Annotated in this window: 54 protein-coding genes, 1 pseudogene and 1 riboswitch (2 of these 56 cut by a window edge); of the genes and pseudogenes, 21 read left to right on the forward strand and 34 right to left on the reverse strand. The window is 65.6% G+C overall.

The annotated features are described in order from the left end of the window. Positions 1 to 1394 carry the 5' portion of an aspartate--tRNA ligase gene (gene aspS, locus CXR02_RS03505; protein ID WP_104060746.1) on the reverse strand. It extends 394 nt beyond the left edge of the window, so 1394 of the gene's 1788 nt are visible here — the first part of the coding sequence; it begins with the start codon at positions 1392 to 1394; its stop codon lies beyond the left edge, outside the window. Between the two features lie 110 nt (positions 1395 to 1504). Between aspS and CXR02_RS03510 the strand changes: the two genes are divergently transcribed. Further along, a complete protein-coding gene (locus CXR02_RS03510; RefSeq protein WP_104060747.1) occupies positions 1505 to 2761 on the forward strand; it encodes an APC family permease in 1257 nt (418 codons plus the stop codon). Between the two features lie 20 nt (positions 2762 to 2781). Here CXR02_RS03510 and hisS read toward each other — a convergent pair whose 3' ends face one another. Next, on the reverse strand, positions 2782 to 4167 hold the full coding sequence (hisS, locus tag CXR02_RS03515) for a histidine--tRNA ligase (RefSeq protein ID WP_104060748.1): 1386 nt from the start codon (positions 4165 to 4167) through the stop codon (positions 2782 to 2784). 232 nt (positions 4168 to 4399) lie between these two features. On the opposite strand from hisS, the gene CXR02_RS03520 reads away from it, so the two are divergent. The 3 genes and pseudogenes from CXR02_RS03520 to CXR02_RS22760 form a co-directional block, all read left to right on the forward strand. Next, on the forward strand, positions 4400 to 5200 hold the full coding sequence (locus CXR02_RS03520; protein WP_104060749.1) for a peptidylprolyl isomerase: 801 nt from the start codon (positions 4400 to 4402) through the stop codon (positions 5198 to 5200). 67 nt (positions 5201 to 5267) lie between these two features. Continuing rightward, the gene (locus CXR02_RS03525; protein WP_181037113.1) at positions 5268 to 6902 is read left to right on the forward strand and encodes a DUF349 domain-containing protein; all 1635 of its coding nucleotides are present in this window, start codon (positions 5268 to 5270) and stop codon (positions 6900 to 6902) included. Between the two features lie 355 nt (positions 6903 to 7257). Then, a pseudogene (locus CXR02_RS22760) lies at positions 7258 to 7443 on the forward strand (hypothetical protein); the annotation flags it as partial. 162 nt (positions 7444 to 7605) lie between these two features. Here CXR02_RS22760 and CXR02_RS03535 read toward each other — a convergent pair. From CXR02_RS03535 to pdxT, 9 genes are all read right to left on the reverse strand, one after another. Further along, complete coding sequence (locus tag CXR02_RS03535) at positions 7606 to 9999, reverse strand: bifunctional (p)ppGpp synthetase/guanosine-3',5'-bis(diphosphate) 3'-pyrophosphohydrolase (RefSeq protein WP_104060750.1); 2394 nt, start codon at positions 9997 to 9999, stop codon at positions 7606 to 7608. A 137-nt stretch (positions 10000 to 10136) separates the two neighbouring features. Beyond that, positions 10137 to 11159 carry a protein translocase subunit SecF gene (gene secF, locus CXR02_RS03540; RefSeq protein ID WP_104060751.1) on the reverse strand — a complete coding sequence of 341 codons (1023 nt, stop codon included), beginning with the start codon at positions 11157 to 11159 and terminating at the stop codon, positions 10137 to 10139. Then, entirely contained in the window at positions 11159 to 12916 is a 1758-nt protein-coding gene (gene secD / locus CXR02_RS03545; RefSeq protein WP_104060752.1) for a protein translocase subunit SecD, read from the reverse strand. The genes secF and secD overlap by 1 nt, the downstream gene beginning before the upstream one ends. A 111-nt stretch (positions 12917 to 13027) precedes the next feature. Then, positions 13028 to 13414, reverse strand: a complete 387-nt coding sequence (gene yajC / locus CXR02_RS03550) for a preprotein translocase subunit YajC (protein ID WP_104060753.1) — start codon at positions 13412 to 13414, stop codon at positions 13028 to 13030. Positions 13415 to 13595: 181 nt separating this feature from the next. Beyond that, positions 13596 to 14684, reverse strand: coding sequence for a Holliday junction branch migration DNA helicase RuvB (gene ruvB, locus CXR02_RS03555; RefSeq protein WP_104060754.1), 1089 nt, complete (start codon positions 14682 to 14684; stop codon positions 13596 to 13598). Beyond that, positions 14677 to 15321 (reverse strand): Holliday junction branch migration protein RuvA, encoded by a 645-nt coding sequence (ruvA, locus tag CXR02_RS03560; protein WP_104060755.1) that lies wholly within the window; start codon positions 15319 to 15321, stop codon positions 14677 to 14679. The genes ruvB and ruvA overlap by 8 nt, the downstream gene beginning before the upstream one ends. Positions 15322 to 15411: 90 nt before the next feature. Beyond that, a complete protein-coding gene (ruvC, locus tag CXR02_RS03565) occupies positions 15412 to 15990 on the reverse strand; it encodes a crossover junction endodeoxyribonuclease RuvC (RefSeq protein ID WP_056340336.1) in 579 nt (192 codons plus the stop codon). A 35-nt stretch (positions 15991 to 16025) separates the two neighbouring features. Next, positions 16026 to 16781, reverse strand: coding sequence for a YebC/PmpR family DNA-binding transcriptional regulator (locus CXR02_RS03570; protein ID WP_058932337.1), 756 nt, complete (start codon positions 16779 to 16781; stop codon positions 16026 to 16028). A gap of 3 nt (positions 16782 to 16784) precedes the next feature. After that, a complete protein-coding gene (gene pdxT / locus CXR02_RS03575) occupies positions 16785 to 17495 on the reverse strand; it encodes a pyridoxal 5'-phosphate synthase glutaminase subunit PdxT (RefSeq protein ID WP_056340341.1) in 711 nt (236 codons plus the stop codon). 90 nt (positions 17496 to 17585) lie between these two features. Here pdxT and CXR02_RS03580 point away from each other — a divergent pair, with 90 nt between their 5' ends. Both CXR02_RS03580 and CXR02_RS03585 read left to right on the forward strand, forming a co-directional pair. Beyond that, a complete protein-coding gene (locus CXR02_RS03580) occupies positions 17586 to 18878 on the forward strand; it encodes a Mur ligase family protein (RefSeq protein ID WP_104060756.1) in 1293 nt (430 codons plus the stop codon). After that, complete coding sequence (locus tag CXR02_RS03585) at positions 18875 to 19642, forward strand: type 1 glutamine amidotransferase (protein ID WP_104060757.1); 768 nt, start codon at positions 18875 to 18877, stop codon at positions 19640 to 19642. Before CXR02_RS03580 ends, CXR02_RS03585 begins: the two co-directional genes overlap by 4 nt. A 36-nt stretch (positions 19643 to 19678) precedes the next feature. On the opposite strand, the gene CXR02_RS03590 is transcribed toward CXR02_RS03585, so the two are convergent. After that, entirely contained in the window at positions 19679 to 20950 is a 1272-nt protein-coding gene (locus CXR02_RS03590) for a CapA family protein (RefSeq protein ID WP_104060758.1), read from the reverse strand. An 84-nt stretch (positions 20951 to 21034) separates the two neighbouring features. On the opposite strand from CXR02_RS03590, the gene CXR02_RS03595 reads away from it, so the two are divergent. Continuing rightward, on the forward strand, positions 21035 to 23047 hold the full coding sequence (locus CXR02_RS03595) for a M3 family metallopeptidase (protein WP_104060759.1): 2013 nt from the start codon (positions 21035 to 21037) through the stop codon (positions 23045 to 23047). Positions 23048 to 23192: 145 nt separating this feature from the next. Here CXR02_RS03595 and pdxS read toward each other — a convergent pair whose 3' ends face one another. The 6 genes from pdxS to CXR02_RS03625 form a co-directional block, all read right to left on the reverse strand. Beyond that, the gene (gene pdxS / locus CXR02_RS03600; RefSeq protein ID WP_104060760.1) at positions 23193 to 24119 is read right to left on the reverse strand and encodes a pyridoxal 5'-phosphate synthase lyase subunit PdxS; all 927 of its coding nucleotides are present in this window, start codon (positions 24117 to 24119) and stop codon (positions 23193 to 23195) included. A gap of 141 nt (positions 24120 to 24260) precedes the next feature. Next, a complete protein-coding gene (pgsA, locus tag CXR02_RS03605; protein WP_104060761.1) occupies positions 24261 to 24884 on the reverse strand; it encodes a phosphatidylinositol phosphate synthase in 624 nt (207 codons plus the stop codon). Further along, complete coding sequence (locus CXR02_RS03610; protein ID WP_056340364.1) at positions 24874 to 25461, reverse strand: HIT domain-containing protein; 588 nt, start codon at positions 25459 to 25461, stop codon at positions 24874 to 24876. Before CXR02_RS03610 ends, pgsA begins: the two co-directional genes overlap by 11 nt. Before the next feature lie 20 nt (positions 25462 to 25481). Next, complete coding sequence (thrS, locus tag CXR02_RS03615; protein WP_104060762.1) at positions 25482 to 27491, reverse strand: threonine--tRNA ligase; 2010 nt, start codon at positions 27489 to 27491, stop codon at positions 25482 to 25484. Between the two features lie 116 nt (positions 27492 to 27607). Next, positions 27608 to 31096 carry a DNA polymerase III subunit alpha gene (locus CXR02_RS03620; RefSeq protein ID WP_104060763.1) on the reverse strand — a complete coding sequence of 1163 codons (3489 nt, stop codon included), beginning with the start codon at positions 31094 to 31096 and terminating at the stop codon, positions 27608 to 27610. Next, the gene (locus CXR02_RS03625) at positions 31093 to 31428 is read right to left on the reverse strand and encodes a DUF6504 family protein (protein ID WP_104060764.1); all 336 of its coding nucleotides are present in this window, start codon (positions 31426 to 31428) and stop codon (positions 31093 to 31095) included. The genes CXR02_RS03620 and CXR02_RS03625 overlap by 4 nt, the downstream gene beginning before the upstream one ends. A gap of 154 nt (positions 31429 to 31582) precedes the next feature. Between CXR02_RS03625 and CXR02_RS03630 the strand changes: the two genes are divergently transcribed. Beyond that, positions 31583 to 31972 (forward strand): hypothetical protein, encoded by a 390-nt coding sequence (locus CXR02_RS03630; RefSeq protein ID WP_056340376.1) that lies wholly within the window; start codon positions 31583 to 31585, stop codon positions 31970 to 31972. A 73-nt stretch (positions 31973 to 32045) separates the two neighbouring features. Here CXR02_RS03630 and CXR02_RS03635 read toward each other — a convergent pair whose 3' ends face one another. Further along, a complete protein-coding gene (locus tag CXR02_RS03635; protein WP_104060765.1) occupies positions 32046 to 32366 on the reverse strand; it encodes a chorismate mutase in 321 nt (106 codons plus the stop codon). Positions 32367 to 32385: 19 nt separating this feature from the next. Here CXR02_RS03635 and CXR02_RS03640 point away from each other — a divergent pair, with 19 nt between their 5' ends. Then, positions 32386 to 32808, forward strand: coding sequence for a VOC family protein (locus tag CXR02_RS03640; RefSeq protein WP_104060766.1), 423 nt, complete (start codon positions 32386 to 32388; stop codon positions 32806 to 32808). Positions 32809 to 32831: 23 nt separating this feature from the next. On the opposite strand, the gene CXR02_RS03645 is transcribed toward CXR02_RS03640, so the two are convergent. After that, positions 32832 to 33581 carry an SOS response-associated peptidase gene (locus CXR02_RS03645; protein ID WP_104060767.1) on the reverse strand — a complete coding sequence of 250 codons (750 nt, stop codon included), beginning with the start codon at positions 33579 to 33581 and terminating at the stop codon, positions 32832 to 32834. 129 nt (positions 33582 to 33710) lie between these two features. Here CXR02_RS03645 and CXR02_RS03650 point away from each other — a divergent pair, with 129 nt between their 5' ends. The 3 genes from CXR02_RS03650 to CXR02_RS03660 all read left to right on the forward strand — a co-directional run bounded on the left by CXR02_RS03650 (position 33711) and on the right by CXR02_RS03660 (position 35774). Then, positions 33711 to 33968 (forward strand): mycoredoxin, encoded by a 258-nt coding sequence (locus CXR02_RS03650; protein ID WP_056340387.1) that lies wholly within the window; start codon positions 33711 to 33713, stop codon positions 33966 to 33968. A gap of 82 nt (positions 33969 to 34050) precedes the next feature. After that, positions 34051 to 35136 carry an S-(hydroxymethyl)mycothiol dehydrogenase gene (locus tag CXR02_RS03655; RefSeq protein WP_104060768.1) on the forward strand — a complete coding sequence of 362 codons (1086 nt, stop codon included), beginning with the start codon at positions 34051 to 34053 and terminating at the stop codon, positions 35134 to 35136. Beyond that, entirely contained in the window at positions 35133 to 35774 is a 642-nt protein-coding gene (locus CXR02_RS03660; protein ID WP_104060769.1) for an MBL fold metallo-hydrolase, read from the forward strand. The genes CXR02_RS03655 and CXR02_RS03660 overlap by 4 nt, the downstream gene beginning before the upstream one ends. Positions 35775 to 35824: 50 nt before the next feature. On the opposite strand, the gene CXR02_RS03665 is transcribed toward CXR02_RS03660, so the two are convergent. After that, complete coding sequence (locus tag CXR02_RS03665; protein ID WP_104060770.1) at positions 35825 to 36592, reverse strand: lipoate--protein ligase; 768 nt, start codon at positions 36590 to 36592, stop codon at positions 35825 to 35827. A gap of 16 nt (positions 36593 to 36608) precedes the next feature. Between CXR02_RS03665 and CXR02_RS03670 the strand changes: the two genes are divergently transcribed. From CXR02_RS03670 to CXR02_RS03680, 3 genes are all read left to right on the forward strand, one after another. Further along, a complete protein-coding gene (locus tag CXR02_RS03670) occupies positions 36609 to 36998 on the forward strand; it encodes a DUF2177 family protein (protein WP_104060771.1) in 390 nt (129 codons plus the stop codon). Between the two features lie 93 nt (positions 36999 to 37091). After that, complete coding sequence (locus CXR02_RS03675; RefSeq protein ID WP_104060881.1) at positions 37092 to 37796, forward strand: endonuclease/exonuclease/phosphatase family protein; 705 nt, start codon at positions 37092 to 37094, stop codon at positions 37794 to 37796. 23 nt (positions 37797 to 37819) lie between these two features. Continuing rightward, entirely contained in the window at positions 37820 to 39514 is a 1695-nt protein-coding gene (locus CXR02_RS03680) for a SulP family inorganic anion transporter (protein WP_104060772.1), read from the forward strand. Positions 39515 to 39563: 49 nt separating this feature from the next. Here the strand turns inward: CXR02_RS03680 and CXR02_RS03685 are convergent, their stop codons facing one another. The 7 genes from CXR02_RS03685 to CXR02_RS03715 all read right to left on the reverse strand — a co-directional run bounded on the left by CXR02_RS03685 (position 39564) and on the right by CXR02_RS03715 (position 43395). Beyond that, positions 39564 to 40367: a thioesterase family protein gene (locus tag CXR02_RS03685; RefSeq protein WP_104060882.1), complete on the reverse strand. Its 804-nt coding sequence runs from the start codon at positions 40365 to 40367 to the stop codon at positions 39564 to 39566. Positions 40368 to 40398: 31 nt separating this feature from the next. Next, a complete protein-coding gene (locus tag CXR02_RS03690) occupies positions 40399 to 40911 on the reverse strand; it encodes a DedA family protein (protein WP_104060773.1) in 513 nt (170 codons plus the stop codon). A 3-nt stretch (positions 40912 to 40914) separates the two neighbouring features. Continuing rightward, positions 40915 to 41583, reverse strand: a complete 669-nt coding sequence (locus CXR02_RS03695; RefSeq protein ID WP_104060774.1) for a heme oxygenase (biliverdin-producing) — start codon at positions 41581 to 41583, stop codon at positions 40915 to 40917. A 62-nt stretch (positions 41584 to 41645) separates the two neighbouring features. After that, a complete protein-coding gene (locus CXR02_RS03700; protein ID WP_104060775.1) occupies positions 41646 to 42170 on the reverse strand; it encodes an NUDIX domain-containing protein in 525 nt (174 codons plus the stop codon). A gap of 54 nt (positions 42171 to 42224) precedes the next feature. Further along, a complete protein-coding gene (locus CXR02_RS03705) occupies positions 42225 to 42425 on the reverse strand; it encodes a DUF1918 domain-containing protein (protein ID WP_104060776.1) in 201 nt (66 codons plus the stop codon). 53 nt (positions 42426 to 42478) lie between these two features. After that, on the reverse strand, positions 42479 to 43039 hold the full coding sequence (locus tag CXR02_RS03710) for a DNA alkylation repair protein (protein ID WP_258060739.1): 561 nt from the start codon (positions 43037 to 43039) through the stop codon (positions 42479 to 42481). After that, a complete protein-coding gene (locus CXR02_RS03715) occupies positions 43036 to 43395 on the reverse strand; it encodes a TraR/DksA C4-type zinc finger protein (RefSeq protein ID WP_104060777.1) in 360 nt (119 codons plus the stop codon). Before CXR02_RS03715 ends, CXR02_RS03710 begins: the two co-directional genes overlap by 4 nt. Positions 43396 to 43534: 139 nt before the next feature. On the opposite strand from CXR02_RS03715, the gene CXR02_RS03720 reads away from it, so the two are divergent. Beyond that, positions 43535 to 43915, forward strand: coding sequence for a cupin domain-containing protein (locus CXR02_RS03720; protein WP_104060778.1), 381 nt, complete (start codon positions 43535 to 43537; stop codon positions 43913 to 43915). 23 nt (positions 43916 to 43938) lie between these two features. Here CXR02_RS03720 and CXR02_RS03725 read toward each other — a convergent pair whose 3' ends face one another. Next, the gene (locus CXR02_RS03725) at positions 43939 to 45231 is read right to left on the reverse strand and encodes a transglycosylase (RefSeq protein WP_104060779.1); all 1293 of its coding nucleotides are present in this window, start codon (positions 45229 to 45231) and stop codon (positions 43939 to 43941) included. Positions 45232 to 45443: 212 nt separating this feature from the next. Beyond that, a riboswitch (cyclic di-AMP (ydaO/yuaA leader) is annotated at positions 45444 to 45616 on the forward strand. A 3-nt stretch (positions 45617 to 45619) separates the two neighbouring features. Between CXR02_RS03725 and CXR02_RS03730 the strand changes: the two genes are divergently transcribed. Then, a complete protein-coding gene (locus tag CXR02_RS03730) occupies positions 45620 to 46459 on the forward strand; it encodes a LysM peptidoglycan-binding domain-containing protein (protein ID WP_104060780.1) in 840 nt (279 codons plus the stop codon). A 69-nt stretch (positions 46460 to 46528) separates the two neighbouring features. On the opposite strand, the gene CXR02_RS03735 is transcribed toward CXR02_RS03730, so the two are convergent. The 3 genes from CXR02_RS03735 to ribA all read right to left on the reverse strand — a co-directional run bounded on the left by CXR02_RS03735 (position 46529) and on the right by ribA (position 51042). Next, the gene (locus tag CXR02_RS03735) at positions 46529 to 47992 is read right to left on the reverse strand and encodes a YdiU family protein (RefSeq protein ID WP_104060781.1); all 1464 of its coding nucleotides are present in this window, start codon (positions 47990 to 47992) and stop codon (positions 46529 to 46531) included. Positions 47993 to 48117: 125 nt separating this feature from the next. Then, complete coding sequence (locus CXR02_RS03740) at positions 48118 to 49095, reverse strand: dienelactone hydrolase family protein (RefSeq protein ID WP_104060782.1); 978 nt, start codon at positions 49093 to 49095, stop codon at positions 48118 to 48120. A 72-nt stretch (positions 49096 to 49167) separates the two neighbouring features. Then, a complete protein-coding gene (gene ribA, locus CXR02_RS23150; RefSeq protein ID WP_104060783.1) occupies positions 49168 to 51042 on the reverse strand; it encodes a GTP cyclohydrolase II RibA in 1875 nt (624 codons plus the stop codon). A gap of 128 nt (positions 51043 to 51170) precedes the next feature. Here ribA and CXR02_RS03750 point away from each other — a divergent pair, with 128 nt between their 5' ends. Beyond that, positions 51171 to 51668: a MarR family winged helix-turn-helix transcriptional regulator gene (locus tag CXR02_RS03750; protein WP_104060784.1), complete on the forward strand. Its 498-nt coding sequence runs from the start codon at positions 51171 to 51173 to the stop codon at positions 51666 to 51668. A 94-nt stretch (positions 51669 to 51762) separates the two neighbouring features. Here the strand turns inward: CXR02_RS03750 and CXR02_RS03755 are convergent, their stop codons facing one another. Next, positions 51763 to 52293 carry an ANTAR domain-containing protein gene (locus CXR02_RS03755; RefSeq protein WP_104060785.1) on the reverse strand — a complete coding sequence of 177 codons (531 nt, stop codon included), beginning with the start codon at positions 52291 to 52293 and terminating at the stop codon, positions 51763 to 51765. A gap of 325 nt (positions 52294 to 52618) precedes the next feature. On the opposite strand from CXR02_RS03755, the gene CXR02_RS03760 reads away from it, so the two are divergent. Together CXR02_RS03760 and CXR02_RS03765 are read left to right on the forward strand one after the other, a co-directional pair. Then, positions 52619 to 53254 (forward strand): NAD(P)/FAD-dependent oxidoreductase, encoded by a 636-nt coding sequence (locus tag CXR02_RS03760; RefSeq protein WP_104060786.1) that lies wholly within the window; start codon positions 52619 to 52621, stop codon positions 53252 to 53254. Further along, the gene (locus CXR02_RS03765) at positions 53254 to 53682 is read left to right on the forward strand and encodes an FAD-dependent monooxygenase (protein WP_104060787.1); all 429 of its coding nucleotides are present in this window, start codon (positions 53254 to 53256) and stop codon (positions 53680 to 53682) included. The genes CXR02_RS03760 and CXR02_RS03765 overlap by 1 nt, the downstream gene beginning before the upstream one ends. Positions 53683 to 53688: 6 nt before the next feature. Here the strand turns inward: CXR02_RS03765 and CXR02_RS03770 are convergent, their stop codons facing one another. After that, the gene (locus CXR02_RS03770) at positions 53689 to 54423 is read right to left on the reverse strand and encodes an NUDIX domain-containing protein (protein ID WP_104060788.1); all 735 of its coding nucleotides are present in this window, start codon (positions 54421 to 54423) and stop codon (positions 53689 to 53691) included. A 103-nt stretch (positions 54424 to 54526) separates the two neighbouring features. Here CXR02_RS03770 and CXR02_RS03775 point away from each other — a divergent pair, with 103 nt between their 5' ends. After that, positions 54527 to 55544, forward strand: partial view of an SPFH domain-containing protein gene (locus CXR02_RS03775; protein ID WP_104060789.1) — the 5' portion only. It continues 44 nt past the right edge of the window; 1018 of the gene's 1062 nt are visible here — the first part of the coding sequence; it begins with the start codon at positions 54527 to 54529; its stop codon lies off the right edge, out of view.

Genomic DNA, 55544 nt, shown 5'->3' on the forward strand with positions numbered 1-55544 from the left:
GGGTCCTTGTCGAACGTGTCCATGAACTCGGGCTTGGGCGAGGTGAACGCGTGGTGGACGGCCGTCCACTTTCCGGCGCCAACAGCCACATCGCCGGACGCCACCGCTGCGGCGGCCGGTTCGAACATCGGGGCGTCAACCACCCAGCAGAAGGCCCAGGCGCTGGGATCGATCAGGCCGGTGCGGTGGCCGATCTCCACGCGGGCAGCACCCAGGAGGGCACGGGCCGCTGACTTCTCACCTGCGGCGAAGAAGATGCAGTCGCCCGGCTTGGCGCCCACGGCGTCGGCGAGGCCTGCACGCTCGGTTTCGTTCAGGTTCTTGGCAACAGGGCCAGCCAGTTCGCCGTCTTCCTTGAAGAGGACGTATGCCAGGCCCTTGTGGCCGCGCTGCTTGGCGAATTCCTGCCAGCCGTCCAGGGTGCGTCGCGGCTGGGAAGCGCCGCCGGGCATCACCACGGCGCCGACATACGGAGCCTTGAAGACGCCGAAGCCGGTGTCCTTGAAGAATTCCGTGAGCTCCGTCAACTCCACGCCGAAACGCAGATCGGGCTTGTCCGAGCCATAGCGCGCCATCGCGTCCGCGTAGGTGATGCGCTGGATGGGCGTCGGGATCTCGACGTCGATCAGCTTCCACAGCGCTTTGACGATGTTTTCGCCCAAGGCAATGATGTCGTCCTGGTCCACGAAGCTGGCTTCGATGTCCAGCTGGGTAAACTCGGGCTGGCGGTCGGCGCGGAAGTCCTCATCGCGGTAGCAGCGCGCGATCTGGTAGTACTTCTCGAAACCGCCCACCTGCAGGAGCTGCTTGAAAAGCTGCGGGGACTGCGGCAGCGCGTACCAGGAACCCGGCGCCAGGCGTGCGGGGACTACGAAGTCGCGGGCGCCTTCCGGCGTCGAACGCGTGAGCGTGGGAGTCTCGATCTCGACAAAACCGTCCTGGTGGAGCAGTTCGCGGGCAATCCGGTTGGCTTCGGAACGCAGCCGGAGGTTGCGGGCGGGGCCGGGGCGGCGAAGGTCAAGGTAGCGGTGCTTCAGGCGGGCTTCCTCACCGACCTCCACGTGCTCATCGATCTGGAACGGCAGCGGATCGGAGGTGTTGAGGATAACCACCTTGTCGGCCATGACCTCGATGGCGCCGGTGGCCAGGGCGGGGTTCTCGTTGCCCTCGGGGCGCTTGGAGACGGTGCCGGTGATCTGCAGGACGTACTCGTTGCGCAGGCCGTGGAAGACCTCTTCCTCACGGACCACAACCTGGGCCACGCCGGACGCATCGCGCAGATCCACGAATGCAACACCACCGTGATCACGACGGCGGCCCACCCAGCCAGCCAGGGTTACGGTTTGTCCAATGTGCTCGGAGCGAAGGGATCCGAGGTCATGTGTGCGCAGCACAGCACGCCTTTCTGAAGACGACAGCAGGAAAACAAAAGATAAAAACTGCATAGGATCGTTCCGGGAACAATCCCGTCTGAGTTTACCCGCTGGAAAGGCCCGCCTCCCCCATGTCCGAGCACCAGCAGCTTCAACGGAGACTGGGCGTGTTTGACGCCACGTCCATCGGCCTCGGCTCGATGCTCGGGGCCGGCGTTTTTGTGGTCTTCGCCCCGGCCGCGGGCCTGGCCGGAAACTTCCTGGTCCTGTCTGTCCTGATCGCGGGTGCCGTGGCCTACTGCAACGCGGTGGCCTCCGCAGAACTGGCTGCACGGTATCCGGCCAGCGGGGGAACGTACGTGTACGGCCGGAAACGCCTGGGGGAATGGCCCGGTTTCCTGGCCGGCTGGGGATTTGTCAGCGGCAAAACGGCCTCCTGCGCCGCCATGGCCCTGACGTTCGGCCACTACGTGTCACCGGGCTACGCGGTGCCGGTTGCCATCGCTGCGGTGGTTGCGCTGACCGCTGTGAACCTCTTTGGCATTACCCGCACAGCGCTCCTGACCAGAATCCTGCTGTGCGTTGTCCTGGCCACCCTGGTGTTTGTCGCCGCGGCCGCGATCGTGGGGCCGCATCCTGTCGGGTTTTCGGCTGGAGGAGCGTCCGACGGCGGAGCTGCCGCCGGCTTTGGTGGCGTGCTGCCGGCCGCCGGCCTGATGTTCTTCGCCTTCGCAGGCTACGCGCGCATCGCCACCCTCGGAGAGGAAGTCAAGGACCCGGCCAAGACCATTCCGCGTGCGATACTGGCGGCCCTCGCCGGCGCCTTCGTCATCTACCTGGCGTTGGCGCAGCTGCTGCAAAACCACTTGGCGGAAGGCCGGCTGGCCGCCACCACCGCCCCACTGTTGGACGCTGTGCTCAATTCCCAGCTCGCCGCCGGTGCGCCGCTGGTCCAGGCCGGCGCCGCAGCGGCGAGCCTGGGTGCGCTGCTTGCGCTCATCACCGGCGTGGGGCGCACAACTTTGGCTATGGCGCGCGAACGCGATCTGCCTGCGGCCCTGGCCCGCGTGGGCGGCAAGCACACGGTGCCGTTCGTGGCGGAACTGGCGGTGGCCGCCGTCGTGATCTTCCTGATCCTGACCACTGACGTGATGACGGTGGTGGGTTTCTCCAGCTTCGGTGTGCTCATCTACTACGCGGTGACGAACGCCGCGGCGTACACCCTGGAGGAGCACCCGGCACACGGCCCGAGGTGGCTCAATGTGGCCGGCTTCATCAGTTGCCTGCTGCTGGCTTTCACACTGCCGCCCGCTTCAGTACTGGGGATGGCCGCAGTCCTGGCCGCCGGAGCGGCTGGCCGGTTCGTGGTGCTTCGGCTGCGCCGCTAGCCGGCGCCAGACCGAGCCGGTCAGGCCGGCTGGGCTGCTGCCGCCGTCACCTGGGCTGTTGTGACCAGGACGTTAAGGTCTTCCGACGGCGGCGTCCAGGTTGCGGGATCGGCATCCGCCTGCTCGCCGGACCGGATGTCCTTGACCTGGTGATTGCCGTCGTCGTCGGTGAACCAGACGAACGGGATCCCGCGGCGGTCCGCGAATTTGATCTGCTTCCCGAACTTCTCGGCCTTGGCAGCGACTTCGGTGGCGATGCCCCGGCTGCGGAGCTGGGCGGCAACATCCTGCGCGGCACCCCAACTCTCGTCAGTGGTGAGAGCCACCAGCACGGCGGTGGGCACCGAACGGGAGGCCTTGGCCAGGTCCTGGCTCAGGATGCGCGACACCAGCCGCGTCACACCGATGGAGAGGCCGACGCCGGGGAACTTGCGGTTGCCCTTGCTCGCCAACGCGTCGTAGCGGCCGCCGGAGCAGATGGAACCGAGCTGTTCGTGGCCCACCAGGACCGTCTCCACCACCGTGCCGGTGTAGTAATCCAGGCCGCGGGCGATACTGAGGTCGGCAACAACCTTGCCCGGCGCGCGCTGCACGGCGGCCTCGATCACCTGTTCGAGTTCATTCAAACCCTCCTCAAGGAGGTCGTTCGTCACGCCGAGCGCACGGACCTGGGCCACAAACGAGGTGTCCTCGGTACGGATTCCTGCCAGCTTCAGGGCGGCCTGCGCCTGGTCATCAGTAGCACCCAGTTCGGTCTTGAGCAGCTCTGCGACCTTGGCTGCGCCGATCTTTTCCAGCTTGTCGATGCTGCGGAGCACGCCGGCGGTGTCATCCAGGCCGATGCCGCGGTAGAAGCCTTCGGCAAGCTTGCGGTTGTTGATCCGGAGGCGGAAGTCCGGAATCGGCAGTGCGCTCAAGGCTTCGGCAATGACCAGGGCAATCTCCACGTCATAGCGGAACGGCAGCTCGCCGTCGCCCACCACATCGATGTCTGCCTGCGTGAATTCGCGGGCCCGGCCTTCCTGGGGGCGCTCCCCGCGCCAGACTTTCTGGATCTGGTAGCGCCGGAACGGGAACGCGAGGTACCCGGCGTTCTCGACGACGTACCGCGCAAAAGGCACCGTGAGGTCGAAGTGGAGAGCGAGGGCGTTGGGGTCGGCTTTGCCGGCCTTGCCCGCGTCGGAGGTGTCGGCGTCGTCGTCCTGAAGGCGGCTGAGGCCGTAGACCTCCTTATCAATCTCACCCTTGCGCAGCAGCTGGCCCACGGTTTCCACGGCGCGGGTCTCGATGGACGCGAAGCCGTGCAGCTCAAAAACCTTGCGCAGGGTGTCCAGCACGTGCAGCTCCACCAGCCGCTCCTCGGGAAGCCACTCGGGGAATCCGGACAGGGAGGCTGTGCGTGCCATGGTGGATGTTCTCCTCTTGATGAAGGGTGCCTGGGACTTTGCCCGGCATTCCGCCCGAAACGGGCGGGGAACGGCGGCAGTCTGGCAACTCATGCATAAACTATGTGCGGCAGTCAGTTTATGCGTCATCCGCCGGCATCTCTAATACGGCGGCCGGCACCGCAACGCTGCCGGCAGACAACCGCCTCCGGATTCAGTTCCTACCGGACGCGGCCCGATACAAGGAGGACCATTGGCGGCCAGTTCACGCAGCGCCCGCGAAGCCAAACGGCGCATCCAGCAGATGGAGGCAAAGCGCGAGCTGCGGCGGGACCAGGAGAAACGCCGCAAGCGCGACAACCTCATCGCTGCCTGCGCCGGAACCGCCGCCGTCCTGCTCGCCGTCGTGCTTCAGTTCACTGTCTTTGCCGGCAATCCCACTGAACAGGAATTCGCCGCCGCGGAGGCCGGCCTGACCAGCCCAAGCGACTCCCCCACGCCTTCCGCGCCCGCCACGAACGGCGCGAACATCCCGGCCCCGGACACTGCCGCCGGAAAGGTGTTCACTGGTGAACTGGCACTGAACGGGAACGTGCTCGGCGTCGAAATCGACGGTACCAAGGCACCCCAGGCTGCCGCGGTCTTCAAAGCACTGACGGACGAGGGCTTCTACAACGGCAGCGCGTGCCACCGGCTGACCACGGGCGAAACCTTCGGACTCCTGCAGTGCGGTGGCGCCACCGCTGCTGCCGACCCCGAGTACACCTGGGGTCCCCTCGAAAACACCCCGGTAGACAACATGTACCCTGCGGGCACGATTGCCATCGCCCGGTCCGGCGACAACGCCTACGGTAATGGCAAGCAGTTCTTTGTGGTCTACAAAGACACGGTGATTCCCGCCGACTCTGCCGGGGGCTATACGGTGGTGGGCAAGGTGACATCTGGAATGGAAGCAGTCAATGCCATTGCTGCCGCGGGAATCAAGCCCGGCTCCAGCGCATCAGACGGCGCACCTGTGCAACCAGTCACGATAGACTCGGTTTCTCTGAAGTAGGAAGCCGGGCCTTTACGGCCGCGGTGCAGTACGTGAGTATTTCCCTCCAAGCGAAAGACTTTTAGCGGTGACAGACAGTCAGAAATCCGACGAAACAGCAGCAGACCTGACCGAGGTAACGGCCCCCGTGGCTGACCAGGCAGACGCTGTCCAGGCAACCGCCGAACAGGCCACGGTTGACGAAACCGCGGCTGAAGCGGTCGTGGATCCCGAGGGCGAGGCCGTCCAGGCCGAAGATGCCGAGGCCGCAGCGGCCCCGGTGGAACGTACCGAGGTCCCGGCCGCCCCGGTTGAAGAGAGCGCGGCTGAAGAAGAGAGCGCGGCCGACGAAGCCCCGGCTCCGGTGCCTGCACCTCGACCCGCCCCGTCACCGGCAGCCTTCGCTGCCCGGCCCAAGCCGGCAGCAGCCGCACCTGTGGCAGCACCGGCACCCGTCGCCTCCGCGACTTCGCTGGCGGAAGCTGCAAAGTGGGGCCGTGTCGAGGGCGACGGCCACGTATTCCTGACGATCGACGGCGGCGAGCACCCGGTGGGCCAGTACCCCGGCGTCAGCAATGACGAAGCCCTTGCCTACTTCGCGCGGAAGCATGACGACATTGTTGCGCAGGTCCTGCTCCTGGAGCAGCGCATCAGCTCCAAGGCGCCCAGCACAGATATGCAAAAGACCGTCACGCACCTGCGCGAGCAGCTGGCGGAGCGGAACATGGTGGGAGACCTCCGTTCCACCGAAGCACGGCTCGACGCTGTTTCCGTGCAGATCACAGAACTCGAAAAGGCAGAGAAGGCAGAACACGACGCCGTTCGCTCCGCCGAGCTCGCGGCCCGCGAGGCCATCGTGGCCGAAGCCGAAGAGATCTCGGGGCAGGATCCCGCACAGATCCAATGGAAGACCTCCAGCGCCCGGATGAACGATCTTTTTGAAAGCTGGAAGACAGCTCAGAAGGGCGGCATCCGGCTTGGCCGCAGCAACGAGGACGCCTTGTGGAAGCGGTTCCGTGCCGCCCGCACCGTCTTCGACCGTCACCGCCGCGCCTACTTCTCCCAGCTGGACAGCACCAACTCGGCCGCAAAATCGGCCAAGGAGAAGCTCATCGCCGAAGCCGAGGCCCTGTCCTCATCCACCGACTGGGGCTTCGCCGCCGGCGAATACCGCCGGCTCATGGATGAATGGAAGGCCTCACCGCGCGCCAGCCGCAAGGACGACGACGCCCTCTGGGCCCGTTTCCGTGCCGCCCAGGACGTGTTCTTCACGCACCGGCAGGCAGCCAACGAGGAGATCGACCAGGAATACGCCGCCAACCTCACGGTGAAGGAAGCGCTCCTCGTCGAAGCGAACAGCATTCTGCCGATCAAGGACCTGGCCGCGGCCAAGAAGGCGCTCCAGTCTGTCCGGGACCGCTGGGAAGAAGCCGGTAAGGTGCCCCGCGCCGACATGGGCCGCATCGAAGCCGACCTCCGCAAGGTGGAGGACGCTGTCCGCAACGCCGAAGAGGAAAACTGGCAGCGCTCCAACCCCGAGACGAAGGCCCGCACCAACAGCGCCCTGTCGCAGCTGGAAGCAGCCATTTCCGGCCTGCAGGACGATCTCGCCAAGGCCGAGAAAGCCGGCGACCAGCGCAAGATCAAGGGGGCCCGCGAAGCCCTCGAGGCGAGGCAGGCCTGGTTGGACCAGATCCAGCGCTCGGCCAGCGAGCTTTCCTAGCAAGTAGTTTGTAGGACGCCTTCATCAGGCGTCTGTCGCAGGAGTCTTGTCCCAGCAGCATAGGTCCGGTCCCGGTTATCCACATAACCGGGACCGGGCCTGTGCGCGTTAAGGGAAGACGCGGCAGGATGGGGGGATGGCCACCTCCCCACCACCCCAATACCCGGACCTGTATTCGCCGGGCAAGCCTTTCGCGTGGCCCGAACTCCAGTCGCTGGCAGCCGACGGTGTCCTGGCGCGGTTCCACCAGCACGGCTTCACGTTGCCGGATGCTCCCGCGTCACCCCAGATGCGGGCCAGAACGGTGGCCAACGCGGTTCCGGCGGCCGTCAGGCAACGCGTGGTGGCCGGGCGGATGACGGCGGCCTGGATCTACGGCTGTGCGGCTGAACCGGACCGGCTGGCCTTGCTTGTGGATGCGAAGCGGCGGATTTCGAGCCTCCGCAACACAAGGGGCTGCACACTCCATGAAGTCCGGCTTGGTCCGTTCGACGTTGTCAGCATGGGCGGGCTGATGGTGTCGAGTCCACTCCGCACCGCCGTCGACATCGCCCTGCATGTCGACGCCCACCGGGCCCTGCCAGCACTGGCGGGGTTGCTGGCCCGTCCGGAGCGGGACGTGCGGCTGCGCCTGCTGATTCTGGCCATTGAGGCCAGCCCGCGGGTCCCCCACAAACGGGCCGCACTGGAAAAGCTGGCCTTGCTAGCTCCGGCGCTTGTTACCGGTGGTCCGGTAGACGTCGAACACGCCGTCGATGCGCCGCACGGCACTGAGAACGTGGCTGAGGTACTTGGGGTCGCCCATCTCGAAGGCGAACCTGGAGATGGCCACCCTGTCGGTGGAGGTGTTCACGCTGGCCGCCAGAATGTTGACGTGGTTCTCGGACAGGACACGCGTGACGTCCGAGAGCAGGGACTTCCGGTCCAGCGCCTCAACCTGGATCTCCACCAGGAAAACACTTGACTGAGTGGGTGCCCAGTCCACCTCGACAATCCTGTCGGGCTGGTCACGGAGATCCGAAATATTGGTGCAGTCCGTGCGGTGCACCGAAACCCCGGAGCCGCGGGTGACAAAGCCGAGAATCGGATCCGGCGGAACGGGCGTGCAACAGCGCGCGAGCTTCACCCAGACATCGCCAACGCCGCGCACCACCACGCCGGAATCGGAGAACTTGGTTTTGGCCACCTGCGTGGGGATGCTGACTTCAGTGATGTCGTCGTCAGTGCTCTCGTTGCCGCCCAGGCTTTCAACGAGTTTCTCCATGACCGACTGCGCTGACGTATGGCCGTCGCCAACGCCGGCGTAGAGGCCCGAGATGTCAAGGTACTTGAACTCGGCGGCTACCGCCGCGAGGGCCTCGTGCGTCATCAGGCGCTGCAGGGGCAGGTTCTGCTTGCGCATGGCCCGGGTCAGGAGTTCCTTGCCACGGTCGATCGCCTCCTCGCGGCGTTCCTTGCTGAACCACTGGCGGATCTTGTTCCGCGCACGCGCGCTCTTGACGAAATGCTGCCAGTCCTGGCTGGGCCCGGCACCTTCGGCCTTCGAGGTGAAGATCTCCACCCAGTCACCGTGGTTTAGCTCGCTGTTGAGCGGGACCAGCTTGCCGTTGACCCGTGCGCCGATGGTGCGGTGTCCCACCTCGGTGTGGACGGCGTAGGCAAAATCCACCGGAGTCGATCCGGCGGGCAGTGCCATGACCTCACCCTTGGGGGTAAAGACAAAAACTTCGCGGGCATTGATCTCAAACCGCAGCGAGTCCAGGAACTCCCCGGGATCGGACGTTTCCTGCTGCCAGTCCACCAGGGACCTCAGCCAGCCCATGTCACCGTCGCGGGGGCTGCCCGGCCCGACAGCCGTACGGCTGGGCTGATCCTTGTACTTCCAGTGGGCGGCCACACCGTACTCAGCACGGCGGTGCATTTCGTGGGTCCTGATCTGGATCTCCACGGGCTTGCCGCCGGGTCCGATCACCGTGGTGTGCAGCGACTGGTACATATTGAACTTGGGCATGGCAATGTAGTCTTTGAACCGCCCCGGCAGCGGGTTCCAGCGCGAATGCATGGTGCCCAGGGCGGCGTAACAGTCCCGGACCGAATCGACGAGTACACGGACGCCCATGAGGTCGTTGATGTCGTCGAAATCCTTGTCCCGGACGACCATCTTCTGGTAAATCGAGTAATAGTGCTTCGGCCTGCCGGTGATAGTGGCCTTGATCCGGGCAGTACGGAGATCCTCAGTGATCTGGTCCCGGATGACGCCGAGGCTTTTCTCCCGTTCCGGGGTGCGGTCGCCCACCATCCGGACGATTTCCTCATAGACCTTTGGATAGAGGGCCGCGAAGGACAGGTCCTCCAACTCCCATTTGATGGTGTTCATGCCCAGGCGGTGGGCCAGGGGCGCGAATATTTCCAGGGTTTCGCGGGCTTTTCGGGCCGATGACTCCGCGGAGACAAACCGCCAGGTCCGGGCGTTGTGGAGCCTGTCCGCGAGCTTAATCATCAGGACCCGGATGTCCTTGGCCATGGCCACAACCATCTTGCGGACGGTCTCCGACTGCGCGGCTTCACCAAAGCTGACTTTATCCAGCTTGGTGACGCCGTCCACCAGCATGGCAACCTCTGGACCGAAGTCCCTTTTGAGGTCCGCCAGGGTGTAAGGGGTGTCCTCGACCGTGTCGTGCAGCAGCGCCGCGGCGAGGGTGGTTCCGCTGAGGCCCAGCTCAGCGAGGATGGTGGCTACGGCCACGGGGTGGGTGATGTACGGATCACCGCTCTTGCGCTTCTGCCCACGGTGGCTCTGCTCAGCCACCTCGAAGGCGCGCTGAATAAGATCAAAATCTTCTTTGGGGTTGTTCGCACGGACGGTACGCAGCAGCGGCTCAAGAATGGGCGAATAGGTTGCCGTGCCGCGGCCGGTCAGCCGGGCCAGGCGGGAGCGAGTACGTTCGCGGCGTCCGGGAAATGTAGGGCGGGCGCCCGATTTGTCCACGGGAACAACCGGCGCCGGGTGTGCGGAAGCGGTCAGTCCGGTCTGAACTCCGTGTCCCGGACTGTTATCCCCGCCTGCCGTTGGCACCGATGCCGAACGTTCTTCCAATGAAGCACCCCTCACGACTGTTTAATTACCCCAGTCTATTCCCCCGCCAGTTCACTTATGTAACCGGCGCCTAAATGCGAAACGGGCCGGGCGACGTCGGTATTCCGACGCCGCCCGGCCCGCTGTGGTGCGAAAGGTCAGGCCCCTGCGGGCTCAGCCGATTCTTCGGTCCGGGAGTTGTTCGCGGACCTGCGGTGTTCAACGCGTTTCGCCTGCTTCACCAGGTCAGGTTCGTTCTGGCGCAGCCAGGCATACATCGGGGCAGCGATAAATATGGTCGCCGCCGTGCCGATCAGGATTCCGACGAACAGTGCCAGGGACAGGTCGCGCAGCGTGCCTGCCCCCAGCAGGCCGGCACCGATGAACAGGATGGCGCCGACCGGCAGGATGGCCACCATCATGGTGTTGATGGAACGCACCAGGGTCTGGTTGACCGCGAGGTTGACTTCCTCACCGAAAGTGCGGCGGGTGGACGCATCCATATCAGCAGTGTTTTCACGGATCTTGTCGAAGACCACCACCGTGTCATACAGCGAGTAGCTGAGCACCGTCAGGAACCCGATGATGGCAGACGGCGTTACCTCGAAATCGCTGAGGGCATACACGCCTGCGGTGATGAACATCGTCACCAGCATTCCAGCCATCGCGGACAGCGACATCTTCCACGTCCTGAAGTACAGCGCCATCAGCACTGCGGCCAGCGCCACAAAGACGATCAGGCCGATCAGGGCCTGCTTCGTGACATCCGCACCCCAGGTGGGTCCGATAAAGGTTGAGGTCACTTCGTTGTTGGTGACGCCGTAGGCCGAGGTGAGGCCTTCCTTGATCCTGAGGGTCTCGTCGTCCGTGAGCTTGTCCGTCTGGATGCGCATGGTGGTACCGGCGACATTGGCCACACGGGGAACGCTGCCGGCCACAACGTCTTCAACAACCTTTTCGCCAAGGGCCGAGTCGGTGCTCTGCACGTTGGAGACGGTGAACTCCGATCCGCCGCGGAATTCGATGCCAAGGTTGAAGCCGCCCTTGGCAACCGGGATGAGGATTGACAGTGCGACCGCCACCGCCGCGATGATGAACCACAGTTTCTTGGCACTGACGAAGTTGTAGGAGCGCTTCCCGGTGTAGAGCTCGTTGCCGAAATTGGCGAAGCTGCTGGACATTACTGGTTCTCCTTGGCTGCGCTCTTGGAGGAGCTGGTGAGCTGCTCCTGCTTTTCCGCGAGGCGGCGTTCTGCGATGGTCATGCGTCGTTCAGCCTCGGCGACCGCCCCGGTGTTTTTGGCGCGGACCACGGAGGGCTTGGCCTCAGGCGTGCGCAGGCGACCGGCGCCACGGTAGAGCGGCAAAACACCGAGCCGCTTGGGGTCAAGGCCGGAGAGCCGGTGGCCCTCCCCGAAGAACTTGGTGCGCGCCAGGACCTGCAGGGTGGGGTGCGTGAACATAAAGACCACGATGAGGTCGGCAATGGCCGTCAGACCCAGCGTGAATGCGAACCCGCGGACGTTGCCGACGGCAACAAAGTAAAGCACCAGCGCGGCCAGCAGGTTCACGGCCTTGGAGGCCAGCACAGTGCGCTTGGCCCGCTTCCAGCCGTTCTCCACGGCGGAGACCAATCCACGGCCTTCGCGGAGTTCATCGCGGATGCGTTCAAAGTAGACGATGAACGAGTCAGCGGTCTGGCCGATGGCGACGATGAGGCCGGCCACGCCGGCCAGGGAAAGCCGGTAGTTTTCAGTCCAGCCCAGGAGGGCAATGGCCAGATAAGTGAGCGCACCGGCCACCACCAGCGATGCAATGGTCACCAGGCCCAAGGCCCGGTACTGGAATAGTGAGTAGACCACCACCAGGAGCAAGCCGATGATGCCTGCGAGGAGGCCCATGCGCAGCTGTTCGCCACCCAAGGTGGCGGAGATCTGCTGGTCGCTTTGGATCTCGAAGCTGATGGGGAGCGCGCCGAAGCGTAGCTGGTCGGAAAGGACCTTGGCGGTCTGTTCGGTGAAGCCGCCGGTGATCTGCGGACGTCCGTCGGTGATGACTGCCAAGGACCGCGGCGCGGAAATGACCTGGTCGTCCAGAACGATGGCGAACTGGGACTTGGGGTCGTTGCCGGTCTCGCCGCCTGCTGCCACGTAGAACTGGTTCAGGCGTTCGGTGACTGTCTTGAACTTGGCGGTGCCTTCGTCGTCGAACTGGATGTTGACGGCCCAGTCGTTGGTCACAGCGCCCTGCGCACCCTGCTGGAGCTGGAAGGAGGACGTGACAATGTTGCCGCCCTTGACCTCCACCGGACCCAGGATGTACTTGATGGCCGGCGTGGTCTCCGTTGCCGGTTCGCAGGTAACCAGGGGTTTGGCGGGATCGGAGGCTTCCGGGCTCTCCGGCGCAGGATTGTTGCAGTCCATGGTTTCGAACTGCCGGTAGATGTCCGCGGTGATCCAGTTGATATCGCTGCCATTGGCGGGTTCTGCCGTGGGCTTCGGAAGCTGGTCTTCGGGGGTGAGGGATTCCGTGGGGACGGGCGCGCCGTCTCCGTTCAGCAATACCGGACGGAAGTTCATGTCCGCGGAGGCCTGGATCAGGTCCCGGGTTTCCTTCGTGGGTGTCCCCGGAAGGCTGACCACGACGTTGCGGCCGGACTGCGTGCTGATTTCCGCTTCGGCAACACCTGAACCATCCACGCGCTGGCGGATGATGGCTACGGCCTGGTTGAGCTGCTCTTCATTGATGTCCGAACCGCCCTCAACCTTGGGCGCCAGGATCATCTGGGTGCCACCCTCGAGGTCCAGCGCCAGCTTGGGTGCCCAGCTTGCCTGTCCGGCAAGGGTGCCGCCGGCCAGGACGGCGGTCAGCACGGCGAGGACTACGCCGAGCCACACCAGTACCCTCAGACCTGAGTTGTTAGGGCCAGTTCGTGCCATTGTCGATCTTTCTCTTATTTACGGAGGAACCACCGGCGGGAGCTATCAGTCCCACCGGCGGTTGTCCCCAGCCGTAGAGGTGTTGTAACGCGGGCTGCCGTGCGGCGAGGACTAGCTGTCCTTCTTGCCCTCGTCGTTGAGGCGCTTCAGGGTCTCGTCCGGGGTTTCGGCGGAAGCCGTCGGGGTGCCCGCTTCTTCAGTGGTCAGGGCGGAGGCGTCATCCGGGACGACCGGAGTCTCGGCTTCGACAGGCTCCACGATCTTGGTCACTGACTGGCGGTGGACGGTGGCCAGGTTCCCGGGCGAGAGTTCGAGGACAACCTTGTTCTCGGCGTCGTCCATGGAGACAATCCGGCCAAAGAGTCCGAAGCTTGTCATGACCTCAACACCAGGCTCGAACTGGGACTGCAGCGTTGCCTGCTGCTCCTTGGTCTTCTTGTTGCGGCGGAACATCATGAAGATAAAGATTCCGAGCATTGCGAACAAGACGATGTTCATTGGATCCACAGGGAAGATTCCGTTCTGTACTGGCGTATCGGGTGTTTGGCAGCGTCCGCGTCGTTCCCCGCTGCAGAAAATGTGCCGGCAAGGCAACGGCTCCTCGGAGCCGCCGCGGGAACACAGACCCGAACGTGCCGGGTGTCATACCAGTCTAAAGGGAAAAGCTGGGACGACAGTGCTATTGCCCGTTCGGTGCCCATTCAGGCGTGGACTCGGCGTTTTCCGAGTCCGGTTCGAACAGATCAAGCGGCTCCTGCCCGAAAACTCCGGCCGGTATGGCGAAGCCCAAGTGGGTCCAGGCCGGAGCCATGGCGATGCGACCCCTGGGCGTCCGGCCCAGCAGGCCTTCGCGCACCAGGAACGGTTCCGCCACCGTTTCCACGGTCTCGGTCTCCTCCCCCACCGCAATGGCCAGGGTGGAAAGTCCCACGGGTCCCCCGCCGAACTTCGTGATGAGTGCCTCCAGGACTGCCCGGTCCAGCCGGTCCAGGCCTCGCTTGTCCACTTCATACATGTCCAGGGCGGCGGAAGCGGCGCGGGCATCAATCTGCTCAATCCCATGCACGAGTGCCCAGTCCCGGACCCGGCGGAGCAGGCGGTTGGCTATACGCGGCGTACCACGGGACCGGCCGGCAATTTCGCTGAAGCCCGCAGAGTTGACCTTGAGGTCCAGCAGGCCGGCAGAGCGCCTGAGCACCAGTTCGAGCTCGGCCACACTGTAGAACTCCAAATGCCCGGTGAACCCGAACCTGTCCCGGAGCGGTCCTGGCAGCAGACCGGCGCGCGTGGTGGCACCCACCAGGGTGAAGGGCGGCAGTTCCAGCGGAATGGCGGTGGCCCCGGCGCCCTTGCCCACCACAATGTCCACACGGAAGTCTTCCATGGCCATGTACAGCATTTCCTCTGCCGGCCTGGACATCCGGTGGATCTCGTCCAGGAAGAGGACCTCCCCTTCGGAAAGGGAGGAAAGGATGGCGGCGAGGTCGCCGGCATGCTGGATGGCCGGACCGCTGCTGATCCGCAGTGGCGCGTTCATTTCAGCGGCCACGATCATGGCCAGGGTTGTTTTGCCCAGGCCTGGAGGGCCGGAAAACAGCACGTGGTCCGCGCTGCGCCCCCGCATCCGCGAGGCCTGCAGGACCAGCGAGAGTTGCCTGCGGACCCGGTGCTGGCCTACGAAGTCATCGAGGTTCTTCGGCCGGAGGGCGGCTTCGATCGCCCGTTCCTCGGGTTCCTCCCCTGCTGCCACCACAGAAGGCTCAGCCACGGCTGCCTACGCGGTTACCGGCCCGCGCGCCGTCCTGGCCCAGCCAGCGCAGCGTGGTCCGCAGGATCTCGGCCACATTGCCACGGAATTCCACCTCGGGATCGTCTGCAAGGGCCTTCTCGATACTGGCACCGGCATCCTTTTCCGACCACCCGAGGCTGGTCATCGCCGCCACCACTTGGGGCTTCCAGGCCGCTTCGGCTGGAGTGGACACGCCGGCGGCACCTGCCGTTCCGTGGGGCACCAGCTTGCCGGCCAGTTCCAGCACAATCCGGCCGGCCACCTTGGGGCCGATGCCTGGCACCTTGGTGAACGTCTTGCTGTCACTCGTGTGCGCGGCAACCCTGATCGCTTCAGGCTCGTGCACGGCGAGCACCGCCAGCGCGAGCCGCGGACCTACGCCGCTGACGCTGAGCAGGACATCGAAGACCTCGCGTTCGTCGTCGGTGGCAAAACCGAACAGGGTGAGGGAATCCTCGCGCACGATCAGCGACGTGAAGAGTTTGCCTTCCTCGCCGGTGCGGAGGCGGCTGAGGGTCTGCGGCGTGGCGTTGACGCTCATGCCCGCCCCGTTGAGGTCGATCACGGCAGCGGAAAGGCCAACGTGCGCTACGGTTCCGCGAAGGAAACTGATCAAAGCCGGGCTCCTGGTGTACTGCCGGGCTCTTGGGGGTAGGACCGGCTATCCGAACATATCTACGAATACCCTAGCAAGCGCCCCGGACATTCAGCGTGCGCGGCGCGCTTTCGCCTCGGCATCGGCCCACGCGCGCTGGGCCGGCGTAAGCGACAGGCTGCCGGGGCCGGTGGTGGCCACCGCGGCTCCGCTGCCCGCGCGCCAGGCGTGGGTGATGGCAAGTGCCAGGGCATCCGCAGCGTCCGCCGGCCGCGGCGGCGCGTCCAGCCTGAGGATTTTTGTAACGAGTTTGGTCACGGCTTCCTTGTTGGAGGTCCCGCTGCCGGTCACTGCTGCCTTCACTTCCGACGGCGTGTGCAGAGCCACCGGGATGCCGCGCCGGGCGGCAGCGGCAATCACGACGCCGGAGGCCTGCGCCACGCCCATCACCGTGCTGACGTTGAGCTGGGAAAAAACGCGTTCGACGGCGAGCACCTGGGGTTCGTAGCGGTCCAGCCACTCGTCGATGGCCAAGGCAATAACCAGCAGGCGCTGGTCCAGGGTCTCCTCGGGAGAGGTACCCACCACCCCGACTGCCACCATTGTGGCGCGCCTGTTCCGCTCGACGTCGACCACGCCGATGCCGCACCGGGTGAGGCCCGGGTCAACGCCCAATACGCGCAGGGTCACCCTGGGACATCCGCCTTAGGCCACAAAGCGGAAGGTCACTCCGCTTCCAGGGCGGCCTGGACTTCGTCGCTGAGATCGGCGTTGCTGTACACGTTCTGGACGTCGTCGAGCTCTTCCAGGGCGTCCACGAGCTTCATGAACTTCTTGGCGGCATCGAGGTCCAGCGGCACCTGCATGGACGGCACAAACTCGGCTTCGTCGGTCTCGTACTCGATTCCGGCTTCCTTGAGGGCGTCGCGGATGGCCTGGAGGTCGGTCGGCTCGGAGTGGATCTCGAAGCTTTCCCCGTTGTCCTTGACTTCCTCGGCTCCGGCGTCGAGGACGGCCATCAGGACGTCGTCCTCGCTCAGGCCGTTCTTCGGCAGCGAGACAACGCCCTTGCGGCTGAACAGGTAGCTGACCGAACCGGGATCGGCGATGGTGCCGCCGTTGCGGGAGATGGCCAGGCGGACCTCGGAGGCGGCACGGTTCTTGTTGTCCGTGAGGCACTCGATCAGCAGCGCCGAACCCTGCGGGCCGCGGCATTCGTACATAATCTCGGTGTAGTCGACCACTTCGCCGGTGAGGCCGGCGCCACGCTTGATGGCACGGTCGATGTTGTCGGCCGGAACGGAGGTCTTCTTGGCTTTGGTGACGGCGAGTTCCAGGCCCGGGTTGCCGGCGAGGTCCGGTCCGCCCATACGCGCGGCGACTTCGATGTTCTTGATCAGTTTGGCGAACGATTTTGCACGGCGGCTATCGAGGATGGCCTTCTTGTGCTTGGTAGTCGCCCATTTGGAGTGTCCAGACATGCTTTACGCGTCTCCTCTGATCATGCGGATAAAAAGTTCATGTACGCGTTTCTCCCCAGTCACTTCCGGGTGGAAGGAGGTGGCCAGCAGGTGGCCGGAACGCACTGCAACAATTCTAGCTGTCCCCGGCAGAGTCGCCGCGTGGGACGCGTGCTCAGGGTCTGCGGGCTCCACCTGTGCCAGTATCTCCACGCCGTCGCCGACGCGTTCCACCCAGGGGCCGCGGATAAACACTGCGTGTACCGGAGCGACACCGGATTCCGTGGCGCTGAAGTCCAGGCCCTTGAAATCCAGGTCCGTTTCGAAGGACTCGCGCTGCCGGCCAAAGGCGTTGCGCCGCACAGTGATGTCCAGGCCACCGAAGGTCTGTTGCGGGTGGCCGGCCAGGTCTGTGGCGGGATCGGCGATCTCGTCGGCGAGGAGGATCATGCCGGCACAGGAACCGTAGACCGGCAGTCCGTCGCGGATCCGGTCCTTCAACGGTCCGGCCAGCTCAAAGGCGCGGGCCAGCTTGTCGATGGCCGTGGATTCTCCGCCGGGAATGATGAGGCCGTCCAGGCCGTCCAGTTCGGAGGGGCGGCGGATTCCGACGCCGGCGGCACCCGCGGCTTCCACGGCCCGGAGGTGTTCGCGGAAGTCGCCCTGAAGTGCCAGGACGCCGATCCGGAGGCCCGAGCCCACGCGTGCAGAAGCAGCCGAAAGGGGGTTTGTCATCCAATCAGCATAATGTGCGCTGGTCCCGGGGCGGCGCCGGAAGCGCTTCCGGGAAGGGTTCTATGCCGTTGCTGGGATATATTACAGAGCATGCTTTACATCAGTGTTCCGCTCGGCAAGCTGGTCCGCCGGGTGTCCCGGCTCAGGGGCGGAGGGTCCGCGCTGCCCGGGCTGGTGGTCGAAAAAATCGATCCCGGCTTTATGCAGCGGACGCTCTCCACGCTCCCCCATGGCGTCGCCGTGGTGAGCGGAACCAACGGCAAAACCACCACCACCAAGATGGTGGTGGAACTCCTGGAAAGCCAGGGCCTGAAGGTCTTCACCAACCGCACCGGCAGCAATTTCACCCGCGGCGTGGCGGCGGCCCTGCTGGGCGAAGTGGACTGGCGCGGCAGGCTCAGGGCCGACGTCGCCGTGCTGGAGCTCGACGAAGCCCACGCCACGCATTTTGTGAACCGTGTTCCGCCGCGGTACAGCCTCCTGCTCAACGTCCTGCGTGACCAATTGGACCGGTTCGGCGAGATCGACAAAACGGCCCAGCTGCTGCAGCACATCGCCGACAAAACCACCGGAACAGTGGTCCTCAACCGGGAGGATCCGCGGGTGGCCCGCATCGCGGAAACCCTCACCGGCCAGGACGTCCAGTACTTCGGCCTGGACGATTCGCTCCTCAGCACGTTCCCCAACGACGACGACATGCGGGCAGCGCCCGGCAGCCCCGCCCCCGCAGCGCTCCCCCACAAGCCAGCGGCCGACGTCGTACTCCGCAAAGTGGGGCCGGACACCGCCGATTTTGAGTACGACGGCGCCACGGTCACCACCGCGATGAAGCTCCGCGGCGTCTACAACATCTTTAACGCGGCTGCGGCGCTGACCCTGGCCCGCAGCATCTGTGGCGGCGGTGCCGCCACAGCCGACCACTCCACCCTGCTCACGGCGCTGTCCCAGGTGGAGCCGGCGTTCGGCCGCGGCGAAAGCCTCACGGTGGACGGCCAGCCCCTGGACCTCGTCCTGGTGAAGAACCCCAGCGGTTTCCGGCTGGGACTGAAGTCCTTCCCCGCAGGCGGTTACGCCACCATGATCGCCATCAACGACAACTACGCCGACGGCCGGGACATGTCCTGGCTCTGGGACGTGGAATTCGATTCGCTCCGCGACGGCGGCGTGAACCAGCTGACAGGTTCCCGCGCCTACGACATGGCGCTGCGGCTACAGTATGACGACGTCCGGATCGGCGGGGTCCAGCCGGAGATCGCGCCCGCACTCGCCGCGTTCATCCGGGACGCCAAGGGCAAACCGAAGCGGATCTTCTGCACCTACACAGCCATGCTGGCCATCCGCCGCGAGCTGTCCAAAATCACCACAGTGGAGGTGGTCTCATGACCGCTGAATCAACCGGCATCGGGCCGGACGGCGTCGAACAGAATTCCAAGGGGACCATCCGGGTCCTGCAGCTCTACCCGCGGGACATGAACATCTACGGCGACTGGGGCAACGCCCTGGTCCTCAAGCAGCGGATCAGCTGGCACGGCTACACCCCGGAGCTGTTGGAGTACAACGTCGGCGACGAATTTCCCGCCGATGTTGACCTGGTTGTCGGGGGCGGCGGCCAGGACAGCGGACAGCTGGTCATCAAGGACGACCTGCAGTCGCAGGCCGGCGTCCTCACGAAGCTGGCCGAGGACGGCGCACCCATGCTGGTGATCTGCGGGCTGTACCAGCTGTTCGGGCGCTTCTTCAAGACCCGTTTAGGCTCGGTCATACCGGGCATCGGTGTCCTGGACGTGGAGACACACGGCACGGACGAGCGCCTGATCGGAAACGTACGGGTGGCCACCGAAGAGTTCGGCGAGGTGCTGGGATACGAGAACCACAGCGGGCAGACCACGCTGGGTGCGGGCGTCCGGCCGTTGGGGACCACCGCGAAGGGAACCGGCAACAACAGCAGCGACGGTCACGAGGGCGCACGCTACAAGAATGTCGTGGCCAGCTACTTACACGGTTCGCTGCTGCCCAAGAACCCTGCCATCGCCGACTTCCTCATCAGGACCGCTGCCGAGCGCAAATACGGCACCTTCACGGCCGGCGCCCCGGACGACCGCTACGCGGTGCTGGCCAGGGAGCACGCAACGCGCCGTACGCGCTGAGTAGCGCTGCGCGGACGATTTCCCCGTCGAACTGTCTCAGGGATCCTTAGTGATCAGCAGTTCGTGCGCGCCGGCAGCGGCCGCGCCCATCGAGTCGACCACCGTGGCGGTCCTCACCCTGGTGGCGGCGTCGGCCTCGGGAGTTGCACAGACGCCCTGCGGTGCATCGGTTGCCACCGAGCACCAGCGGTACGGATCGCGGACAATCACCGAGGGGGCCCAGGCCAGGTCCGACGCCGTCCACTTCCCGGCTGCGTCCTGGCTGAACTGTGCCCGCACCAGCAATCCCTCGTTGTTCACCACGTACCAGGGCGATAGTTCGGTGACTCCGTTGCCCAGGCCGTAGACGATCCAGGTTCCCTTGTAGTTTTCGATGGGCAGCACCGAGTGGGTGTGGTGGCCGTAGATCATGGTGAACTGGCCGCTGTCCACCAGGGCGTGGGCCACCTCCTGCTGCTGGGCGTTGGCTTCACTGGCATACTCGTCGCCGGCGTGCATGGCACCGAGCACGATGTCCGCGCCGAGCGCCCTTGCCTTCACGGCCTTGGCGATCATGGTGGGCGCATCCAGCATGTCCACCTGCCAGTCGTATTCAGGGTATTGGCCGTTGAGCCCGTAGGTTCCCTGGATGATGGCAATCTTGGCGGCGTTGGTCTGCAGGATCAGGATTCCCTGCGACTCGGTCTGGGTGCGGTAGGAACCGGTGTGCTTCAGCCCCGCCGCATCCAGGGCGTCCAGGGTACGCAGTACTCCGTCCGTGCTTCGGTCGATCGTGTGGTTGCTCGCGGTGGTGCAAGCCTGGTACCCCACCGCCTTAGCGGCTGTGATGATCTGCGGCGGGACGTTGAATGACGGGTACGCGGAGAACGGGCCATCGGGCCCGGCCACGGGCGTTTCCTGGTGGCAGACAGCGAGGTCGCTGGCGTGGATGTACTTTCGTTGGCCTTCGAGGAGCGGGGTGAAGTCCAGCCTTGGTTTGCCTGCTGCGGCAGCATCGTCGCGGGCCTGTTGCCAGAGTTGGGTGTGGACCAGCATGTCGCCGGTCACGATGACGGACGTGCACCGCAGCGTGGGGCAGGCGGGCCCCGCGCCGGGGGTGGGAGTGGGCGTCGGGGTGGGGGTCGCCGTCGGGCTTGGCTGCCTTGTCCCGGCGCCGGTAGTCGCGGCTGCACCGGAGGACGGAACAGTCTGTTCGGCGACCAGGCCGCATCCTGCCAGCAGGGCAGCGGCCAGGAAGCCGGCGGACACCGCAGCAGCGGAACGAACAGCAACAGCGCGCACCGACGCAGCGCCCAACCTTTTCCCCATAGGCGTCATTGTAGGTCTGGCCGCCGCGCAAATTCGGCAAAGCCGCGCGTTGAGAAGCATGCGCCAGTATGAAAGGTTAGCGTGATGACGAATCCCCTCCTCAGCGCCAGCGCCCTCCCCTATAAGCTGCCGCCTTTTGCCCGGATCAAACCATCCGATTACGCCGGTGCCATCGACGCTGGCCTGGCGGAACATCTGGTGGAAATCCAGGCGATCGTGGACAACCCGGCGCCGGCGGACTTCGAGAACACGGCCCTGGCCATGGAGGAGTCCGGCCAACTGCTCCAGCGGGCGGCCGACTCCTTCTTCACCCTTGCCTCAGCCGACGCAACAGACGAAATCCGTGACCTGGAAACCGAACTCTCACCCCGCATTTCGGCGCATCAGGACGAGATCTACCTCAACCGGGCGCTGTTCGACAGGTTCGCGGCGATTGACACCTCCGGGCATGACGGTGAGTCCGTCCGGCTCGTGGAGGAGTACGTGAAGGAATTCCGCCAGTCCGGGATCCAGCTCGAAAAGCCGGGCCAGGAACGGCTGAAGGAAATCAACGCAGAGCTGTCCAAACTGGGCACGGAGTTTGGCCAGCGGGTCAAGGAGGCCATGAAATCTTCTGCCTTGCTGCTGGACACAGCAGCCGAACTGGCCGGCTTGCCGGCAGACGATGTCGCCAGCGCCGCTGAGGCGGCCCGCGCCGTTGGCCACGACGGAAAATTCCTGCTGACGCTGATCCAGCCCAGCAACCAGCCTGCCCTGGCTGCCCTCGAAAACCGGAACGTCCGCCGTCGGCTGTTTGAAGCTTCCACCGGCCGGGGCAGTGACGGCGGCAGCCTGGACGTCCTGGAACTGGCCAGGTCGACGGCACGCCTGCGCGCTGAAAAGGCAGCCCTTCTGGGTTTCGCCAACTATGCCGAACTCGTGGTGGACCGCCAGACAGCCCGCGACTTCGACGCGGTCCAGTCCATGCTGACCAGGCTGGCCCCGGCGGCTGTGCGCAATGCCGACGCCGAGGCTGCTGCCCTGACCGAGGCGGCAGGGCATCCGCTGGAGGCCTGGGACTGGGCGTTTTACTCAGCCAAGGTGCGGCGGGAAAAGTACGCCGTGGACGAGCAGGCACTCCGCCCCTATTTCGAGCTGGAACGCGTGCTCCGGGACGGCGTCTTCTTCGCCGCCACATCCCTCTTCGGCATCACGTTCCACGAACGCAAGGACCTCGCAGGCTACCACCCGGACGTCCGCGCCTGGGAAGTCCGGGACCAGGACGGCAGCGGACTGGGATTGTTCCTGGGCGACTACTACACCCGCGAATCCAAGCGGGGCGGCGCCTGGATGAACTCGCTGGTGGACCAGTCGGGCCTGCTGGGCACCCGGCCCGTGGTGATCAACAACCTCAACATCTCCAAGCCGCCGGCGGGCGAGCCCACACTCCTGACGCTGGACGAGCTACGCACCACGTTCCACGAGTTCGGACACGCACTCCACGGCTTGTTGTCGAACGTGACGTATCCACGGTTCGCCGGGACTGCTGTCCCCCGTGACTTTGTGGAATACCCGTCGCAGGTCAACGAGATGTGGATCCTGTGGCCGGAGGTGCTTGCCAATTATGCCCGGCACCACGCCACCGGCGAACCGCTTCCGCAGCAGGTGGTGGACAAGCTGAACGACTCACGGCTCTGGGGCGAAGGCTTCGGGACCACAGAATACCTCGGTGCCGCGCTGCTGGACCTGGCCTGGCATGTGCTGGACGAAACCGAAATCCCCGACGACGTCCTGGCGTTTGAGGCGAAGTCCCTCGCGGCCGCGGGCGTGGCCCATGCCCTGATCCCGCCGCGTTACCGCACCGGCTATTTCCAGCACATCTTCGCTGGAGCTGGCTATGCGGCCGGCTACTACTCGTACATCTGGAGTGAGGTGCTGGATGCCGAAACCGTGGACTGGTTCACCGAGAACGGCGGCCTAACACGCGACAACGGTGAACGCTTCCGCCAGGAGCTGCTCTCGCGCGGCAACAGCAGGGACCCGCTGGAATCCTTCCGCACGCTCCGCGGACGCGACGCAACGCTGGAGCCCCTGCTGAAACGCCGCGGCCTCGACTAACGCACCACTCCCCCAACTGACTGGCACTTAACGTCGTGAAAAGCGAATTTCGCGACGTTAACTGCGAGTCAGATGGGTTTAGCGGACGACGGCGGCGGGCCACCTTCGAAAAGTGACCCGCCGCCGTCGTACTGCTTTGGAGCTGTTACCAGCCGCGCTCGGAGAGGCGGTGCGGCTGCGGGATCTCGTCGACGTTGATGCCCACCATGGCCTCGCCGAGGCCGCGGGAGGCCTTGGCGATAACGTCGGGGTCATCGAAGAACGTGGTGGCCTTGACCACGGCAGCGGCACGCTGGGCCGGGTTGCCGGACTTGAAGATGCCCGAACCGACGAACACGCCGTCGGCGCCGAGCTGCATCATCATCGCAGCGTCGGCCGGGGTGGCGATGCCGCCCGCGGTGAACAGCACCACGGGGAGCTTGCCGGCGGCGGCAACTTCCTTGACCAGTTCGTACGGGGCCTGCAGCTCCTTGGCCGCGACGTAAAGCTCGTCCTCGGCCAAGGCGGAAAGCTTGGCGATCTCGGCGCGGATCTGGCGCATGTGGCCGGTGGCGTTGGAGACGTCGCCGGTGCCGGCCTCACCCTTGGAACGGATCATGGCCGCGCCTTCGTTGATGCGGCGCAGCGCCTCACCAAGGTTCGTGGCGCCACAGACGAAGGGAACCTTGAAGTTCCACTTGTCGATGTGGTGGACGTAGTCGGCCGGGGTCAGGACCTCGGACTCGTCAATGTAGTCCACGCCTAACGACTGCAGGACCTGGGCCTCTACGAAGTGGCCGATCCGGGCCTTGGCCATGACCGGGACGGACACGGCTGCGATGATCTTGTCGATCATGTCCGGGTCCGACATCCGGGACACGCCGCCCTGGGCACGGATATCAGCCGGTACGCGTTCCAGCGCCATCACTGCAACGGCACCGGCGTCTTCGGCGATGCGGGCCTGTTCAACGTTGACGACGTCCATGATGACGCCGCCCTTGAGCATCTCAGCCATGCCGCGCTTGACGCGGTTGCTGCCCGTGACGCTGTTCGCGGACGAACCGGCTTCGCTGCTTACATCAGGTGTAGACACAAAAACCCCTATGGGTAGATAGATGATCTTCGCCGGGCGTGAGGGCGGCAAGAAACCGAAGGTACACGCACCGGGTTGCCGGATCCATTGACCGGGCAGTCACAATACTAGTCCCACGGCAGGCGGCGGGCTTAATCAGGCTTAATCCGAAGCTGCGGACTCCGCAAAGGCCTGGCGGTGGACGGTGGCTACGCGCTGGATGATCGTGATGAGGCTGGCCAGGGCCAGGAGTCCAAGCGTCACCAGAAGAACCACCGGGGGCAATCCCAGGCCGGTAAATCCGGTGACCACGAGCACCGAAACCAGTCTCTCGGCGCGCTCGGCGATGCCCACATTCGCCGTGAAGCCAAGGGATTCGGCCTTGGACCGCGCATACGAGACCACCATGCCCAAAACGAGGCACAGCATGGCGGCGACGGCGATGGCGTAATGGTCGCCCCCGGTGAAGAACCAGATGGCCACACCCGCGAACAGCGCGCCGTCGGCGATCCTGTCCAGGGTGGAATCCAGGAAGTTTCCCCAGCGGCCGCCGGTGTCCCGCAGCCGGGCCATAATGCCGTCAAGCACGTCCGAGAAAATGAACGCGGTAATGAACAGGGTCCCCCACCAGAGCTGGCCGAGGGGGTAGAAGACCAACGCACCCACCACCACCCCGGCGGTTCCGATGACCGTCACAGCATCAGGGGAAACACCGATTTTCAGGAGCCAGCGCGCAAGCGGAGTGAAAAGCGCGGTGAAAAACCCGCGCGCATGCCTATTCAGCATCCGTCTCCCCGGGCCAGGCCTCTGCAACCTGTTGGCGGACTTCATCCAGGGTCTGCGTGATGGCCTTGGTCTGGGCAATGATGGGGAAGAAGTTGCCGTCCCCGCCCCAGCGCGGCACGATGTGCTGGTGCAGGTGCGCGGCGATTCCTGCCCCGCCCACTACGCCCTGGTTCATGCCGAGGTTGAACCCGCCCGGGTTCGCCACCTTGCGCAGGACCCGCATGGCCGTCTGGGTGATCTCCGCAAATTCCGCGGTCTCTTCCACCGTGAGGTCCGTGTAGTCCGGGACATGCCGGTACGGGCAGACCAGGAGGTGCCCCGGATTGTAGGGAAACAGGTTGAGGACCACGTAACAGGTCTTGCCCCGGTAGACGATCAGGGCTTCCTCGTCAGTCCGGCCCGGACCCACGCAGAAGGGACAGTCGTTCTCGTTCTTGAACTGGTGCTGGCCGCCCTTGATGTAGGCCATCCGGTGCGGAGTCCACAGGCGCTGGAAAGCATCCGGCACGCCCGCGAGCTCAAAGTCATCTGTCACGCCGGCATCCCCTGGATAGCCTGCGCCTGTGTTCTCCTGCACCGTGTTCTTATCCGTTTCCGCTAGCTGGTCCGGTTACGGACGGCTTCCGTGATTCGCTTGACGGCCTCGGCCACCGGCACGCCGTTGTCCTGGCTCCCGTCACGGAAACGGAAGGACACCGCGCCCGCCTCGGCGTCGTCGCCGCCGGCGATCAGGACAAACGGGATCTTGTCCTTGCTGGCGGTGCGGATCTTCTTGGGGAACCTGTCTGAGGACGTGTCCACCTCTGCGCGGATGCCCGCCGCCTTGAGCTGGTCAACGACGTCGAACATGTATTCGTTGAACGTTTCGGCTACCGGGATGCCCACCACCTGCACGGGGGAAAGCCACGCGGGGAACGCGCCGGCGTAGTGCTCGGTGAGGACACCCATGAACCGCTCGATGGAACCGAAGAGCGCACGGTGGATCATCACAGGACGCTGGCGCGTGCCGTCGGCTGCCTGGAATTCCAGCTCGAAGCGTTCCGGGAGGTTGAAGTCCAACTGGATGGTGGACATCTGCCAGGTTCGCCCGAGTGCATCCTTGGTCTGGACGGAGATCTTCGGGCCGTAGAAGGCCGCGCCGCCCGGATCCGCGACGAGTTCCAGGCCGGATTCCTCAGCCACTTCGGCGAGTGTCCGGGTGGCTTCTTCCCAGGCTGCGTCTTCGCCGACGTACTTCTCCGGGTCCTTGGTGGACAGCTCCAGGTAGAAGTCGTTCAGGCCGTAGTCCTTCAGCAGGTCGAGCACGAACTTCAGGGTCTTGGTGAGTTCGTCCTTCATCTGCTCGCGGGTGCAGTAGATGTGGGCGTCGTCCTGTGTCATGCCACGGACCCGGGTCAGGCCGTGTACCACGCCGGACTTTTCGTACCGGTAGACCGAACCGAATTCGAAGAGACGCAGGGGCAGTTCGCGGTAGGACCGTCCACGCGAGCGGAAGATCAGGTTGTGCATGGGGCAGTTCATCGGCTTCAGGTAGTAGTCCTGGCCGGGCTTGCGAACGGTGCCGTCGTCGTTAAGTTCCGCGTCCACATGCATGGCCGGGAACATGCCTTCCTTGTACCAGTCCAGGTGGCCCGAGACTTCGTACAGGTGGCCCTTGGTGATGTGGGGCGTGTAGACGAACTCATAGCCGGCGTCGACGTGGCGCTGGCGGGAGTAGTCCTCCATCTCCTTGCGGATAATGCCGCCCTTGGGGTGGAACACCGGCAGGCCGGAGCCCAGCTCGTCAGGGAAGGAGAACAGGTCAAGTTCGACGCCGAGCTTGCGGTGGTCGCGCCGCTCGGCCTCGGCGATGCGCTCCTGGTAAGCCTTGAGCGCGTCCTTGGTGGGCCAGGCGGTGCCGTAGATGCGCTGCAGCTGCTGGTTCTTCTGGTTGCCCAGCCAGTACGCGGAGGAGGACCGGGTCAGGGCGAAGGCGTTGGAGATGAGCTTGGTGTTGGGCAGGTGCGGGCCGCGGCAGAGGTCGCACCAGACCGTGGTGCCCTCTTTGCGCTCGACATTGTTGTAGATGGTGATGTCGCCGGCGCCGACCTCGACGTTGACGCCCTCGCCGGCTTCGGCGGCGTTGTTCTTCTTGCCCAGGAGTTCGAGCTTGTAGGGCTCGTTCTTCATGGCCTCGCGGGCCTCGTCCTCGCTGACCACGCGGCGGACGAACTTCTGGTTCTGGTTGACGATCTTGAGCATCATCTTCTCGAGGGTCTTGAGGTCCTCGGGGGTGAACGGTTCAGCGACGTCGAAGTCGAAGTAGAAGCCGTCGGTGATGTACGGGCCGATGCCCAGCTTGGCGTCCGGGCGCAGCTGCTGCACGGCCTGGGCCATGACGTGGGCGGTGGAGTGGCGGAGGACGTCCAGGCCGTCCGGGGAATCGATGGTGACGCCCTCGATCTCGGCGCCCTCGGGCAGCTCCTGGTCCAGGTCCTTCAGCTCGCCGTTGACGCGGGCAACAACAACGTCGCGGCGCTCAAAGAAGAGTTCCGCACCGGTTGTCCCGGTAGTCACCTTGGTCTCTTCGCCATCGACGATGAGGGTGATCTGCTGGGCATCTGACACGGGTGTCTCCTATTCAAAGTTTTAGGCTTCATAGCTTGCGGCGTACGGGGACCACAGCCAGCCATCGTCAATGCTATCGGTTTCCCGGGAGGCCGACCAACGGGACCCGCGGCCGCTCAGCCGCCCATTCCGGTAATCGCCAGGCTTCGGCTGATCCCGTCCAAAGGATGCGGCACATCGGTGCTCTCCACCCGATCCGCCGCGAACGGCAGGGATTCCACCCGGCTCAGGTCCCAGGCCATGCTGGCGCTCAGGCTGATTCCCCGGGGACCTGTCCGCCGGGTGGTGCCCCGGATCAGCAGAAGCCTGGTGCCGAACAGCAGCAGCCCCGCCTGTTCCTGGGCTTCATGGAAGAACACGGAGTCGACGCAGCCGGTGCCGTCGTCGATGCTGATGAACACCACCCGCCGGCCGCCGCGCATGGGCGGTGTCTGGGTGGCGATGCGCACCCCGGCCACCAGCACCTCGGTGCCGTTGCGCAGGCTCAACAGTTTGTCTGCAGTGGTGACCCCCAGCCGATCCAGCATGGGCCGGTGGCTGTCCATCAGGTGCCCGCTGACATCAATGGCCATCAGGTCCAGTTCTGCCCGGACGTTTTCCACTAGGGTGGGCGCGGGAAGCCCGGGCTTGACGTTCCGCAACTCCACATCCCCCAGCGGCAGGGACAGCTGCCCGTCCATGATGTCGAGGCCCTTCCGGGTACCGCCCGCGGCCTGGAGCTGCTGCAGGTGCTGGACGAGGTCCGCGCGGTTGGCGGCGCCTCCCGATTCACGGTGCAGGGAGTCAAAGGCTCCCAGCTGGGCGAGCCTTTTGATGCTTGGCTTGCTCAGCCTGGACCGGGCACGGAGGTCAGCCAGGGAGTCGTAGGGCTGGCCGGCGACAATCCGCTTGAGCTCGGTCCCGGACAGGCCATAGATGCCGTTAAGGCTCAGCCTGATCCCCAGCTTGCCGGCGTCCGGCCCGTCCGTCACCCGTTCCACCCGGTACTCGGCATGGCTGTGGTTGATGTCCAGCGGCAGGATGGGGATGCCCAGCCTGCGGGCCTCGGCAACCAGCAGCCGTTTGGGGTACATGCCGGGATCGTGTTCCCACAGCCCGGCCAGGAAAGCCTCGGGGTGGTGCGTCTTGAGCCACGCGGACTGGTAGGTGGGAACGGCAAATGCCGCACCGTGCGCCTTGCAGAAGCCGAAGCTGCCAAAGGCTTTCAGGGTCCCCCAGACCTTGTCCACCACTTCCGGGGTGTACCCCTTGATCCGGGCTTCCCTGCGGAAGAACTCTTCCACTTTCAGCTCGTGGACCTCGTTGCCGAGCGCCCGGCGGAACTCATCCGCGCGCGCCAGGCCGCAGCCGGTCATCACGTGGAAGGTTTTCAGGATCTGTTCATGGAAGACAGTGACGCCATGGGTTTCCTGCAGCACGGGTTTCAGGTCGGGGTGCGGGTAGACCTCCGGTGCGAAGCCGTGCCGGTGCTCCAGGAAGGGCCGCACCATGTCCGATTTCATGGGGCCGGGCCGGAACAGCGAAATGTCGATGATGAGGTCATTGAACTCACGCGGCGCCAGCTTGCCGATCAGTTCACGCTGGCCGGGTGACTCGATCTGGAAGCAGCCCAGGGTGTGGGTGCTGCGGATCAGTTCGTAGGTTGGTTCATCATCCAGCGGCACGGCGTTGAGGTCGATGTGGCCGTTCTCGGCGATGTAGTCCGGCCCGGTCCCGTCAGGACCTGCAGGGTGGGCCCCTGCCGCCACCACTTCCGCTTTGGAAGGATGGATCCGGATGACTTCCCGGACGGCAAACGCCATGGCGCTCTGCATCCTGACCCCCAGGACATCAAGCTTGAGCATGCCCATGGGATCCATGTCGTGTTTATCGAACTGGCTCATGGGCAGCCCCAGCCCGCTGGGCTGCACCGGGGTCCGGTCAAGCAGCGTGGCATCGCCCAGGATCACCCCGCAGGGATGCATGGAGATATGGCGGGGCAGGCGGTCCAGCCGTTCCGTGAGGTCCACCAGCAGGTCAAGCTGCTGGTTTTCGGCGAAGTCCCGTTGTTCCACCCGGCCGGCGAACTCCCGCAGCTCAGGTTTCTCAACCAGTGCCTCACGGAATTTCCGGGCCGAAAAACGCCACAGCTGCTTGGCGATCTCACCGACGTCGTCATCGTCCATCCCCAGGGCCATCCCGGCGTCGCGGACTGCACCGCGTGCGCGGTACCCGTTCTGCATGCTCATCAGCGTGACGCGCTCGGAACCGAAGCGGTCAAAGATCCGCCGGTACACGTTGTGCCGTTCGGCGCTTTCGACGTCGATGTCGATGTCCGGCAGCGTGGCCCGGTCCCGGGACAGGAAGCGTTCGAAGATCAGGTCGTGTTGCAGGGGGTCCACCTGGCTGACATCAATCAGGTAGTTGACCAGGCTGGAGGCCCCGGAACCACGGGCGGCTGCCCTGACCCCCATGTCCATGATCATCCGGGAGACCTCCGCGACCGTGAGGAAATAGGAGGAAAACCCGAGGTTCCTGATGATTCCCAGCTCGTGCTCCAGCCGCGAGCGCATGTCCTTGTGGGCTGAGCCTGATATTCCGGGGAACCGCCTGCTGATCCCGGCCTCACAGCGCTGCACCAGTTCATCGTGCGGGTCCTGGCTGATGCCTATGACCGATGCCTCGGGGACCACCGGCTGCTTCCAGCCCATGTCAGTCACCGGGTCAATCCGGCAGAAGTCGGCGAGCGCCTCGGTCTGTGCCATCAGCTGTTTGAGGTCCGCTGCGCCATACCCTGCGGCGCGGATGATTTCCTTGCCGAGCTGAAGCATCTGCGCTGAGGATTTGAGCCAGGCCTGCCCGTTGGGCTGGAGCAGCGGTTCGGCCGCGAGTTCGGGGAGTGACTTCAGCGTCCGGGCGGAGTCGAGCACGTCAGCTGTGGCGGCGCCGTCCTCTGCGCAGTAGCGGACGGCGTTGGTGAGCACGGCCGGTACGTGGTGTTCTTCCGCGAGTTTGAGCATTCGTACTGCGTGGGCGGTGCTCAGGGGCGCTCCGGGGGCAGTGAGCTGGGAAACGACTTCCGCCACCAGGGTTCTTGGGGGCATGGCGTCCAGCCAGCTTTTGAAAAGGGTGCGCGGACGGAGGTAGCGGCGGCCGCTCATGGCCCGTCCGACGTCGGAATCCGGGCCGATCAGGACCGTCAGGACCGGTTTCAGGGTTTTGGGGTCGAGCGTGCGGGAGGCGAGTTCGGCGCGGGTGACCGCCACGGGCACCGCTCCCCCGGCTTTGCCGGAGGTGCGGGCATGGGCATCGGACACCAGCCGGCACAGTGCGCGGTAGCCCGCCCCGTTGTTGTGGCCGCGGGCGAGCACCACTACCCTGCCGGCGAGCTGGGTGCGGTGGTCGCCGTCGTCGTCGAAAACCGCAAGGTCCACCCCCACGATGGGGTCGATGCCAGCTTCCATGCAGGCTTTGAGGTGTTTGATGGTGCCGTAGAGGCCGTCCCGGTCCGTGCAGGCGAGCGCGGTTGCGCCGTCCGCGGCGGCAACCTGGGCCAGTTCGTCGGGCCAGGCAACGCCATAGTGTGCGCTGAAGGCCGTGGAAACGTGAAGGTGGGAGAAGCTCATGCTGTTTGTGGCCGGAGGGCGTCGTGGATCCGCAGGAGCCTCCAGCGGCCGCTGCCGGTATGCCGGCTCAGGTCCAGGGTGAGCGGCTCTCCTGCATCCCGGGGGCCGGCACCCCGCGGGTCCGCCTGCACTTGGACGCGCCAGATTTCGTGGTCCACCAGCCCCGGCCCGCTGCCGAGCGGCGCACGGCGTTCCTCGGCCCACCACTGCCGGCGTTCATACCACCGGACGGGCTCGGCGCACACCGTGTAGTGCCGTCCGGCCCACTGGAGGTTCAGCGGCTGGCCGGCGGGGGTGCAGACAACGTCCACGGACTCGCTGAACATACCCATGGTCGCCTCCCGGAACTGAACGGAGCTGCTGCAAAATGCTGATGCAAAAGCAAGGTATTCGAATACATGTTCGAATACCTTGAGTCTACGACGACGCTCCGACAAAACCTAGACAGGGGTGGACGGACGGGCAGCAGGGAGGCAGGATTGTGGCATGAGCACCAATGACGCACTCCTCAAGCACGTAAGCATCAAGGCCCAGGACGAAAAGCTCGTGGCAACCTTTGATATCGACGGCAACATACCGGGGGCAGGTGCGTACGTAGTGGGACTGGTGGCGGCGAGCCCTGATTACTCATCGCAAAGACGCTTGGGCATTGAGTTCATGAACGGGGAGGCCATTGCCTTCTACTCGTTCAGCCATGACCAGAGCGCCGAGGAAAACTATGATCTTGGCGGCGTGACGCACTCGGGCAGCACCATCACCGGCAACTTCCCCGTCGCGGCCGTCCATGGCCTGGGCAAGGGCCACATCATGTCGGCCTTCAGCGAGGCTGACGGCAGGGAGTTCCAGTCGGGCGTCGCCGTCGACGAAGCGCTCTAAGTCGACGAAGCGCTCTAAGGAACACCGGGGCAGGTGCTGCCGGAACCGTGTCCGGACAGCACCTGCGGCAGCGTCAGCTGCTTTCTTTGTGGACCTTCATTTCGAGTTCGATGAACCCCGAGATCATGGCCCGGTAGGTTGATTCCACGATGTCCGGATCAATGTCCTTCTTTTCCGCGGCGGCCCGGACATGCTCGATCACCCGTTCCACCCGGCCGGGGGCGCGGACTTCAGCGTCGTCCCCCTTCAGGGTTCCGGCGATCCGGATCAGGCGTTCACGCCGAGCAATGAGGGTGACAATCTGCTCGTCAACTTCGTCTACCGCAATCCGAACAGCTGCGAGCTGTTCTTTGTCGGCCAAAGCGTCCCTATCGTTTCCTTGAATTGTTGCCATCTTCTGACAGTATCGAAGCATGCAGCCCAGAGTCGACTTCATCTCACTAGGCGTTCGCAGTGTTGACGCCTCCCGCCGGTTCTACGCGGAGGGCCTCGGCTGGCCTGTCCACCGCGAGTTTCCCGGTGATGTGGTGTTTATCCAGGTCAACCACGGCCTCATCCTTTCCCTGTGGGACGCCGCGCAGATGCACGCCGAGGCCGGGGTAGGTGCCCCCGGCCCGGTCCCCTGCATTACGCTCAGCCACAACCTGCCCAGCACCGAGGCGGTGGACCGGGTCATGGCGGAAGCGGCATCGGCCGGGGCCACTATCGTCGCCGCGCCGGTCACCCAGCCCTGGGGCGGGTACAGCGGCTATTTCGCCGATCCGGACGGTTTCCGCTGGGAAGTTGCCTACAACCCCACGTGGACAGTGGACGACGCCGGCAAGGTCACCGTTTAGGGGCATGTCGCCCGAGTGCCGGTTTAGAACAAGGCTTCCACCGGCCGGATCAGTTCCGGGGAGTTGTTGCGTACGTTGCCCACCTCGGTGCCGACCGAATCCACAAGCCAGTCGGCCGCGACTTCCTTCACGTGGGCCCGGACCAGGTCCACGAGGAAGGCGGCGTCATCGATCTGCGGGTCGATCCACGACGCCATGGTGGCCCGGTCCATGGGCAGCGGCACGCGGTCGTGCAGGGCGGTGAGCTTGCCGAAAATTGTGGACTCGGCACCGGGCGGCGGGGTGTCTGCCGTCAGGATGGATGTGGAGAGCATCCACCGTCCGGGATCGCTCTCGGCCTTGGACGGATCCTTCCACCACTCATACAGGCCCGCGAACACCAGCCCGCTGCCTTTGCCTGGATGAACGTAGTAGGGCTGCTTGGCTTTGCCGGTGCCCTGCTTCCATTCGTAGTACCCGTCCGCCGGGACAGCGCAGCGCCGTGACTTCACGGCCTTGCGGAAGGCCGGCTTCTCCAGCACCGTCTCGCTCCGCGCGTTGATCATCTTGGGGCCGATGCCCGGATCCTTCGCCCAGGACGGCACCAGGCCCCAGCGGGCCACATGCAGCTGCCTCACGGGGCCGTCGTCGATCAGCCGTTCCAGGACGATCGGGACAGCGTCGGTTGGCGCCACGTTCCAGGACGGGGGAAGGTGCACCTCCTCCTCCAGCTGGGCATCAAAGTCGGCCAGCAAATCGCCCACGGCCCGTGCCATCACATAGCGTCCACACATGGCTCCAGCATGCCATCAGCGTTATCTACTGTCATCCGGCGCCGCATCCGCCGGGCCGGCTCAGGGAATAGCCCGCCTCGGGTTACCGTTGACGGGAACGAACCCCCTCAACGATTTCAGGAGAGCTCCGTGGACTTTACCCCCGAGAACGGCACCATCACCATGTTTTCCACCACCTGGTGCGGCTACTGCAACCGGCTGAAGAAGCAGCTGGACGCGCAGGGCATCGGCTACACGGAAATCAACATCGAAGAAGTGGAGGGCACAGCCGACCTCGTGGAGAAGCTCAACGGCGGCAACCGCACCGTCCCCACCGTGCTCTTCCCGGACGGCACCGCCGCCACCAACCCTTCCGCTGCCGAGGTAAAGAGCCGCCTCGCAGCCTGACCACGCCAGCTCGTGTGGTAGACAGAACGGGACCAACATCCGTGTTGGTCCCGTTCTGTCTATCTGCATGAGGGAGCCTTTCGTGGTCCATAAAGTCAAAGGTGTCGTAGCCCGCTCCAAAGGGGCCCCGGTCACTCTGGAGACCATCCTGGTCCCGGAACCGGGCCCGGGCGAGGCTCTGGTGGACATCCTCACCAGCGGCGTCTGCCACACCGACCTGCACTACAAACTGGGCGGCATCAGCGATGACTTCCCCTTCCTCCTGGGCCATGAGGCCACCGGAGTGGTCAGCGCCGTGGGCCCGGACGTCACGAACGTCGCCCCGGGCGACCGCGTGGTGCTGAACTGGCGGGCCGTCTGCGGCAACTGCCGTGCGTGCAACCGCGGCCAGGCACAGTACTGCTTCAACACCCACAACGCCACCCAGAAGATGACGCTTGAGGACGGCACCGAACTCTCCGCCGCCCTGGGCATCGGCGCGTTCATCGAAAAGACCCTCGTTGCCGCCGGCCAGTGCACCAAGGTGGATCCCGACGCCGATGCTGCCGCCATCGGCCTGCTCGGCTGCGGCGTCATGGCCGGACTGGGCGCCGCCATCAACACCGGGGGCGTCAAGCGCGGTGATACGGTCGCCGTCATCGGCTGCGGCGGTGTGGGCGTGGCCGCCATCGCCGGCGCCGCGCTCGCCGGCGCAACCACCATCATCGCCGTCGACATCGACGCGAAAAAGCTGGACCGTGCCAAGGGCCTCGGCGCCACCCACACCGTGGACTCCTCCGCAACGGACCCTGTCGAGAAAATCCGGGAACTCACCGGCGGCTTCGGCGCTGACGTGGTGATTGACGCCGTCGGGCGCCCCGAAACGTACAAGCAGGCGTTCTACGCCCGCGACCTCGCCGGCACCGTGGTGCTGGTGGGCGTCCCGACGCCGGAGATGACCCTGGAGCTGCCCCTGCTGGACGTCTTCGGCCGCGGCGGCTCGCTGAAGTCCTCCTGGTACGGCGACTGCCTGCCGTCCCGGGACTTCCCCATGCTGATCAGCCTCTACAAGCAGGGCAAGCTGGACCTGGATGCCTTCGTGACCGAGCGGATCACCATCGACCAGGTGGAGGAAGCGTTCGAGAAGATGCACTCCGGTTCCGTGCTGCGTTCGGTGGTGGAACTGTGAGCGTCCGGATCGATCGTCTCGTCACGTCCGGAACGTTCTCGCTCGACGGCGGCACCTGGGATGTGGACAACAACGTCTGGATCGTGGGCAACGAGGAGGAATGCGTGGTGATCGACCCCGCGCACGATGCCAAGGCCGTAGCCGCGGCCGTCGGTGGCCGGAAGCTCAAGGCGATCCTGCTGACCCACGGCCACGACGACCACATCCGTTCAGTAGCTGACTTCTGGGACCTCGTCCAGGCACCGATCCACCTCCACCGGGAAGACTGGATGCTTTGGCGGAACGTCTACCCGGATGTGGAACCCGACGTCGCCATCAAGCACGGCGACGTCATTGAAGTGGCGGGGGCCAGCCTGACGGCCCTGCACACCCCCGGTCACTCGCCCGGCTCGGTGTCCTTCCACCTGGCTGACGGACCCGACGGCGAGGGCTCGCTCTTCAGCGGCGACACCCTGTTCCAGGGCGGCCCCGGCGCCACGGGCAGGTCCTACAGCGACTTCCCCACCATCATCGAGTCGATCCGGACGTGGCTGCTGCCGCTCCCGGCCGAAACGGTGGTCCGGACCGGCCACGGCGCCAGCACCACCATCGGAGTCGAAGCCCCGCACCTGGACGAATGGATCGCCCGGGGCCACTAAAGGGGCCCCGGCCGGCCTGAAACCGGGCCAGCCGGCCCGGCAAGCGCGGGCTACGCCTCCCGAGTATCCAAACCTGCATAGCTGCTGAAGTCGGCATGCTGGAGGGAGGCGTGGCCGGCGTACGCGGCAATAACGGCGTCCTCAACATCCTGGACCGTGAGGCCAGGCACCAGATCGTTGGCCGCGCCGGCAGTGGCCGGGTCCCAATCCAGGCCCAGGGCTGCATAGCTGTCCGTCAGGACGCTGCGGATGGGGGCGGAATTTTCCACCACGATCACGGAACTGAACAGCCACCCGCCGCTCACCACGCGCTGCGCTGTGCCCACGAGCTTGATCCGGTGCGCCGGGTCTGCCGGGTGGGTGCCGTGAACGCTGAACTCCCCGGGGCAGTACTCCCCCGGAATTTCGCCAACCTCTGCCTGCACACCGACGTCCCGCAGGGACTGCGCCAGCAGCTCACCAAAGAAGCTGAACCGGCCCTTGGAACCGGCAATGGCGTCCGCATGGGGCATCACATGGTCCACCACCAGCGTGCCCTCGTGGTAGGCGGCGGCGCGTCCGCCCGCCTTCCGCACCAGGGGTTCAAATCCGTGCTCGCGGCAGGCCCGGGCGGCCGCGTCGAAGCCGGGCAGGCGGGTATCCCGCTGACCGAAGGCAACAGTCGGCGCGGGCCGGTACAGCCGTAGCGTGGGGCCGATCCTGCCGGTCTTCGCCTGGGTCAGCAGTTCGAGGCCGAATTCCAGGTCACGTGCGGCGCCGAGGGAATGATCCTGCCGCACCACGGTGAGCGTCCGGAGTCCCGCTGCGGCGTCCTGCATATTGCTAAGCTCCCTTATGGTCATATTGCAATTCCTTGTCGTCGCGGCTGCGTTCGCGGTCATCGACGCCGTCTGGCTCAAGCTCATGAACCCGTTCTACCGCAGCCACATCGGTGACCTGCTCGCAGACAAGCCACACTTAGGTTACGCCGTGGCTTTCTATGTCATGTACATAGCGGGGATTGTCTTCTTTGCGCTGCAGCCGGCGCTCGACGGCGGCAGCTGGCTGACCGCCGTCGGCTATGGGGCCGCTCTGGGCGCCTTTGCCTACGCGACGTATGACCTGACGAATGCCGCCACGCTCAAGACGTGGCCGCTGCAGCTCATTGTTGTGGACATCCTGTGGGGTGCCGCCCTGACCGGATTGTCCACCCTCGCCGGCTGGCTGGTGTTCCGCGCCACCTGACATCCAGCGGTGTATTGCTGCACCGTCCCCCATCGGGTGGCTAAACTCAGGAACTGGGTCCACCCGCTACTCCTCAGAAGAGGTAATCCACTGATACGCGTCATTAGCTACAACCTCCGCAAGCACCAGGCCAGTGGGGAACTGGTTGATCTTGCCCAGAACTTCGGCGTCGATGCCCTGTGCCTCCAGGAGTGTGACACCTCGGACTTGCCGGACACGCTGGGTCCGTTGCAGCTCGCCGACTCCACCAAGGGCAACCGCCTTGGGCTGGCCATTTACTACCGGCCTGACCGGTTCACGGCCCACGGCACCAAGACCTTCGCGCTCAAAAAGTCCCTGCACGACATGGTCCTGGCGCCCGCCCATGAGCGCCTCATCGGCACGCGCGTGCGGGACAACGAGACCGACCACGAACTGGTTATCGCCTCGTTCCACGCCGCTCCGCTGACCGCCACCAACTCGCTGCGGCGCAACCAGATCCACGCGGCCCACGCGGAACTCCTGGGTATGGGCACCGGCCTTATGACTCTGATGGTGGGTGACTTCAACTACCCCTTCTTCACCAAGAACCTCAACGAACACATGAAGAACACCGGCTACGAACTCTCCCTCAGCGACCGCAGGACCTACACCCGCTACAAAGTATTCAAGGGCCACTTCGACTTTGCCACGTCCCTGGGACTGAACATCGAGAATGTGGAAACCCTGCCCCGCGGCGCCTCCGACCACCTGCCGATCCTGGTGACCGCCGAATACGGCCAGGATTCGACGCCGTTCCAGGAGCCCCCCGCGTCCTGATTTTCACCAATTTGGAGGCCCGAGTGCCGCACGACTGGATCAAGAAAGCGCTGCCGGGCGTCGGTGTAGCTCGTGGTTACAAACGGTCTTGGCTGAAGTCGGACCTGGTGGCCGGTGCCGTCTTGAGTGCAGCCCTAGTGCCGGCAGGGATGGCGTACGCCGAGGCCAGCGGGCTTCCTGCAGTGAACGGGCTGTACGCCTCCGTGGTGCCCATGATCTTCTATGCCGTGTTCGGGCCATCCCGGGTTGTCATTGTGGGGCCGGACTCGGCGCTGGCCCCCATGATCGCGGCCGCCATCCTTCCGCTGGCCGGGCAGGATCCGGAGAAGGCGGTGACCATGGCCGGCGTGCTGGCCATCCTGATCGGCCTTTTCCTGATCGCGGGCAGGGTCCTCAAGTTGGGGTTTGTGACGGGATTGCTGTCCCGGCCCATTCGCGTCGGATACCTGAACGGCATCGCGTTGGCGGTGACCGTCAGTCAGCTTCCGCGGCTGCTGGGGATAGATGTCTCGGCCGATGGCCTCTTTGAGCGCCTCACGTCCCTGGCGGACGCCGTCCTCAGCGGCGGTATCAATCCCGTCGCGCTAGCTGTGGGTGCAGGCAGCCTTGCTGTCATTATTGCCGGGCGCTTTCTTCCGTGGCAGGTGCCCAGCGTGCTGTTTGCCGTGGCAGGTTCCATCGCCATTGTGGCCGCTCTGGGCCTTGCCGGACAGCTGCCCATGGTGGGCGCGCTGCCGCAAGGGCTCCCGGCGCCCGCGCTGGGCGGCATCGGCATGGACGAGGTCCTGTCGCTCGTGGGCCCTGCAGCAGGCATCGCGCTGATTGCTTTTGCGGACACCTCCACCTTGTCCAAGAGCCTCGCAGCGCGCCGCGGAGCGAGGGTCAACGGCAATGAGGAAATGGGGGCCTTGGGTATCGCCAACGTGGCAACGGGGGTGCTGGGCGGCTTTCCGGTGAGCGGAAGTTCCTCCCGCACCCCGATTGTGCTCGACGCCGGGGCGAAGACGCAGCTCAGCGGTGTGGTGGCAGCCTTGCTCGTGGTCCTTTTTATGGTCGCCGCACCGGGGGTGACGGCTTTCCTTCCCACCGCCACGCTCGCCGCCGTGGTGATCGTGGCGGCGTTTTCGCTGGTTGACGTGCGAACGCTCGTGCGCCTCATCAGGATGAGCCGGCTGGAGGCCCTCCTCCTGGTGGTTACATTCCTCGGCGTCGCCTTTGTAGGGGTCCTACCGGGAATTGCCGTGGCCATTGGACTGTCCCTTCTGGCCTTTGTCCAGCGCGCCTGGGATCCCTACCGCACTGAGCTGGCCAGCGTGGCGGACGTTCCGGGCTTCCATGACCTGGACCGGCATCCCGAAGGCCGGCGGGTGGAGGGCCTGGTGATTGCCCGTTTCGATGCACCGTTGTTCTTTGCCAACGGGGAAGTGTTCGCCGAGCACATCCACGGCCTGGTGGACGCTGCGCCCTGGCCGGTGAAGTGGGTCATTGTGGCAGCCGAGCCGATCACAGGCCTTGATACGACAGCGCTGGATGAGCTCATTCAGCTCGACGATGAACTGGCGCAGGACGGTATCAGCTTGGTCTTCGCAGAAATGAAGGGACCGATCAAGGACCGCCTGATCCGGTTCGGGGCGAGCGCACGGTTCACAGAAGACCATTTCTTCCCCACCCTGCGCAATGCGGTACACAGCTACAAAAGCATTACCGGCGCCGAATAGTCACGCAGGTCGGGTAGCCACAGCGGTCCGGTAGTCACGGGCAAGGCCGTCAGGTCCGGCGAAGCGTCAGGATCTGTTCGGCACGGCCGAACGGGCCCTGAAGATCGTGCAGGACGGTGGACGTGAGGCCAATCCCGTCGGTTCCGAAGGAGACGGCGTTGTCCAGGCCAAGCCATTCGCCCTCGGGCCTGCGGTACATGTGGATCTGCAGGTCCAGGTTGGGGAACGCATAGCTGTCCTTGCCCGGCGGGACCCTGGCCGCGATCCCGTTGGCTGTGTCAACGAGGCCCATCAGGCGGGCCAGGTCGCCGCTGTCGGCTTTATCCGTCAGGGGGTGCTGGGTGCGGAGCCAGACGATGCCAGCGCCGGGCCGGTGGCCCTCGGCCACGCGCATCTCCAGTGACCGGATGTAACCGCCTGGCCAGATGGCAGGGCCGTCGAGCGGTTTGCATTCATCCGGCGCCGGAATGGTGGCGTCCTCGACGGCGGCAACCGCGGACGTGTCGCTGGTGATCATCCGCCACGCGGTGGCGCGGATGGCCACCCGGCCGTTGGCAACCAGTTCTGCCTGCAGGAGCTCGATGGTCCGGCCCGGGCGGAGGGTGGTGGTTTCGATGTGGAACCCGCCGCCCGGGATCAGGCCCAGGATCTCGTAGCTCAGCCGGGCCATGCGCATGTCGGCGCGCGGCTCGTGGCGCTCCAGTCTGTCCGCCATCAGTCCGGACGCCGGCGCCATGTGCTGTTCGTGCTCGTTCCAGGCCCCCTGGGCGTGGATGGTGGAGCGGAATTGGCCGCCGCCGAGCGCCTGGTAGTAGAAATCGCCGTCGGCCAGTTCCGGGAGTGCAGCAGTCAACATTGACCCTTTCGCTTTGTTCTTGTGTGGCTCAGCCCACCCTATCCGCTGTGCCTGCCTCTGCCCGGTCGGCAGCGCTCCCCCGCGACCGGCGCCGCCGCCGTACCAGCAGCCAGGCGATAAGTCCGGCCGCTGCGGCGGCCAGCACAACAATCCCACACGGGGAGCCGGCAGCCAGCGCCAGCCACGCCTCCACGGCGGCGAGCCCGACGGTGGCGTAGAGCAGTGCCCAGAGGATGGAACCGGCGACGGCGGCGGGAAGGTAGCGCCGCAACGGCATCTTCGCAGCGCCGGCGGCGAGGTTGACGGCGGTCTGCAGGCCGATGGTCAGGAACGAAAGCGTCACGGCGAACGGTCCCCACCGGCGGACCAGCTCCTTCGCGTGGACGGCACGCCGGCCGTTCCAGGACGACGCGAACCGCGTGTGTTCCAGGCCGGCTGCCGCTCCCCGGCCGATCCAGTACGTTGCATTGACCCGCAGCATAACAATGGCGAACAGGCTGGCCGCCGCCACGCCGAAGGGCAGATCCAGGAACTGGTCCATGGGTCAGGCCGCGGGCTGCGGTCGGGCCCCGACGGCGAGCTGAAGGTCCGCGAAGATGTTGCCGTTAAGCCGGAAGGCGTGGGCGGCGTGCGCGAGCACCGCCTCGGTCCCGTCCTTGTCCAGCGCCAGGGCGTCCAGCCGGAGCCGGTAGCCGTCCTTGTACTGCTTTATTTTCCCGATAGCGGGAAAGAGGTAAAAGTTAAGGCCGTCGTCCGGGATGCCGTAGTGCCGCTGGACCAGGCGGTGGATGATCTGCCCGCCGGACAGGTCCCCGAGCAGCCGGACGTAGTGGTTGGCAAGCATAAACTCGGCACTGTGGTGTTCGCGTATCAGGGTGGCGTAGGCCGTGGTGGCCGGGACGGTGACAATCCGGCCGTCCGCCAGCCGGTCCTGCCAGCCGGGACCGTAATGGAACGCCATGTCCGCCTCGAGGGCAGCCATGCGTTCCAAGGCGGGGTCCATGCACCCTGCCAGCTGCGGATCAGAACCGTACTCGGACCGCGCCACTGATTCCATGGCACCGTACACCGTGTACAGCCGGGCAGTGAGGGCAGCGACGGCGGCCGCGTCCAGCCTGCCCTCGAGCAGGTCGCCCATAAACGGGGACGACTCAGCTTCTTCGTGGGCCGTACTGGTGGACTGTTTGAGCAACACGGAGAGCGGGGCGGTCATGTTCTTCCTCACGCGCAGCAGGGGGTCGGAACACCATTATGGCGCACCGCACTTAGGCAACCCTAATCTCGCCCTTCCAGCATGCGCGTCCGCAGGTCCGGCCACGATTTTGCGAAACCGGGATGGAGCTCTTTCGCGTCCACCTCGTCCAACGGAACCCACTGGAGTTCGAGGCTTTCCGGATCGCTGATTACGGGCTCAAAAGGCGCGGTCACCAGCACTACAACGGTGGTGTAGGACCAGTAGCCCAAGTCCAACACAGACGTGAAGAGGACGCTCACATAGGCGGCCGGTACCGCGGCTTCCTCGTGCGCCTCGCGGAGGGCCCCGGTGACTGCGTCCTCGCCCTGGTGCAATGCTCCGCCGGGCAGTCCCCAGGTACCACCGTTATGGCTCCACAGCGCGCGGTGCTGCAGGAGAACGCCCTTGCCGGGGTCATAAGCCAGCACGCCGGCGGCACCGAACCTGCCCCAGAACTTGCCGCCGCCGCCCTCCACCCAGGCGTCACCGGGGTCCCGCGGACCGGTCCGGACCGGCGGAATCGTGAGGTTCGCGTCAGGGGACGTGGCAGCCAAGGAGTGATCCATTCCACCAGTCTGACAGGTGCCCGGTGGCCCGGACGCGCGGCCGCCCGCGGCGCGTCAGCCGGTATGTCCCGCGTGACCGCGTTCGATGGCGAAATCACCGCCCGGGTACATAACGGTTTCGTGTCCGTCGTCGAACCTGACCAGGTAGGGCGGATGACCTTCCTGACCACGGACTTCCACGATCACGCCGTGCCGGTCCGAAGATCCGACGGTCCTCCCCCGGACGATAATCCTGTCGCCCTGCGCTGCCTCCATGGCAATCACCTCCAAGCCCCAGAGTACGACTGACGGGGACCGGGGAACAGGGGTCAGCCGCGTTCCGCGTCGCGGTTCCCGGAAATGCGCTGCAGGTCGGGTCCCTGAGACGCGATGAGCCGGGCAGCGTGGCGAAGCGAATCGTCGGGGTCCTGATGCCAGCGGGTGATGACGACGTCGGCGCGCTGGCGGCCGCTTTCGCCCAGTCCCTGCAGCAACGGAACCACAACGTCGGCAATCAGGGGGTCCACCAGCTCACCGGTCTGCGCGGTTCTGATGAAGCCCTCCAGCCGGGTCAGGTCAGAGTGGCGAAGAAGGGCAACCCGGGACTGCAGCAGCACCACGGCGGCGAGCCGCCTCTCATAGACCGGCCGCCTGCCGGGACCGGGCCGGCCCCAGAGTAGGGATGCCAAAGCGGTCACCTCATCGTGGCCAAGATCCTTGAACTTCCTGCTGGCGTCGCGGACGGTGCCGCGTACGGCTCCCACTGACGATCCGTAGGAACCCAGGACCCCGCCCACCCGGGCCTCCACGTCCTCCGCCCGGTACCAGGCGCCCTCATTCTGCAGGGTGGCATCGATGAAGCCGGCAGCGTCCTGCACGCGCCCGTTCACAGCCACCTCCCGGTGGCCGCGTGGAGGATGCAGAACGGCGTCGACGGACGGGCTTCGAGCCGCCCCTCCGCAATGGGATCCCCGCACACGGCGCATGTACCGTAGGTGCCCGCCGCAATCCGTGCTAGGGCCGCATCCACCTGGTCAAGTCCCGCACTGCTCTGCTTCAGGAGCGCCGAGGCCTGCGACAGCTCGAACGCAATGGTGGAACCCTCGGGGTCGTGTTCGTCATCCACGTTGGAATCCTGGCGTGCGGCGTTCGCCGAGGAGATGTCCGCACGGAGCGCGGGGAGCAGCTCGAGTTTCCGGGCGCGCTCTTCTTCCAGCAGGACCCGGAACCGTTCAAAATCGGGCATGGGAAAAGCCTAGTGGTTTGGGTCTCGACAAGCGCCGCCGGCGGGAGGATGCTGGCAAGCGTAAGCGCCTCAGATGCGGTCTGGCAGCCAGGGACAGAAAGCTGCCTGACACAAAACCAACAGAGAAAGTCTGCGTGTCATGCCTACAAACATCGTCACAGAACTGGCAGTCAAGTCCCACAACACACCGGATGAGAAGCGCCGACCGGAGAAAACCGAAGTGGATGTCGTCAACCTGGGCGGCTACACGGTCGGCCGGATGACGTTCAGTCCCGGCTGGCGCTGGTCGGACTGCATCAAGCCGGTGGTCCAGACCGAGTCCTGCCAGAACAACCACGTCGGATACTGCGTTTCCGGTGCCCTCAACGTCGAGACCACCGGTGGCAACCGGATCAGCATCAGCGCCGGCGATTCGTACACCATTCCACCCGGGCATGACGCCTGGGTGGACGGCGACGAAGCCTTCGTCGGCATTGAATTCTTCAGCGCCGCGGAATTCGCCAAGGCCCCAGGAACATGACCCGGCTGCCCTCCCCCGGCAGGTCAGTACCAGTTATTGGCCACGGAATGGTTCCACGCGCCGCACGGTGACCCGTAGCGGTCCGCTATATAGGACAGTCCCCAATTGACCTGGGTCCGGTAGCTCGTGAGCCAGTCGCTGCCGGCGCTGGCATACTTGCTGGCCGGCAGCGACTGGGCGATCCCGTATGCGCCCGAGTACGGGTTGGTGGCAGTGGTCAGCCAGTTGGACTCCTTGGTCCACAGCGACGCCAGGCACGGAAACTGGTCCTGGCTCCAGCCGTAGGCGCCGAGCTGCCCGGCTGCGTAGTTCTTGGCGCCCGCGGGGTCGTTGACAGCGCCTCCCGGAACGGAAGGCACGACGACGACGGGCGGCGGGACCGGCGTCGGGCTCGGCACCGGAGGCGGGGCGGGCACGCCCGGTACAGCAGGTGGGGCCGGAGCCGGTTTCTGCGCAGCGGCAAGGGCCGCCGCCTTGGCTGCCGCCTCCGCCTGTTGGCGTGCCTGTTCCTGCGCCGCGGCCCGCTTGGCGGCCTGCGCCGTTTCATACGCGGCCAAGGCCACCTGGCCCTGCCGGAAATCCCCCTCCACGGCAGCCGTGGTGCCTTTGAGGGAGGCCAGCTGCGCGGTCAGTTCCTGGCCGTGCTCCTGCTGCTCCGCGATCTGCCGGGACATGGCCTGCTGGGCGGATTGGGCGGCGTCGAGCTTGGTTCTGGCCTCGCCGGACAGGCGCTCGCGCTCGGCCCTGGCCGCCTGCTCCTGATCGGCCAGGGCACGGGAAATGCGTTCGGCGCCTGCAGATTTGTTGACCAGGGCCGCAGTCTTATCGCTGACGATCTGGACGATATTCAGGCCGTGGATGCTGTTGTTCTGCACGGCGTCGAGGGCAACGAAGAAACCCATGTTGGTTCCACCGGTCTTGTACGACTGGGCCGCCAGAGCACCGATTTCCTTCTTGTACTGTCCCAGTTCGGCCGCGGCGCGTGCAGTCTGGGCCGTGAGTGCGTCCACAGTGGAAGTGGCGGCCTGAAGTGCCGCTTCGGCCTTGGCGTACTCCGCGGCGGACGTTACGGCCGCATTGCCCAGCGCCTCTGCTTCAGCCTGGAGTCCGCCCAGCAGCCCATTGATCCTGGTGACTTCTGCCGCTTTGCCGGCCTCGCTCTTCTTGGCGTTCTGCACGTCTTGCCACGAGGGATACCCGCCGGGCGGCGCGTCGTCGGCGGCATGCGAGGGAAGCAGCGCAGCCGACCCCACCAGGGCGACCGCCAGCAGGCCGGCGAGGGCGGGCAGCCGCATTTTTTGAACAATCCGGGACATAGTTGGTGAGCTTACCGGGCATATACGGATTACGGGGCCTGACCTGCAACATCGTTACCGAGGAGGGAGGGAATCCGAGATGAAGCGCGGGTGGATTTCACGCCTACATTCCGTTACCGGAATGTGACATTGCTGATAACTGGAAGTTATGGTCAAACGGTGGCCCGGCTCAAGCCGGGACATTCCCGCCAGTATGCCGAGCCCTGCCGCTGACCGGGATCCAGTCGCTTTCCAGCTGGCAGGGACGGGGGACCCACGTTTCCACGGCTTTTCGAAGCCTCGGGGGTTAAGTCGGTATCGCTCCGTCCCGTGCGGCGGCGCTACCGGCCGGGTATCTCCGACCCGAACCCGACAGCTCACCCCGCAGGCATGGGAGAGGCGATCAACCGTGTCCAAGAATTCCGCTGCCGCACGCCTTCGTGCGGTTCCTGCCCGCTCTACCGTCCTAGTTGGCCTGTCCACTGCGGCCAAAACACACCCCCTGACGTTTGGCCGGCCGGCCCTGGTGGCTGTTGCTGCATCCGGCCTGCTGTTCAGCATTGGCGTCCCGGCTCAGGCCGGCGTCCACGGCCCGGACAACTCCGGGACTGCCAACACTCAGGTCCAGACCAGTGCGGCGGCAGCGGCTCCGGCCGCTGTTGCTTCGACTTCCGCTGCAGCAGCCACCGCCGCGGCCAACGTCCACACAGTCGTTTCGGGTGACACACTGGGCCAGATTTCCGCCGCCAACGGCGTCCCGCTCAACGACGTCCTTGCCGCCAACGGACTCTCGCTGACCAGCATCATCTACCCCGGCGACCAGATCCGGATCCCCGGCGCCGGCTACACCGCACCGGCTCCCGCGGCGGCGCCGGCTTCCCCCACCAACACCGGCATAAGGCTGGCCTCAACGTCCGCACCGGCGGCCCAGGCTCCGGCCGGCTCGCTCGGCGCGGCCATCCTGGCTTCCGCCAACTCCCAGCTCGGCATCCAGCAGGACTGCACCGCCATGGTGGAGAAGGCGCTGCGCTCGGTGGGTAAGAGCGTGGGTGACCTGGCTCCCGGCCAGTTCTTCCAGTACGGCCCGGTGGTGGGCACACCGGCCGCAGGGGACCTGGTCATCACGGCCGGCCATGTGGGCGTCTACGCCGGCAACGGCCAGGTTGTCAGTGGCGGGGTGGACGGTTACAAAACCGAAGTGCACTCCATCAGCTGGCTCGCCGGAGCGTCCTTCGTCCGCGTAGCGTGATCCGACCATGCTCGACGGCGGCGGGCGGCACCCAGCCCCGCGCCGCCGTCGTCCATCCCTGGTGTTCTCTCAGGTCCCGCAGAAGGTCCGATAGCTCCCGAAGTCTTCAGGGGCGGGGCCGGCGTAGCGTTCCAGCCCGGGGCGCTGCGTGTACGGATCGGCCAGGACGTCCACCAACCGGTTGAATGGGTCCAGGTCGCCGGCGATAGCAGTGTCAAGGGCCTCTTCAACCAGGTGGTTCCTGGGGATGTAGACGGGGTTGACCCGCTCCATCAGGTCCGCGTCCGGCGCCAGGGCCAGCCACTGTGCCGCCCAGGCGTCGAAGGCTTCCGGGTCCGCAAACGTGGACCGCGCAGTTTCCGGCGTACCGCGGGCTGCCGAGCCGAGGCTCCGGAAGAAGGACGTGTAATCCACCTGGCCTGCCTGAAGCAGGCCCAGCACGCCGTCCACCAGGGGCGACGCGACGTCGTCGTGCGTGTCCGGTCGCAGCCCAAGTTTGGCTTTCATGCCTGCTGACCAGGCCGCGCTGTAGAGAGCGCGGAAGTTGCCGAGGGATTCAACGGCGAGCGCCACGGCCTGGTCCTGGTCTTCATGGAACAGGGGCAGGAGTGCTTCGGCGAGCCGGGTGAGGTTCCATTCGGCGATGACCGGCTGGTTGGCGTAGGCGTAGCGTCCGTCCGCGTCGATGGAGCTGTAGACCGCGCCGGGGTTGAAGGCATCCATAAACGCACAGGGACCGTAGTCGATGGTCTCGCCGGAGATGGCCATGTTGTCGGTGTTCATCACGCCATGGACGAAGCCCACCAGCATCCATTGCGCCACCAGGGACGCCTGCGCGGCTATGACCGCCTCGAAGAACGCGAGATAGGGCTTGTCGGCGAGCGCCGCGTCCGGGTAATGGCGGCTGATGGCATGATCCGCCAGACGGCGCAGAAGGTCCGTCTCGCCGTTGACGCGGGCGAACTGGAAGCTGCCGACCCGCAGGTGGCTGCTGGCCACCCGGGTGAGCACGGCCCCGGGCAGCATGGTTTCGCGGCGGACGGGCCGGCCCGTGGCCACCACGGCGAGGGACCTCGTGGTGGGGATGGCCATGGCGTGCATGGCTTCGCTGACGATGTACTCGCGCAGCATGGGACCGACGACGGCGAGACCGTCACCCGCGCGGGCGAACGGTGTCCGGCCGGAGCCCTTGAGGTGGATGTCCCGAAGCTGCCCGTGGATGTCCGCGACCTCCCCCAGCAGGAGGGCCCGCCCGTCGCCGAGCAGGGGTGAGTAGCCGCCGAACTGGTGACCGGCATAGGCCTGGGCCACCGGTGTGGCACCGTCAGGAATCTGGTTGCCGATGAGCAGCCGCGTCCCCTCGGGCGTCCGCAGCCAGGACGCGTCGAAGCCCAGCTCGGTGGCCAACGGCTCGTTCAGGACCAGCAGCTGCGGGTCAGGTGCTTCCTCCGCCTGCCAGGGAACCGCCAGCTCCCCGAGTTCGCGGGCGAAACGCCCGCCGAAGGTGAGCGTTAGTGGGATTGCGGTGCTCATGCTTCAAGACTACCCGCGGCCGCGACTGAGTGCCCCGCCCTCCCAACTGAGTAGCGCTATCTGTCGTTCTGGAGGCTCAAAACGTCAGATAGCGCTACTCAGATCAGCCGTGCTGGCGTCACCCCTCAGACGTGCTGTCCGAACCAGACGAGGGTGTCGTTCCAGGCAGCCGTGGCCTGGGTTTCGTTGTAGCGCTCGCCGGTGTCGTTGTGGAAGGCATGGTCGACGCCGGGGTAGACGGTGAGCTGGTGCGTCACCGTGGTGGCGTCCAGGGCATCGCGGAGGCCCGGCATCGCGCCGGTGATCCGGGCGTCGCGTTCGGCATAAACCCCGAACACCGCGGCCTTGATGGCCGGCACCTTGTTCAGGTCCGGCGCCGGACCATAGAACGCCGCGGTGGCCTTCAGCCCGGCCAGCTCGGTTGCCGCCTGCCAGGTAATGCCGCCGCCGAAACAGTACCCGTTCATGGCGATGCGTCCGGAGTCCACGAAGTCCTGGCCCTGAAGGTAGTCAAAGGCCGCCGCGAAGTCAGCAACATGGCGTTGGGGGCCGGCGCTGGTCAGTGCACCCGAGACGGCATCGGAGTCAAGGCTGGCGGTGCCGCCTTCCCTGCTCAGCAGGTCAAGGGCCAACGCCGCGTACCCGGCCTTGGCAAAGCGGCGGGCAACGTCCTGGATGTGCCGGGTCAGGCCGCGGTTCTCGTGGCAGACCAGCACGGCCGGGCCGGCTGCACCGGATTCGGGCCGGGCGAGGTAACCAGTGATCTCGGTTCCGTCGGCCGGGAAGCGGACGGTCGCCGTCGTAAGCCCCGCGGCGCCCTCCGGGACGGAGAGCGGACTCTTGGACCGCGGAACAGCACCGGCAGAAGCGGTGCCGGTGCCCGCCGTCGCCGATGATGGCGTGGGTGTGGGCATGGGGTCGGTGCTGCGTGGTACTTCCTCGGGGGTGCATCCGACGAGCAGCATCGCAGCAGAGGCCGCCGCCATGCTTCCCGTGATGAATGCGACCCGGCGGGTAAAGGTGCGGTGCGTCATTGCGCCGGCGCGGTAGTCGTCGAAGAATTCCTCGATCAGGTAGCGTTCAAACTTTCCAAGCTGGAGCATGGTTGACCTCCTCGAGTGAGGCTCATATCCTTCTCCGAAGCCGGCGGTCCTGCAAGGGTCCCATGCGCCCGGTCAGAACTGCTCCGCCGGGATGGACAGGCCGAGATCGAGAAGTCCGCGGCCTGCCTGTTCCAGGATCGGATCCATGGTCAGCGAGGCGTGGTTGAGCAGTACATTGACATCGCGCTGGATCCGCTGGAGCGGGTGCGTCAGCCGGTGCACACTTCCGCCGGAGCCCGTCAGGATGAGGCGGACAGCCTCGGCCGACGCCGCGCCGCTGAGACCGAGGGAAAGCCGGTACTGTGCCCGCTCCCCATCCGTGAAAGCGACCGGCCGCCGGCCGTAGGAAGCGGCCACCACCCGGACAGCTTCCTGCCAGTGCAGCCGCGCAGTCGCCACCTGCCCGAAGGCCTGCGAGAACCGGGCCTGCGCGAGCGGCGAATCCGCCTGCCGCGCCTGCGTTGTCTGCTTGACCTTGCGCACCATCATCAGGTCCCGGAACACCTCGATGGCGTGCTCAGCGGCCCCCAAAGCAGCTGCCGGGGCAACCATGTTCAGGAATGTGGCCATGGGGATGTGGATGTTCGGATCCGGATGGATGCGGCTGCCGGGGTTGTCCGCGGCGGCCAGGAGGTTCCACTCCAGAGCGCGGTGCGCGGGGACAAAAAGATTCTCCGTCCGGAGATCGTTGCTTCCTGTCCCTCGCAGGCCGGCCGTGTGCCAGACGTCCAGGAGGTCAAGATCGGACACCGGGACCAGGCACTGTAGGCGGATCTCGCCGTGCTGCACAGCCAGGAGCGCCCAGTCGGAGTGCATAACGCCGGAGGCGAAGCTCCAGCGGCCCGAGATAATGAACCCGCCGGGAGCCCTCTCTGCCGTACCTGGAGGGGCGCCGGTGGCGGCGGCCAATGGGGCCGGCCCGTTGGCGAAGACTTCGTCCTGGGCTTCCCGTGGCCAGCGGGCCAGCATCCAGACATGTTCCACCAGGTGCCCGACGCTCCAGGCCGTGGAGACACAGCCCCGGGCAAGGCGGCGAACCACCTCCACGTAGGTTTCCAGCCCCATGCCGAAGCCGCCCACAGCCTTCGGCGCAAGCATCTGGAACACACCTGCTGCCTCCAGTTCAGCCATGGTGGCTTCCGGAATGCGGCGGATCTCCTCGGCTTCCGCTGCACGCTCCCGCAGCCGGGGAACGAGGGCATCCACCCGGGCTAGCAGCTCGTCGTGCGTCGGAACGGCCACAGCCGCCGCGGTCGGCATCACGGCCGGGAGCACCTCTTCAGGAAGCTCAATGGTGTGCGCTGTATGGCTGCGCTTCGCGGCCAGGTAGCGGTGGTTCGCCTCCGAGAGGTGCACGCCGGTGGGGACCTGCTCCGAGACGTCAACGCCGAGGGCCGTCAGCTGCCCTACTTTGTCCGGGTTGTTGGTGAGGAGGCGGATCCGGCCGGCGCCAAGCGCTCCGAGCATCTGGGCGGCGGCGCTGTAGTCCCGCTCGTCCTCGCCGCGACCCAGGGCAACGTTGGCTTCGTAGGTATCCAAGCCGGTGTCCTGCAGGGCATAGGCGTCGAGCTTGGAGTACAGGCCGATGCCGCGCCCTTCCTGCCGGAGGTACAGCAGGAAGCCCCCGACGGCGGCAATCTCCTCGACTGCCTCGCGCAACTGGGGTCCGCAGTCGCAGCGCTCGCTGCCGAACACGTCGCCGGTGAGGCACTCGCTGTGCAGTCGGACCAGCGGGGCCGTACCTTCCGGGCCCTGGTCCAGGAGCGTCTGCTCCCATTCGCCGAGCGCGAGCAGCAGGTGCTCCTTACCGTCGGCCAGCCCATGGAAAGTCATGATCTCGGCTGTGGCCGCGAAGCCATCAGGGAAGCGCAGCGGGACGGTGACCTGGCTGCGGACGGCGGCCGGTTGTTCGAATGGCCGCGCGACGGTCTCGGACATGACGGTCATCTGGACTCCTCAGGAAGTCTGAAAGTACTTGAATGTTGAAGTAAACGGTACTGGTCATTAGTTCACGATGCAAGTGATTTAGCGGAAACAAAACTTCATTCTTGAAGTAAATGCCTTAGGCTTGCCCTATGGAAAATTCCGTCGAACCCCGCTGGCTGAGCAGCGATGAACGTGAGGTGTGGCTGACCCTCGTGGGCATCATGATGAAGCTGCCCGGCGCCCTGGATGCCCAGCTGCAGCAGGACGCCGGCATAAACCACTTCGAGTACATGGTCCTGGCCGGCCTGTCCGAGGCTCCCGCCCGCACACGCCGGATGAGCGACCTCGCAGGTTTCACCGAGTCCGGGCTCCCCCGCCTGTCCCAGGTTGTGAGCCGGCTGGAGAAGCGGGACTGGGTGCATCGCTCCACGGACCCTGCCGACGGACGCATCACGCTGGCCACACTCACCGACGAGGGCTGGGCGAAGATCACCCGAACCGCTCCGGGGCACGTGGAAGCAGTCCGGGCGCTCGTGTTTGATCCCCTCACGAAGGCGCAGTCGCGCCAGCTGGGGAGCATCGGCAAGCGCATCATGGGCGCCATCGACCCAGAGGACCGCTGCCTGCGTGAAAGCGCCCCGCTCTAGGATGAGCAGGGCGCCTTCGAACGGTCAGGCGGAAACGGTCTTCAGCCCCGGGCGCTTCTTATGTCCGCTGGCAGGCGGCGCGTGACATCACACGTCAGTGGTCGTCCGCGGAGGCGACAATCTCTGCCGCCAAATCGCGGATACTGACGTTGCGGGTCCGTGATGCACGGAAGAGCCACTCAAGCGCAACATCGTAGCTGCACCGTTCCTGGCCGATGATGACACCCAGCGCGAGATCTGTCGGCGTCCGCGAAGCCATGGCCGCCCTTAGGTTCTCCTCAGTCTCCTGCAGTGACACGATCCGGAGGACGAGGCGCAGTCCCTTCGACGCCTCGGCGGCCAAGGCATGGGCTGCTGCCATGGCGTCCCGGCCGAATCCGTGCGGCCTGGAGCTGTAGAAGATCATTCCTGCGCTGGCCTGGCCCTCCAAATGCAGCCGCAACGCCAGGAGCGACAGCATCTTCTCGCACCGGGCGGCTTCGACGAAGCTGAGCCAGCGCTCCTCGGATCTCAGGTCCGTGACCGAGACGATTCCTACCTCCAGCGAGGCAATAACTTCCGGCCCTTCACGGTCTCTGGTCTGCTCGTCCTCGAGGCTTCGGCTGCGTTCGTCCGAGCCGCCCATGACAGGGGCACCTGAGGGCCGGAGTACTGTGATTCCGTAGGACACGTCCCCGAAAACCGCGCAAGCTCGTCCGCGCAGAACACCGACAGGTTCTCAAGAAACCCGGAGAGCTCCGCGGAATTCAACACAAGGTCCTGGATGTGCCGCGTGATCTCGGCGGTTTCATGAGGGGGGCTCGCGCAGCCATTTTGGACACCTCCGGGATGCTGGGGTGGTTCCACGCCCAGCTGGACGGGCACCGCACACTGCCTAACGGTCATCCCAGCGTTCCCGTCCACCCAAACGGGAGCAATGACCGGCTAGGTGGAGTCTGTAGCCTTGAGGCGTGGGACATTCAGCGGTCATCATCGGCGCGGGCATCAGCGGCCTGAGCACGGCACGGGCCCTGAAACGTCACGGCTGGTCAGTGACAGTCTTGGAGCAGGCTGCGGCCCTGCCGACGTCGGGCACCATGCTGGGCATGTGGCCGGCTGCCATGAAGGCCCTCGATGATATCGGTGTTGACGCCTCGCGCCGCACTGATGGCTGGGCGCACAATGCTGCCGGCGCAGGAACCCGGCTCTGGACGCAGGCCGGGCGGACGTTGCTGACAGCCCCCGGGGGCGCCGACCTGAACCTGGTCTCCCGGCCCGCCTTGCTCGCCGCGCTTGCCCGGGACATCGACGTCAGCTTCAACACGCAGGTCGTCGACCCGGGCCAGATTGACGATGCAGCGCTGGTGGTCGGTGCAGATGGCACGTTCAGCCGCACCCGGCAGCGGATGTTCGGTGACCGGTTCCGCGCCCGTTCCCTTGGAGCCGTCGCCTGGCGGGCACCGTCAGGGGCGCCGGGGCCGAATACGGCGAGACTTGGGCCCCCGGGGCACTGTTCGGCATCACGCCGGCAGGTCCTGATGCGACGAACTGGTATGCATGCATCCGCGCCGATCGGACGTTTGACGGACCACACCTGCCGCACATAATGAACCATTTCGGCACCTGGCACCGCGGGGTGCGGGACCTGATCGGCAGGATCGAAGAGAATGCAGTCCTGCATCACGGACTCTTCGAGGCGCCGAAGTTGCATTCGTTCGTCACCGGGAACACTGCGCTGGTGGGCGACGCCGCCCACGCAATGGCGCCCTTCCTTGGACGCGGGGCCTGCGAGGCCATCGTTGATGGGGCCGCACTGGGGCGGGCCATGGCACAGGCCTCCTCTGTCGAGGCGGGTCTTGCCGCGTTCAATAAGGAACGCCGGGCGCGGACTCAGCGGCTGGTGCTCGCCTCACGCCTGATGGGCCAATTCGCCATGATGGATACCGGCTCAGGAATCCGCAACGCCGCAGTTGGTACCGTCGGGCGGCTGGTGAAGCCCAAGCCACGGCGGGATCCCAAGCTCCCTCGCCACTAAGAGTCGTCAGTCACGCGGGCGCATGAGCGGCGGATTCAGCACGGCATGCGTGGGCTGACCTGCTGTCGGGCGGGCTGTTTCGGCGAGCCTGAAGAGAGCCGCGGGGCGGCCGGCGTCGCCCACAGTCATCCGCCCGGTGCTCTCCAGAAAACCAGGTGTTCCAGTGGCCTTCCGGTGGAAGTTCCTGGGGTCGAGGCGTGTACCCCAGACGGCCTCATAAACAGCACGGAGCTGTGCCACGGTAAATTCCTCACCGCAAAAGGCCGCCGCCAACGGCGAGTATTCGAGCTTTGATTTCGCCCGTTCCAGGGCATCGGCGAGGATCCGCTCATGGTCGAAGGCGAGCTGCACTTCGCCTCTGAGGACCTGGCTGACCGGATACCAGCCAGCATGCTCGGCGTCGCTCCCGGCGGACAGCACCGGGAAGTTGGGCGCGAGCAGCAGGTGAGCCACGGTAAGCACATCACCGCGCGGATCGCGCCCCTTCGGGCCATAGCTCCCCAACTGCTCCAGGTACCCGGGGACGTGCCCGACGCCGGTCTCTTCAGCAAGTTCGCGGGCCGCAGCAGACGACAGGTCCTCGCCAGCCAGGACAAAACCGCCCGGGAGGGCGAGCGTTCCGCGGAACGGTTCAATGAGCCGGGTGATGAGCAGGACGTTCAGGGTGTCGTCGGCCACGGTGAGGGCGACGACGTCGACCGTCACCGGGAAGCGCGCGTGCTCCGGGTGGGATTCAGGCATGTCCCCATCCTAGGAACTTATCGTCATCTTGACAATAACTTCCGGCGGCGCCTATCGTTTGATTATCGTCAAAGTGACGACAAGAACCGTTGAGGAGAATCCCATGGCCAGCATCAAGAACTACCCCTGGATCAGCCACTTCCTGGGCAGCCCCACCGGCTACGTCGTCCACCTCCAGAAGGGCTCGGTCCGCCATGAAGGAGTGGGCCAGGCGTTCTGGTACCGCCCCGCGGTCTCCGTGCTCAGCGAGGTTCCCGTCGATGACCAGGAACTGCCCACTCTCTTCCACGCCATCACCCGGGACCACCAGGACGTAAGCATCCAGGCGAACGTGACCTACCGCTTCGTCGACCCCGTGGCCGTCTCCAGTCGCCTCGACTTCGGCCTCCAACAGGCCGGTGCGGGTCCCGCGACCGGCAGGGACCAGGTGGCCACCATCATCGGCCAGCTGTGCCAAAGCCACGCCATCGACCAGATCGCCACCACCACGCTGGCCGAGGCCCTGGAGCGGGCTGTCAGCCAGCTCCGCACAGTCCTTACCGACGCGCTGCGCTCGGACGCCCGGCTCCTGTCCACCGGCATCGAGATCCTTGGCGTGCAGGTCCTGGCCGTCCGGCCGGAGTCGGACGTTGAGAGAGCCCTCCAGACGCCGGTCCGCGAACAGCTCCAAGCCGAAGCAGACCGCGCCGTCTACGAACGCCGGGCCGTCGCCGTCGAACGTGAACGGACCATTTCCGAGAACGAAATGGCGAGCCAGATCGAACTGGCCACCCGCCGCGAACACCTGGTGGCCCAGGAAGGCGCCAACGCACGGCGTGCGGCCGAGGAAAGGGCGGCCGCAGGACTGATCGACGCACACGCTTCAGCGGAACGCCAGGGCATCAGCGCCGACGCCGAAGCGAACCAGATCCGGCTGCTGGGCGAGGCTGCTGCGGCACGCGAGGCCGCCACCATGGAGGTCTACCAGGACGTGGACCAGGCCACGCTTCTGGGCTTGGCCCTCCGCGAGGCAGCCGGTTCGCTGCCCAACATCGGGAACCTTACCATCACCCCGGACCTGCTGAGCGGGGCGCTGGCCGGGCTGCTCCGGGAGCCAGTGGGCGGCACGGCCTTGGCTGATG

The organism is Arthrobacter sp. 4R501, from assembly GCF_002929755.1.
In the GTDB taxonomy this organism is placed as follows: domain Bacteria; phylum Actinomycetota; class Actinomycetes; order Actinomycetales; family Micrococcaceae; genus Arthrobacter.

What these genes read in the sequence shown, in the direction of transcription:
- CXR02_RS03570 (WP_058932337.1), bottom strand. Translation starts at nt 16,781, where the DNA reads ATGTCTGGACACTCCAAATGGGCGACTACCAAGCACAAGAAGGCCATC.
- pdxT (WP_056340341.1), bottom strand. Translation starts at nt 17,495, where the DNA reads ATGACAAACCCCCTTTCGGCTGCTTCTGCACGCGTGGGCTCGGGCCTC.
- CXR02_RS03595 (WP_104060759.1), top strand. Translation starts at nt 21,035, where the DNA reads ATGACGAATCCCCTCCTCAGCGCCAGCGCCCTCCCCTATAAGCTGCCG.
- CXR02_RS03580 (WP_104060756.1), top strand. Translation starts at nt 17,586, where the DNA reads ATGCTTTACATCAGTGTTCCGCTCGGCAAGCTGGTCCGCCGGGTGTCC.
- ribA (WP_104060783.1), bottom strand. Translation starts at nt 51,042, where the DNA reads ATGACCGTCATGTCCGAGACCGTCGCGCGGCCATTCGAACAACCGGCC.
- secF (WP_104060751.1), bottom strand. Translation starts at nt 11,159, where the DNA reads ATGTCCAGCAGCTTCGCCAATTTCGGCAACGAGCTCTACACCGGGAAG.
- hisS (WP_104060748.1), bottom strand. Translation starts at nt 4,167, where the DNA reads ATGGCACGCACAGCCTCCCTGTCCGGATTCCCCGAGTGGCTTCCCGAG.
- CXR02_RS03510 (WP_104060747.1), top strand. Translation starts at nt 1,505, where the DNA reads ATGTCCGAGCACCAGCAGCTTCAACGGAGACTGGGCGTGTTTGACGCC.
- pgsA (WP_104060761.1), bottom strand. Translation starts at nt 24,884, where the DNA reads ATGCTGAATAGGCATGCGCGCGGGTTTTTCACCGCGCTTTTCACTCCG.
- CXR02_RS03715 (WP_104060777.1), bottom strand. Translation starts at nt 43,395, where the DNA reads ATGCCCGATTTTGAACGGTTCCGGGTCCTGCTGGAAGAAGAGCGCGCC.
- CXR02_RS03735 (WP_104060781.1), bottom strand. Translation starts at nt 47,992, where the DNA reads ATGAGCACCGCAATCCCACTAACGCTCACCTTCGGCGGGCGTTTCGCC.
- secD (WP_104060752.1), bottom strand. Translation starts at nt 12,916, where the DNA reads ATGGCACGAACTGGCCCTAACAACTCAGGTCTGAGGGTACTGGTGTGG.
- CXR02_RS03750 (WP_104060784.1), top strand. Translation starts at nt 51,171, where the DNA reads ATGGAAAATTCCGTCGAACCCCGCTGGCTGAGCAGCGATGAACGTGAG.
- CXR02_RS03590 (WP_104060758.1), bottom strand. Translation starts at nt 20,950, where the DNA reads ATGGGGAAAAGGTTGGGCGCTGCGTCGGTGCGCGCTGTTGCTGTTCGT.
- CXR02_RS03740 (WP_104060782.1), bottom strand. Translation starts at nt 49,095, where the DNA reads ATGCTCCAGCTTGGAAAGTTTGAACGCTACCTGATCGAGGAATTCTTC.
- CXR02_RS03700 (WP_104060775.1), bottom strand. Translation starts at nt 42,170, where the DNA reads ATGGATCACTCCTTGGCTGCCACGTCCCCTGACGCGAACCTCACGATT.
- CXR02_RS03665 (WP_104060770.1), bottom strand. Translation starts at nt 36,592, where the DNA reads ATGCAGGACGCCGCAGCGGGACTCCGGACGCTCACCGTGGTGCGGCAG.
- CXR02_RS03670 (WP_104060771.1), top strand. Translation starts at nt 36,609, where the DNA reads ATGGTCATATTGCAATTCCTTGTCGTCGCGGCTGCGTTCGCGGTCATC.
- yajC (WP_104060753.1), bottom strand. Translation starts at nt 13,414, where the DNA reads ATGAACATCGTCTTGTTCGCAATGCTCGGAATCTTTATCTTCATGATG.
- CXR02_RS03705 (WP_104060776.1), bottom strand. Translation starts at nt 42,425, where the DNA reads ATGGAGGCAGCGCAGGGCGACAGGATTATCGTCCGGGGGAGGACCGTC.
- CXR02_RS03625 (WP_104060764.1), bottom strand. Translation starts at nt 31,428, where the DNA reads ATGGGTATGTTCAGCGAGTCCGTGGACGTTGTCTGCACCCCCGCCGGC.
- CXR02_RS03690 (WP_104060773.1), bottom strand. Translation starts at nt 40,911, where the DNA reads ATGGACCAGTTCCTGGATCTGCCCTTCGGCGTGGCGGCGGCCAGCCTG.
- CXR02_RS03620 (WP_104060763.1), bottom strand. Translation starts at nt 31,096, where the DNA reads ATGAGCTTCTCCCACCTTCACGTTTCCACGGCCTTCAGCGCACACTAT.
- CXR02_RS03695 (WP_104060774.1), bottom strand. Translation starts at nt 41,583, where the DNA reads ATGACCGCCCCGCTCTCCGTGTTGCTCAAACAGTCCACCAGTACGGCC.
- CXR02_RS03585 (WP_104060757.1), top strand. Translation starts at nt 18,875, where the DNA reads ATGACCGCTGAATCAACCGGCATCGGGCCGGACGGCGTCGAACAGAAT.
- CXR02_RS03720 (WP_104060778.1), top strand. Translation starts at nt 43,535, where the DNA reads ATGCCTACAAACATCGTCACAGAACTGGCAGTCAAGTCCCACAACACA.
- CXR02_RS03765 (WP_104060787.1), top strand. Translation starts at nt 53,254, where the DNA reads ATGAACCATTTCGGCACCTGGCACCGCGGGGTGCGGGACCTGATCGGC.
- CXR02_RS03755 (WP_104060785.1), bottom strand. Translation starts at nt 52,293, where the DNA reads ATGGGCGGCTCGGACGAACGCAGCCGAAGCCTCGAGGACGAGCAGACC.
- CXR02_RS03645 (WP_104060767.1), bottom strand. Translation starts at nt 33,581, where the DNA reads ATGTGTGGACGCTATGTGATGGCACGGGCCGTGGGCGATTTGCTGGCC.
- CXR02_RS03725 (WP_104060779.1), bottom strand. Translation starts at nt 45,231, where the DNA reads ATGTCCCGGATTGTTCAAAAAATGCGGCTGCCCGCCCTCGCCGGCCTG.
- CXR02_RS03630 (WP_056340376.1), top strand. Translation starts at nt 31,583, where the DNA reads ATGAGCACCAATGACGCACTCCTCAAGCACGTAAGCATCAAGGCCCAG.
- CXR02_RS03640 (WP_104060766.1), top strand. Translation starts at nt 32,386, where the DNA reads ATGCAGCCCAGAGTCGACTTCATCTCACTAGGCGTTCGCAGTGTTGAC.
- CXR02_RS03770 (WP_104060788.1), bottom strand. Translation starts at nt 54,423, where the DNA reads ATGCCTGAATCCCACCCGGAGCACGCGCGCTTCCCGGTGACGGTCGAC.
- CXR02_RS03635 (WP_104060765.1), bottom strand. Translation starts at nt 32,366, where the DNA reads ATGGCAACAATTCAAGGAAACGATAGGGACGCTTTGGCCGACAAAGAA.